The 57,671-nt window shown below is 57.9% G+C and carries 39 protein-coding genes and 2 tRNA genes (2 of these 41 cut by a window edge); 22 read left to right on the top strand and 19 right to left on the bottom strand.

Translation table 11 applies throughout. The features are described 5' to 3' along the window. The 6 genes in view from IEN85_RS23395 to IEN85_RS23370 are tightly spaced (at most 56 nt apart) and all read right to left on the bottom strand, a layout consistent with a single transcriptional unit that may run on beyond the window. Positions 1-1,525: the 5' portion of a glycoside hydrolase family 2 protein gene (locus IEN85_RS23395; RefSeq protein ID WP_191619545.1), read on the bottom strand. The gene continues 485 nt to the left of window position 1, outside the view; 1,525 of the gene's 2,010 nt are visible here — the first part of the coding sequence; it begins with the start codon at positions 1,523-1,525; its stop codon lies off the left edge, out of view. 26 nt (positions 1,526-1,551) lie between these two features. Next, on the bottom strand, positions 1,552-3,036 hold the full coding sequence (locus IEN85_RS23390) for a CoA-acylating methylmalonate-semialdehyde dehydrogenase (protein WP_191619544.1): 1,485 nt from the start codon (positions 3,034-3,036) through the stop codon (positions 1,552-1,554). A 56-nt stretch (positions 3,037-3,092) separates the two neighbouring features. Beyond that, the gene (locus IEN85_RS23385; protein WP_191619543.1) at positions 3,093-4,175 is read right to left on the bottom strand and encodes a transaldolase family protein; all 1,083 of its coding nucleotides are present in this window, start codon (positions 4,173-4,175) and stop codon (positions 3,093-3,095) included. A gap of 21 nt (positions 4,176-4,196) precedes the next feature. Beyond that, positions 4,197-5,117 (bottom strand): myo-inosose-2 dehydratase, encoded by a 921-nt coding sequence (iolE, locus tag IEN85_RS23380; RefSeq protein WP_191619542.1) that lies wholly within the window; start codon positions 5,115-5,117, stop codon positions 4,197-4,199. Beyond that, on the bottom strand, positions 5,117-6,985 hold the full coding sequence (iolD, locus tag IEN85_RS23375; protein WP_191619541.1) for a 3D-(3,5/4)-trihydroxycyclohexane-1,2-dione acylhydrolase (decyclizing): 1,869 nt from the start codon (positions 6,983-6,985) through the stop codon (positions 5,117-5,119). Before iolD ends, iolE begins: the two co-directional genes overlap by 1 nt. After that, complete coding sequence (locus tag IEN85_RS23370) at positions 6,982-7,836, bottom strand: 5-deoxy-glucuronate isomerase (protein ID WP_191619540.1); 855 nt, start codon at positions 7,834-7,836, stop codon at positions 6,982-6,984. Before IEN85_RS23370 ends, iolD begins: the two co-directional genes overlap by 4 nt. Positions 7,837-7,880: 44 nt before the next feature. On the opposite strand from IEN85_RS23370, the gene IEN85_RS23365 reads away from it, so the two are divergent. Continuing rightward, positions 7,881-8,654, top strand: coding sequence for an SDR family oxidoreductase (locus IEN85_RS23365; protein ID WP_191619539.1), 774 nt, complete (start codon positions 7,881-7,883; stop codon positions 8,652-8,654). Positions 8,655-8,659: 5 nt separating this feature from the next. On the opposite strand, the gene IEN85_RS23360 is transcribed toward IEN85_RS23365, so the two are convergent. Both IEN85_RS23360 and IEN85_RS23355 read right to left on the bottom strand, forming a co-directional pair. Next, positions 8,660-9,670: a Gfo/Idh/MocA family oxidoreductase gene (locus IEN85_RS23360; RefSeq protein WP_191619538.1), complete on the bottom strand. Its 1,011-nt coding sequence runs from the start codon at positions 9,668-9,670 to the stop codon at positions 8,660-8,662. A gap of 130 nt (positions 9,671-9,800) precedes the next feature. Then, complete coding sequence (locus tag IEN85_RS23355) at positions 9,801-10,997, bottom strand: Gfo/Idh/MocA family protein (RefSeq protein ID WP_191619537.1); 1,197 nt, start codon at positions 10,995-10,997, stop codon at positions 9,801-9,803. 238 nt (positions 10,998-11,235) lie between these two features. Here IEN85_RS23355 and IEN85_RS23350 point away from each other — a divergent pair, with 238 nt between their 5' ends. Next, on the top strand, positions 11,236-13,281 hold the full coding sequence (locus IEN85_RS23350; protein WP_191619536.1) for a sodium:solute symporter family protein: 2,046 nt from the start codon (positions 11,236-11,238) through the stop codon (positions 13,279-13,281). Positions 13,282-13,579: 298 nt separating this feature from the next. Here IEN85_RS23350 and IEN85_RS23345 read toward each other — a convergent pair whose 3' ends face one another. The 3 genes from IEN85_RS23345 to IEN85_RS23335 are packed head-to-tail and all read right to left on the bottom strand — an operon-like array spanning position 13,580 to position 17,909. After that, positions 13,580-14,704, bottom strand: coding sequence for an acyltransferase family protein (locus IEN85_RS23345; RefSeq protein WP_191619535.1), 1,125 nt, complete (start codon positions 14,702-14,704; stop codon positions 13,580-13,582). Between the two features lie 50 nt (positions 14,705-14,754). Then, complete coding sequence (locus IEN85_RS23340) at positions 14,755-16,419, bottom strand: alkaline phosphatase family protein (RefSeq protein ID WP_191619534.1); 1,665 nt, start codon at positions 16,417-16,419, stop codon at positions 14,755-14,757. Next, complete coding sequence (locus IEN85_RS23335) at positions 16,416-17,909, bottom strand: hypothetical protein (protein WP_191619533.1); 1,494 nt, start codon at positions 17,907-17,909, stop codon at positions 16,416-16,418. The genes IEN85_RS23340 and IEN85_RS23335 overlap by 4 nt, the downstream gene beginning before the upstream one ends. A gap of 62 nt (positions 17,910-17,971) precedes the next feature. Here IEN85_RS23335 and IEN85_RS23330 point away from each other — a divergent pair, with 62 nt between their 5' ends. Next, entirely contained in the window at positions 17,972-19,006 is a 1,035-nt protein-coding gene (locus IEN85_RS23330) for a LacI family DNA-binding transcriptional regulator (RefSeq protein WP_191619532.1), read from the top strand. A gap of 943 nt (positions 19,007-19,949) precedes the next feature. Here IEN85_RS23330 and IEN85_RS23325 read toward each other — a convergent pair. Together IEN85_RS23325 and IEN85_RS23320 are read right to left on the bottom strand one after the other, a co-directional pair. Then, entirely contained in the window at positions 19,950-20,996 is a 1,047-nt protein-coding gene (locus tag IEN85_RS23325) for a LacI family DNA-binding transcriptional regulator (protein ID WP_191619531.1), read from the bottom strand. 81 nt (positions 20,997-21,077) lie between these two features. After that, positions 21,078-22,664 (bottom strand): glycoside hydrolase family 43 protein, encoded by a 1,587-nt coding sequence (locus tag IEN85_RS23320; RefSeq protein ID WP_191619530.1) that lies wholly within the window; start codon positions 22,662-22,664, stop codon positions 21,078-21,080. Between IEN85_RS23320 and IEN85_RS23315 the strand changes: the two genes are divergently transcribed. From IEN85_RS23315 to IEN85_RS23300, 4 genes are all read left to right on the top strand, one after another. Further along, positions 22,663-22,989 carry a hypothetical protein gene (locus IEN85_RS23315; protein ID WP_191619529.1) on the top strand — a complete coding sequence of 109 codons (327 nt, stop codon included), beginning with the start codon at positions 22,663-22,665 and terminating at the stop codon, positions 22,987-22,989. The two genes, IEN85_RS23320 and IEN85_RS23315, sit on opposite strands and share 2 nt — an antisense overlap. Next, a complete protein-coding gene (locus IEN85_RS23310; RefSeq protein ID WP_191619528.1) occupies positions 22,986-25,937 on the top strand; it encodes a TonB-dependent siderophore receptor in 2,952 nt (983 codons plus the stop codon). Before IEN85_RS23315 ends, IEN85_RS23310 begins: the two co-directional genes overlap by 4 nt. Before the next feature lie 388 nt (positions 25,938-26,325). Continuing rightward, positions 26,326-27,393: a glycoside hydrolase 5 family protein gene (locus IEN85_RS23305; RefSeq protein WP_191619527.1), complete on the top strand. Its 1,068-nt coding sequence runs from the start codon at positions 26,326-26,328 to the stop codon at positions 27,391-27,393. 10 nt (positions 27,394-27,403) lie between these two features. After that, complete coding sequence (locus IEN85_RS23300) at positions 27,404-28,402, top strand: glycoside hydrolase family 26 protein (RefSeq protein WP_191619526.1); 999 nt, start codon at positions 27,404-27,406, stop codon at positions 28,400-28,402. An 844-nt stretch (positions 28,403-29,246) separates the two neighbouring features. Here IEN85_RS23300 and IEN85_RS23295 read toward each other — a convergent pair. Then, positions 29,247-29,322 (bottom strand) — tRNA-Phe (locus IEN85_RS23295). Positions 29,323-29,634: 312 nt separating this feature from the next. On the opposite strand from IEN85_RS23295, the gene IEN85_RS23290 reads away from it, so the two are divergent. Continuing rightward, the gene (locus IEN85_RS23290; RefSeq protein ID WP_224772896.1) at positions 29,635-30,351 is read left to right on the top strand and encodes an energy transducer TonB; all 717 of its coding nucleotides are present in this window, start codon (positions 29,635-29,637) and stop codon (positions 30,349-30,351) included. A 126-nt stretch (positions 30,352-30,477) separates the two neighbouring features. Here IEN85_RS23290 and IEN85_RS23285 read toward each other — a convergent pair whose 3' ends face one another. Further along, a complete protein-coding gene (locus tag IEN85_RS23285; RefSeq protein WP_191619524.1) occupies positions 30,478-31,908 on the bottom strand; it encodes a hypothetical protein in 1,431 nt (476 codons plus the stop codon). 130 nt (positions 31,909-32,038) lie between these two features. Between IEN85_RS23285 and IEN85_RS23280 the strand changes: the two genes are divergently transcribed. Beyond that, positions 32,039-32,114, top strand: a tRNA-Thr gene (locus IEN85_RS23280). Between the two features lie 229 nt (positions 32,115-32,343). Here IEN85_RS23280 and IEN85_RS23275 read toward each other — a convergent pair. Then, a complete protein-coding gene (locus IEN85_RS23275) occupies positions 32,344-34,023 on the bottom strand; it encodes a hypothetical protein (protein ID WP_191619523.1) in 1,680 nt (559 codons plus the stop codon). A 142-nt stretch (positions 34,024-34,165) separates the two neighbouring features. On the opposite strand from IEN85_RS23275, the gene IEN85_RS23270 reads away from it, so the two are divergent. From IEN85_RS23270 to IEN85_RS23260, 3 genes are all read left to right on the top strand, one after another. Next, positions 34,166-34,777, top strand: coding sequence for a GyrI-like domain-containing protein (locus IEN85_RS23270; protein WP_191619522.1), 612 nt, complete (start codon positions 34,166-34,168; stop codon positions 34,775-34,777). Between the two features lie 12 nt (positions 34,778-34,789). After that, entirely contained in the window at positions 34,790-35,596 is an 807-nt protein-coding gene (locus IEN85_RS23265) for a MerR family transcriptional regulator (protein ID WP_191619521.1), read from the top strand. 75 nt (positions 35,597-35,671) lie between these two features. Further along, the gene (locus tag IEN85_RS23260) at positions 35,672-37,789 is read left to right on the top strand and encodes an outer membrane protein assembly factor BamB family protein (protein ID WP_191619520.1); all 2,118 of its coding nucleotides are present in this window, start codon (positions 35,672-35,674) and stop codon (positions 37,787-37,789) included. A gap of 123 nt (positions 37,790-37,912) precedes the next feature. Here the strand turns inward: IEN85_RS23260 and IEN85_RS23255 are convergent, their stop codons facing one another. Continuing rightward, on the bottom strand, positions 37,913-38,824 hold the full coding sequence (locus tag IEN85_RS23255; protein WP_191619519.1) for a LysR family transcriptional regulator: 912 nt from the start codon (positions 38,822-38,824) through the stop codon (positions 37,913-37,915). Positions 38,825-38,918: 94 nt separating this feature from the next. On the opposite strand from IEN85_RS23255, the gene IEN85_RS23250 reads away from it, so the two are divergent. From IEN85_RS23250 to IEN85_RS23220, 7 genes are all read left to right on the top strand, one after another. Beyond that, complete coding sequence (locus tag IEN85_RS23250) at positions 38,919-39,995, top strand: ABC transporter substrate-binding protein (protein WP_191619518.1); 1,077 nt, start codon at positions 38,919-38,921, stop codon at positions 39,993-39,995. Positions 39,996-40,472: 477 nt separating this feature from the next. Next, complete coding sequence (locus IEN85_RS23245) at positions 40,473-41,819, top strand: CmpA/NrtA family ABC transporter substrate-binding protein (protein ID WP_191619517.1); 1,347 nt, start codon at positions 40,473-40,475, stop codon at positions 41,817-41,819. 108 nt (positions 41,820-41,927) lie between these two features. Then, a complete protein-coding gene (locus IEN85_RS23240; RefSeq protein WP_191619516.1) occupies positions 41,928-43,556 on the top strand; it encodes an ABC transporter permease in 1,629 nt (542 codons plus the stop codon). A gap of 131 nt (positions 43,557-43,687) precedes the next feature. Beyond that, the gene (locus tag IEN85_RS23235; RefSeq protein WP_191619515.1) at positions 43,688-44,557 is read left to right on the top strand and encodes an ABC transporter ATP-binding protein; all 870 of its coding nucleotides are present in this window, start codon (positions 43,688-43,690) and stop codon (positions 44,555-44,557) included. A 46-nt stretch (positions 44,558-44,603) separates the two neighbouring features. Then, entirely contained in the window at positions 44,604-45,422 is an 819-nt protein-coding gene (locus IEN85_RS23230) for an ABC transporter ATP-binding protein (protein WP_191619514.1), read from the top strand. 249 nt (positions 45,423-45,671) lie between these two features. Next, positions 45,672-47,141 (top strand): MFS transporter, encoded by a 1,470-nt coding sequence (locus tag IEN85_RS23225; protein ID WP_191619513.1) that lies wholly within the window; start codon positions 45,672-45,674, stop codon positions 47,139-47,141. 264 nt (positions 47,142-47,405) lie between these two features. Continuing rightward, a complete protein-coding gene (locus IEN85_RS23220) occupies positions 47,406-49,103 on the top strand; it encodes a bifunctional protein-serine/threonine kinase/phosphatase (protein WP_191619512.1) in 1,698 nt (565 codons plus the stop codon). Positions 49,104-49,179: 76 nt separating this feature from the next. Here the strand turns inward: IEN85_RS23220 and nirD are convergent, their stop codons facing one another. After that, complete coding sequence (gene nirD / locus IEN85_RS23215; protein ID WP_191619511.1) at positions 49,180-49,530, bottom strand: nitrite reductase small subunit NirD; 351 nt, start codon at positions 49,528-49,530, stop codon at positions 49,180-49,182. Positions 49,531-49,572: 42 nt separating this feature from the next. Then, positions 49,573-52,086 (bottom strand): nitrite reductase large subunit NirB, encoded by a 2,514-nt coding sequence (gene nirB, locus IEN85_RS23210; protein WP_191619510.1) that lies wholly within the window; start codon positions 52,084-52,086, stop codon positions 49,573-49,575. Between the two features lie 283 nt (positions 52,087-52,369). Here nirB and IEN85_RS23205 point away from each other — a divergent pair, with 283 nt between their 5' ends. The 3 genes from IEN85_RS23205 to IEN85_RS23195 all read left to right on the top strand — a co-directional run. Next, on the top strand, positions 52,370-53,953 hold the full coding sequence (locus IEN85_RS23205) for a DmsC/YnfH family molybdoenzyme membrane anchor subunit (protein WP_191619509.1): 1,584 nt from the start codon (positions 52,370-52,372) through the stop codon (positions 53,951-53,953). Next, the gene (locus IEN85_RS23200; RefSeq protein WP_191619508.1) at positions 53,950-56,178 is read left to right on the top strand and encodes a molybdopterin oxidoreductase family protein; all 2,229 of its coding nucleotides are present in this window, start codon (positions 53,950-53,952) and stop codon (positions 56,176-56,178) included. Before IEN85_RS23205 ends, IEN85_RS23200 begins: the two co-directional genes overlap by 4 nt. A 545-nt stretch (positions 56,179-56,723) precedes the next feature. Continuing rightward, positions 56,724-57,671, top strand: the 5' portion of a protein-coding gene (locus IEN85_RS23195) for a NirA family protein (protein ID WP_191619507.1). Its footprint extends 807 nt past the window's final position; the window shows 948 of its 1,755 coding nt (coding positions 1-948); it begins with the start codon at positions 56,724-56,726; its stop codon lies off the right edge, out of view.

Raw genomic sequence — 57,671 nt, 5'->3', positions numbered from 1 at the left:
CTGCGATGGTGATCGGCGCTCCGTCGTATTGGTGGTGCAGGCGATCGAGCTCGTCGGAAACGACGTCGAGGCTTTGGTAGAACCAGGTGCTGTAGTATTCGTTGAACATGATCAGATCCATGCTGGCGGATACGTCAGGGATGTAGCCCTCGTCGCTCGGCTTGCTGCGATTGATCTTGTTGGTCACGAAGGTAGCGAGGCGAGAAGGGTCCAGCTCCTTTGCCTGATGGTACAGCTTCATGAGGTAGTCGATATTGGTCGGGTCGTTGCTGACGAGCTCGTTGCCCAATCCCCAGGTGATGACGGAGGGGTGATTGAAGTGGTTATCGGTCATCTCCTGCAGGTGCAGGCGGGCGATTTGGTAGAGGTTTTCGTCCATCATCGTAGCGCCGCCCCAGAGCGGAATTTCCTCTTGCACGAGGATTCCGTTTCGGTCGCACCAGTCGAGGATGTACTCGTCTTGCTGCCAATGAAAGCGAGTGTAGATGCAATTCGCGTTTTTCATCAGCTTGAGGTTCTTCTCGAGATCGGCGTGAGTCTCGGCCATGCCTCGTTCCAGGTTCGAGCCCGGCATCCATTCCACGCCCATGAGGCGGATGGGCTCGCCGTTGAGGACGTAGCGGTTGTTCTCGATCTTGATACTCCGGAAGCCGAAGGTGGTGGTGAGTTCGTCTTTTTGGATACCGTCGACCATGAGCTGCACGGTGATCTCGTACAGGTTGGGCGAGTCGAAGTGCCAAGGATTTATGTCCTCAAAATCCAATGACGCGAGGAAGCGGCCATCTTCGAAGCCTCCCGCGAGCTCCGATTCGAAAATGCGTTCGCTGGTCTGTTGGTTTTCTTCGGTGATGGTGGCGGTCAAGCGTGTCTTGGCGGTATCGATTTTGGCGGTATCGATGAAGCTGACACGGATGTCCGCAGTTCCTCCTTCTCCCTTTGGCGTACCCAATACGTGGATATGCTTGATCGCTTGCGGATCCGTTTTGACCAGAGCGACGCTGCGGTAGATGCCGCCGTCGTTTGCCCAGTCGAAACTTTTCTCGAAGGGGATGTTGTTTTTGGTGAAGGCGTTGCTGATGCGTACGGTGACCGTGTTTTTTCCGGCCACGAGGAAGGGGCTGATATCGATGTGAAAACGATTGTATCCAGAGCCGATGTGTTCGCCCGCTTTCTTGCCGTTAACATAAACGAAGGCGTCGTGGTAGACGGCGTCGAAGCGTATCCGAATTGTCTTACCAAGGTCGCCTTCGGGTAGATCGAAATCCCTTTGGTACCAAGCGGTGCCAGCGTACTTCTCCAAACCCTTCTGAACGTTCCAGGTGTGAGGCACTGTCACCGTGCTGCGGACTGCCTCCGGCAAGCCTGTCGATTCCCACTTTTGCGATTCGCCGACGGAATCTGGATCCGTGGCGAAATGCCATTCGCCGTCGAGGGAGATGATTTCACGGGCAGTCAGCTCACTGCTTGGATACGAGAGAGCGACGGCTGCGAGTAGTAGGGTTTGGAGAACGATCTTTTTCAGCATCAAAATGGGGTGGTTTGGGTTTTCTTCTATTTCTTCCAGATGTCGCCTTCGCCTTCAGCGAACCAGCGTGAGGTGGCGACCTTGGGCTGGGTAAAGAAGTAGATCCCTTGGCGGCCTTGCATGTGCTGGTCGCCGAAGAAGGAGTCGTTCCAGCCGCTGAAGGGGAACATGGCCATGGGGGCGGGGACGCCGACGTTGATGCCGATCATGCCCGATTGAACCTCGTGCTTGAACTTGCGGGCCGCTCCGCCGCTGCGGGTGAAGATGGCCGCACCGTTGCCGAAGCTGGAAGCGTTGGCCTGTTCGATGGCTGTATCCAGATCGTCCATATGCATGACGTTGAGGACCGGGCCGAAAACTTCTTCCTGCACGAGGGCCATTTCTATTTTGACGTTCTCGACGATGGTGGCGCCTAGGTAGAAACCGTTGGGAGCGTCGGCGACTTTCGTGTTGCGGCCGTCGACCAGCAAGCTCGCTCCGTCGCGTTCGCCCGCGTCGACGAGTCCGCGTACGCGGTCGCGGTGGGCGGCGGTAATGACAGCTCCCATGTCAGGTTGCCTATGCGTATCCGTGCGTCCGATACTCATGGAACTTGCGGCTTCCTTGAGCGCGGGCAGGACCTTGGCTCCGCCATCGCCGACGGTGATCATGCCGGATCCAGCCATACAGCGTTCGCCAGCGCAGCCGAAGGCGGCGTTCATGACGGCTTCGACGGTTTTATCTACGTCCGCGTCAGGCATGACGACCACGTAGTTCTTGGCCCCGCCGTTGGCCTGCACGCGCTTGCCGTGTGCGGTGGCGGTGGCGTGAATCTGGCGAGCGACCGGAGTGGAGCCGACGAAGGATACGGCGCGGACGAGAGGGTGCACGAGCAGGGACTCGACGGCGGCGCGGTCACCTTGTACCAGCTGGAAGACGCCCTTGGGCAGACCGGCTTCGAGCAGGAGCTCGGTGAGGCGGTTGGCGGTGAGCGGTACGCGTTCGCTCGGTTTGAATACAAAGGTGTTTCCGGCCATGAGGGCGAGCGGGAACATCCAAAGCGGGATCATGGCGGGGAAGTTGAACGGCGTGATGCCGACGCAGACGCCCAGCGGATGGCGAGTGAGTTCACCGTCGATGCCGCGGGCAATATTGGGCAGAAGTTCGCCCATCAAGAGCGATGGCGCTCCGCAAGCCAGTTCGACGACTTCCAATCCGCGGAAGAGGTCGCCGCGCGATTCGGCGAGGGTCTTGCCGTGCTCGCGAGAGATGAGGGCGGCTATCTCGTCGTAGTGGCGCTCGATCAGGTCGCGGTAGCGAAACATGATGCGAGCCCGCTCGCTGGGCGGCGTGGCAGCCCATGCAGGGAAAGCCTCGTGGGCGGCTTTCACGGCGCGATCGACCTCGTCGGGTCCGGCGAAAGGAACAGTGGCGATGGGCTCGCCAAGTGAAGGATTGAATACCGTTCCGGAAGAAGCGCCTGTAGGGGCGGCCCATTCGCCGGCAATGAATGATCTGCAGATAGGAAGCATTTTATGAAGAGTGAAAAGTGAAGGGTGAAGAAAAGTGAAAATTTGAATACGTCTGGTTAGGCGTGCTTGAGCATGGTGGCGCGGACGAGGTTGAGCAGGTCGCTGTAGCCGCCGAGGAACTGCTGGAGGGTGTGCTGGGTGGCGCCGTATCGGCCGAATTCCGAGGGTTTCATACCGTCGGGCTCGTAAGCGCGGACGAAGTCGGGGAAGGTGGCGGAGAGCTCGGCGATGAAGGCCGGGTCGACGGGGGTGTCGATGGTGAGGGCGGGCTCGCGTTCCGATTTGTCGAACTTCTTCCACCAGGTATAAGGGACGGTCTGCAGGACGTCGGTGCCGATGATTTCGGCCCAGTGGCCCTCGTGGCGGTAGGCGGCGGCGAGGAGGGTGCCGGGCAGGCCTCGCTCTTTCAGTTCCGCTCGGGCCCGCTTGAAAACGGCGATGCCGGACCAGGCGATGGCGGGCATCTTGGGATCGACGCCTTGAGCGATAGCGGCGCGTCCGAGCTGATCGTCGACGCGGCCGACCATGTGAGTGATGTAGGGGGAACCGCGGTCGTCGAGGCAACCGTTCTCCTTGGCGCGCTTTTGGCCGCGGGCGATGGCCTCGCCGGCAGCGATGACTTGGGCGACGGTGAAACTGACTGTAACATTAACGCGGATACCGCGGGCGGTCATCTCTTCGATGGCGATCAAGCCTGCGGCGTTGGCGGGGGCTTTGATAGCTATGTTGGGAGCCAGGGAGGTGAGCTCGACGGCTTGCTCGACCATTTTCTCAGGGCTCGGATAGAACTTCGGGTTGACCTGCATGGAGAGGAATCCCTTGGCACCACCCGTGGTGTCGAAAACGGGGCGTAGCTCGGCGGCAGCATCGGTGCCGAGGCGGTGGATGAGCTTCCAGGCGATCTCGTCTTCGATAGCGGTCGGGTTGTCTTTTATAAGTTGCTCGAGCAGCGGTTGGCAGAGCTCGGGATTGCTCTCGACGGCTTGGGCTACGATGACGGGATTTGAGGTGCCGCCGACCGCTCCCAGGGCAACGGCTTCGCCTACTTCGGCGGGTATGCCGGAGTCGTTCCACCAATCGGCGCCGAGGGCGGTCATGGCACGCATGCGAGAAGGGGTGGTGATGGTTTCGGTGGTCATAGTACTTTTGGGTGGAGTGTTTTAGAGTCCTGTTTGCTCACGCACGTATTCTCGGGCGCGGATGGCTTTGGGAAGGGGCGGAACAAGAGTGGGGTCCTCTTCGGCTTCGACGACCAGCCAGCCTGCATAGTCGAGCGCGGCGAGGCGGGCGAAGATGGCAGGAAAGTCGACCATGCCGTCGCCGGGAATGGTGAAGACGCCGGAGCAGACTGCCCGGTGGAAGGACCAGCTTTCGGCACGCGCCTTTTCCGCGATCTCGGCGCGCACGCTCTTGAGGTGGACGTGGCGAACGCGTTTTGAATGGCGTTCAAGAACCGCGACAGGATCCAAGCCTGCGAAGGCGAGGTGTCCGGGGTCGAGCACGAGGTCGAGCTCAGGCAAACCGGCGAGCAGGCGATCGAGTTCGTCGCCGGTCTGAATGACGGTGCCCATGTGGTGGTGGTAGACGAGGCTAAGGCCGTGGCGGGCGGCGACTCCGATGGCGGCGTTCATGCCGTCGATAAGGTGAGTCCACTCGGCGGCGCTCAGGGTTTTTCGATCGCGGTCACCGTATCCAAGGGCGGCGTTGCGGTCGCCGTGGATACAATGGCTGCACTCCGCCACGATGGCGACGTGGGCTCCGAGCGAGGCAAGCAAGGCGCAGTGTTTTTTGAGGGAGTCGAGTTCCGAGGTTCTGTTTTGGGTCGCGAAAAAAGTGCTGTGCCAGCCGCTGACGAGTCGGAGTTGGTGACTGTCTAAGGCATTGCGGAGCGCGTCAGAAGATCTTGGATACGCGTGGCCGAGCTCGGAGCCTGCGTAGCCCGCCCTATGCATGTCGGCCAGAAGCTCATCGAGTGGCAAGTCTCCGTTGAGCTCGTTGAAGTCGTCGTTGCTCCAGATGATTGGGTTAGCTCCAACAAAGACTTTGTCGGGGTCGAGACGCGGTTTTTGCTCGGCGTTCATTAGTGGTGAAAGCGTTGTGTTTGAGTCTTTTCGTCGTAGTTCTTACGGGCGGTTTGTACGGAAGGGATTTCGGAGACGGCGGCAGGCGGGACCTCCCACCATGCGAAGCCCTCCATGACGGACTCTGGCGTGACAGGCACGTAGATGAGCACGGGGCCGCGCTCGGCGCGGGCGGCGACAAGGGCGTCGCCGAGTTCGCCAGCGTTGGTGGCGGTGAAGGTGGTGGCGCCGAGGGATCGGGCGTTGGCGGCGAAGTCGACGGGAACGGGGGTGCCCGTGAGGCGGGCGTTGTCGGGATCGCGCAAGCGGAATTCGTTGCCGAAACTGCGTCCGCCCTGGGAGCGTTGCAGATTATGGATACAGCCGAAGCCATGGTTGTCGGTGAGGACGATGGTGATTTTAAGTCCTTCTTGGCAGGCGGTGACGAGCTCCTGATTGAGCATGAGGTAGCTGCCGTCGCCGACGAGGGCGTAGACCTCGCGCTCGGGTGCGGCCATTTTTACGCCAAGGGCTCCGGCAATTTCGTAGCCCATGCAGGAGTAGCCGTATTCGGAATGGTAGTCCTTGGGCGACTTGCCGCACCAGAGTTTATGGATGTCGCCCGGGATGCCGCCGGCGGCGTGCACGACGGTAGCGTTCGCGTCCGTATTCTCGTTTACGATACGGATGACTTCGCTCTGGTAGAGGAGGCCGTCCTCGCTGGGAGCCGGGGAGGTCATGGCGTTCCAACGCTTGTCCCAGTCGGAGCGGGCACGGTTGATCTTCTGCACGTAGGCTTTGGGCGCGGAATAGCCTGAAGCGGCCCGGCGGAGTTTGGGCAAGGTGGCCCGTAAGTCTCCGACGAGCGGGATGGCTCCGTGTTTGGCGGCGTCGGCCGCGTGCACGTTGATGGAGATGAAGCGTACCTTAGGGTTTTGGAAAAGGGTCTTCGAGGCGGTGGTGAAATCGGAGAGGCGAGTGCCGAGGGTGAGCACGACGTCCGCCTCCTCGGCGAGGCGATTGGCGGCGAGGGTGCCGGTAACGCCGATGGCCCCGAGGGCGAGTGGGTTGTCCTCGAGGAGGGAGCCTTTGCCCGCTTGGGTGACGGCGACGGGGATGCCGGTGGCTTTGGCGAAGGCGGCTAGGGCTGCCGTCGCATCCGAATAATGAATACCGCCTCCGGCGACGATGAGCGGGCGTTTGGCGCTGCTCAGGACTTCGGCGGCCTGGGCTAGCATCTCGTTGGCAGGCGTTGTGCGAGGGATTTCGATAATGCGCGGCTCGAAGAAATGGGCGGGGAAGTCGTAGGCTTCGGCTTGCACGTCTTCAGGAAGGCAAAGGGTGACGGCTCCGGTTTCGGCCGGGTCGGCTAGCACGCGCATAGCTTCTGGCAAGGCGGTGAGGAGTTGCTCGGGGCGGTTGATGCGATCCCAGAATTTGGAGACGGGGCGGAAGCAGTCGTTGACCGAAACGTCATGGCTGCCTGGATACTCGAGCTGCTGCAGCACGGGCGCAGGGCGGCGGTGGGCAAAGGTGTCGCCTGGAAGCAGGAGGACGGGGAGGCGATTGATAGTGGCGGTAGCGGCGCCGGTGATCATGTTCGTCGCGCCCGGGCCAACGGAGCTGGTGCAAGCGAAGGTAGAGAGGCGCTGGCGCGTCTTGGCGTAGGCGATGGCAGCGTGCACCATGGACTGCTCGTTCTTGGCTTGGTGAAAGGGGAGGGAGTCGCCGTGCTCTTCCAGCGCTTGGCCGAGGCCGGTCACGTTGCCGTGGCCGAAGATGCCCCAGACGCCGGAAACGAGGCGATGGGTGGTGCCGTCGCGGCGAACGAATTGTTGCTGAAGGAAGCGCGTGATGGCGCCGGCCGTCGTTGTGCGGAGGGTTTTCATTGTGCGGGGTTTGAGGGAAGATTGGGGGCCCATCCTTGGTTGTTGGGATCGAGGAGCCAGGTGTGGGCTTTGGTGAAGGTGAAGCCTTTGTAGGGGCGGCGCGGCAGGTGGCGTACGATCCAGAGGTAGTACATGCCGTAGCCAGGAGCGGAAACTTGGGCGTGGTCGAGACCGTCGGGGATGACGACCGTGTCGCCCTCGGTGACTTTCAGAACGTCGTCGCCCAGCTCGGCGTGGCCGTAGCCTTGCGGCTTGGTGAAGCGGTAGTGGTAGATCTCTGGCTGCGGATGGTGGTGCGGCGGGTAGCTCGACCAGCGGCCCGGGTAGTTGACGACTTCGCCGATGACGAGGCCGGACTCCGGGCGTGTCGAATAATCGAATACAGTGCGCACGCAGCGTTGGCAGGTCCCTTGGACCAAGCCCGCGCCGCGGTGTTCGGAAGGGAGGTCGCCGCCGATGGTGAAGCGAGTCGGAAGCTGGCGTTTCAAGGGCGAGCGAACTTCGGCCAGTTCGGCTCCGTTTTCTCCGGCGCTCAGCTTGACTGTGGTCCCAGCTCCCACGTGCAAGGTGGCAGGCTCTTCGTCGAAAAGGGAGGCGCGGGAGGCGGTGAAGGTTTCGTCGTCGACGACAGCGGTGAGTTCGCCATGCAGGAGGACCCAAGCGGTTTCTCCGGTGGTGGTAACGGTCTTCGAGCGCTTGCGTCCGAGACGCAGGATGCCGAAGTCGCTGTCCAGCTTAGCCGGAGTGGCTCCTCTCGGCTTGCCCTCGATGATGGGGGTGTAGCCGTTCGAGAAACGCTTCCGCGCAGGAGCTTTGAGAAGGCAGTTAACGCTTAGATTTTTTAGTGGCATGAAGAGATTGCTTGCTCGTTTTTGAGGTCGGAAAATCGAGCCGTATGGATAAGCACACGGAACGGTTTTCGTTGGCAGGTAAGCGGGCTTTGGTGACAGGCGGCGCTCAGGGATTGGGTTTTGCGATGGCTCGCGGTCTGGCGGAAGCCGGGGCGGAGGTCGTCTTGAATGACGTGGATCCCGCTCGCTTGGCCAAAGCGGTCGCGGCTTTGGAAGCCGATGGCTTGGCTGCTCGCAGTGTGGTTTTCGACGTAACCGACGGAGACGGCGCCCGGCGCGGCGTGGATCGGATCGAGGCAGAAGCTGGACCGATCGATATCTTGCTCAACAACGCGGGCATCCATCGCTACGCCGCTTTGGAAGCGATGTCCTTGGCCGACTGGCAACGAGTGATCGACGTGAATTTGACCGGAGCCTTCATGGTAGCTCAGGCGGTTGCTCGAGGAATGCTGGAGCGCGGAGCGGGTCGCATCGTCAACGTTTGTTCCTTGATGAGCGAGGGTACGCGTCCGAACACTGCGAACTACACGGCCGCCAAGGGGGGCCTGAAATCCTTGACCCAGTCCATGGCGGTGGAGTGGGGCCCGCACGGCGTGCGAGCAAATGGAATTGGCCCCGGCTACATCTTGAGCGACCTGACGCGGCACTTGGCGGAGCAAGCCGAATTCGATGCTTGGGTCAAAAGCCGTACGCCCGTAGGTCGCTGGGGAACTCCCGAGGACCTGGTGGGGGCGGCGGTCTTTTTGGCCTCGCCTGCATCTGAATTCGTGAATGGTCATGTGCTGTATGTCGACGGTGGCTGGCTAGCGGGGCTTTGACGTTCCTAGATCTCGGCGGGGCTTACGTTGCGGCGCTCGTGCAGGGATCGTGTAGCGGCGAGAGCAATACGCTGGGCGGCGATGCCGTCGGCGCAGGTGATGGGGGCCGGACGTCCGTTGGCCAAATTCGCCACGAAGTCCTCGAGCTGGGTCAGGTAGGCCTGTTCGAAACGCTCGAGGAAGCCCGGCACAGTGTCGTGCGAGACGTTGTTTTTGGTAAGCACAAGCAAGTCGGTGTGGCGGTCGCTGCCGATGCGCAGGGTGCCTTCGTCGCCGACGATCTCTGTGTCGATGGCGTATCCATAAATTCCGTTACGAGAGAGGCTGACCAAGCCGAGAGCGCCGGATTGGAAATTGAGCGTGGTAAATGCGTTGTCGACGTCGCCCACTTCCGCTATGCGGGGGTCGCCGATAGCTGCGCCGGCGCTGTGGACTTCAGCCACTTCGCCCATGAACCAGCGGGCGAGATCGAAATCGTGGATACCCATGTCGATGAAGAGGCCGCCGCTGCTCTCCGGACGGAGGTAGTCGAGGGGAGGAGGGAATTGGTCGCGGGAGCTGGACTTGAAGACGAGCGGGCGTCCGATATCACCATTATGGATACGCTTCCATGCGGCTGCGTAGGCATTGTCGAAGCGGCGCATGAAGCCGAGGTGAAAAAATACGTCGTGTTTGGCAACGGCGGCGGCGATGGCCTCGCTCTCGCCTAGGTCGAGGGCGAGCGGCTTTTCGCAGAAGATGGCCTTGCCCGCTTCGGCAGCGGAGATAGCGACCTCGGCGTGAAGCTTGGTCGGAGTCATGATGACGACGGCGTCGAGATCGGGGTCGGCGAGCAAGGACTTATGGTCTTCGAAGGCGCGTGCTCCTGTGGCGGCGCTCACTGCTTCGCAGGCTTCGCGGCGGACATCAGTCACGCTGTGGAGACAAGCGCCCGGAAGGCGGGATGCGAAATGATAGGCGTAAAGAGCGCCGAGACGGCCGAGGCCGACAACTCCGATATTGATGGGCGAATGCATGAGAGGGGTGAACTGTGAGGGGTGAAAGTAAGAGAGGGTTCTTGTGTCTCCTGCCCGACGCTAGGTCGCAAGGTGAGCTCGGGTTGAAGCGTTAGAATTGAGGCCTTGAAAAGGCGGATTCGCTGGTGACTTAAGTCAGATCAGTCGGTGAGAACGTTATGGGAGCGACGGCCCAATCGGCGCCCAGTTCGTGCAAGTGTTTGCTGGAGTTTGAGGCGTTTTCGAGGAGCTCGTCTAGACCCGGTAGGTAGGTAAAAATAGCTCCGTCTTGTTCGCGTTGTCGGGTTCTGTCTTCGGGAACGAGAGTGATGGGGACATGGCGATGCAAGTTTCCAACCAATCCTACGTGGTGGACTGCGATTTCGGGGAGGCAGGCGAATGACGAGGGGTCTTTCAATTTACTTATTACGTCCCTCAGCATACATTCACGCGTGTGGGCTTCGGGGTGGGCCTCTTGGCGCCAGTTGAAGTCCGCCTCCCCCTCGAGGGTTGCGAAGGTATCTTGTATCCATTCTCCTCGTCCTTTCGTACCGATGATCTTGAGGCGAGGCGCAGCGATGCGTTCCGAGCTGTGGGTGCAATAGATTTCGATATCGGGACCGTTGCGTATCTTGGTTTTAACTACGGCCGTATCGAATGAATCGATACGCTGAATGCGATAGAGCTCTGCGGATATGCTGCTTGGCGTGGCAGGCGCTTGCCCGGGCGGGCTGCCAAGGCTCAAGGCAAGCATGACGAAGTGGGACATAGCGTTGTTTATGGGCGAGTCGAGGACAGGCGAGCCGTTCAGCTCAAGTCGACCTGCCCAATTGTTACGGCAATAGTAGCTGTGGCTGCGGGGCCAGGCTCCGTGGATGGAGATCTTTTCGAGTCTTCCAATCGAGCCACTGTAGAGGAGTTGGTGAAGCTCTCGAACTTCAGGCGCGTGGAGGTACTGGAAGCCGACTGATAGTTGGCGGCCGGAGGATTTTATAGCGTGGGATATGCGTTGGGCCTCTTCTCGCGAAGCGGTAAGTGGTTTTTCTACGAGGACATGGACTCCGGCCTGCAGCAGAGCGATCGACATGTCTGCGTGCAGGTGAATGGGAGTGGTCACAATTGCGAGATCGACAGCAAGCTCAGGCAAGGCGTCGATCAGCTCCTCGAGGGAGGCGTGAATGCGGCAGCCGATCGAGTTGAGTTCGTCCGTCAGGGACGCGGTGCGATCCACTGGCAGGGCGACTGCTGCAGTGAGACTCGCCTCGCCACGTTTGTGGAAGTCGAGCAAGTGGCGAAGGTGGACCTTCCCGTACCCACCGACTCCGATGATAGCGATGTTAGGAATCATGTTGGGAGTCAGGGCGATCAATTGCGGGGAAAGAGAGTGAGGAGTTTGACATGCAATTGACCTGAACGATCTCAGAGATTTCTTTCAACTTCGCCAAAAAGTAACGGTTAGATTCTCGCAAGCTTCACCCAAAGAGCCTTCGAGGTGAGAGTGGGCTCGACACATGCGAAATCGCTTTGCGAGCTTGTTGTCGACCTCCCTTCATCTGCCTACCCCAAACATTCGTTTCCCCGATACCATGACTGGAATTCACCCCTTAGATCTAACTGTAATTGCGCTCTATCTAGCCGCCGTGATCTGGCTTGGGCATCGTGCCTCCAAGGGCCAAGAGAACAATCAGGAGGGATACTTTCTAGCAGGGCGCAAGCTCGGTAAGGCGTACCAATTTTTCTTGAATTTCGGAAACGCGACGGATGCCAACGGAGCAGTTAGCGCGGCGAGTCTTGTCTACCAGCAAGGTGTCTCCGGCATTTGGATCGGGTTTCAGCTCATTTTTCTGAATCCATATTACTGGTTTATGAATACATGGTTCCGTCGCGTGCGATTGGTGACCATGGCGGACCTGTTCGAGGACCGTTTGGGCAGCGCCCGTTTGGCGATGTTCTATGCCTTGTTCCAGATTGCGTCTGCAGTTTTTGTCGTCGTTGGCTTTGGTAATTTGGTAACCTATAAGATTTGTGCGGCTTTGGTACTCAAGCCGGAGGTGAGCTGGACGGCGGAAGAGCGCGCCTCGGTCGAAGGATATGCTGAGTGGCGGGCTTTGGAGGAGGCGATGGAGGCGGGTAGCTTGGCTGACCCCGTCGCAATGCAACGCCTGACGGAATTGCGCGAGAGCGATGCGAGAGGCGAATTGAGCAGCTACGTAACGGCGTTGGACCCGATCCAGTTTTACATTGTATACACTTTGGTGGTTGGAATCTACGTCATCCTAGGTGGCTTGGCGGCGACTGCGATAAACGAAGTGCTGCAGAGCGCTATCATCTTAGCGTTTTCGGTTTTGTTGATACCGGCAGGATTTATGGCTATGGGAGGCTCGGGAGAGCTGGCCCAGCGCGTACCGCCTGAGATGTTTCAATTGCTGGGGAGCGCGGGCGGAGCCCAAAAGATAACGGCGCTTTCGTTGTTCGCCCTCTTCTTGGTATCATTGATCCAAATCAACGGAATCATTGGAAACATGGGGGTTGGCGGATCTGCTAAAGACGAGTTTGCTGCTCGCTTTGGGGCGGTGACTGGGACTTACGCCAAGCGATTGATGTTTATCCTCTGGGCATTCGCGGGATTGATCGCGGTTGCTCTTTATCATGGTGAGAACGCCCTGTCCGACCCGGACTTAGCATGGGGAACGCTGTCGCGAACGCTTTTGGGTCCCGGCTTGCTCGGCCTCATGATCACCGGAGTGCTGGCTGCCAACATGTCTACGGTAGCGGCTCAGACCGTTTCTGTATCCGCTCTTTTCGTACGCAACGTTCTGCGTCCCATGCGGCCGGATATGACGGAGTTGCAGGCGGTGCGGGCTGGTCGCTGGGCTATGGTCGGTGCCCTTGGTTCCGGTGTCATTGCAGCGGCTATGTTGAATGATGTCTTTTCTGCCATGCTGCTGGTACAGACCGTTTCGGTGCCAGTGGGAGCGGCGGTTATGCTGATGTTCTTCTGGCGCCGTTTGACGGTGCCCGGTACTTGGTGGGGCTTGCTGGTGGCCATTTCCCTAACGGTTTTGGGGCCCTACCTCGTTCCGCAAGTGCCTGGTGTTCGGGAGAGCGCTGCTTTGACTGCCCAAGTGGAAATTGAGGATGGTCTAACGGAAGCGGTTTTTTTCGAAACTGTGGTACGTAGCGAAGAACCGGATACGAAATATGTATTCATTGGGCAAGGACGATTGCACCTTGAGCTTGTCATGCTCGATGCGGTAGGCTTCGACGTCGCAGGCATGACCCCGGGAGGGCGTTTCGCCTCGCGTTTTTTCGTGGACGCTGCCTTGCCCTTTATCGTGTTGATCTTGGCAAGCCTCTTCACCCGTCCTCCAGAGCAGCGTCGAGTCGACCAGTTCTATGGTCGCATGAAAACACCGGTTTCCCCAACTCCCGCGCTCGAAGCAGCTGCCTTGGCGGAGACTCGGAAGGATCCCAGCCGTTTCGATCACACGAAGTTGTTTCCAAGCTCGTCTTGGGAGTTTACGCGCTGGAATCGAGTGGATACGATCGGCTTCCTCGCTTGTTGCGCGTTCTCCGGGGCGGTTATCCTTTTGTTCTGGAGCCTGCTACGCTGGGCTGCAGGTGGATTTTAGGAAAGCTCATAGGCTTTCGTTCTAGGGGTAAAGCCGGGCGTCCATTAAGTTGGGCGCCCGCGCTGCTTTTGCGTTATCGAGGAAGATAAATGGGGGTGCGTGGCGGTTGTTGTCGCTTGCTTCCATTGCTCGATGCCGGATCGAAACCGGATAGGGACTTGCGGCTCGTCGCAAGCGACGGTCCTACCTGTTGGAGAGATGGGGGCCTCAAGTGTGAGGCGGTGAAACCGTTTCTTATCGGGGAGAGGTTTGAGCTCGAAGGGCAGCGGCTTTGACGGCCACGGAGTGGCTGGCGCTTTTACAGGCGAATGAATACCTTGTGGCGGTAGAGGAAGCGGCAGATCGCAACGCAAAGCGCGATGCCGAGCATGCATTCTGCGAGAGCTCCGAGTCCGGGGAGGATGGCGTTGAGGCCCCCGGAAAGGGGACCGCCTATGAGGCGGGCGGAAAGATCGCCGAAGTCGATGAAGCGGCTGAGGAGGTAGATGGTGAGGGCGTTGGTCCCGATCCAGACGAATGGATGAGCCCATTTTTTCCATCCGCGTACGTCGATGAGGTAGTAGAAGAGTCCCAGCAGGATGGCGCTGCCACCTCCTGCAACGAGGGCGTAGCTTGAAGTCCAAATTCGTTTCACAATTGGAAACTGGAAGGCCCAAAGTCCGCCGATGGCGATAAGAGCTACACCGCCCAAAGCGAGAACGAGGGCGCGGTTTGCTGGAGTGTATTGTGGTGGCGCCTGGCGGAGCCACCGTCCGGCGAAGACGCCGAAGAGGCAGGAGGCGACAGCGGGCAGAGTGCTGAGCAAGCCTTCGGGATCGTAGTCGCCGTACCAGACTTTTCCAGGCAGGTAGTTGGCGTCGATCCAGTTGGCGAGGTTTTGGCCGCGGCTGTAGTCGCCGGGGGCAATATCGGGAACAGGTACGAAAGTCAGCAAGGCCCAGTAGCCGAGCAGCAGGGCCGCGCAGGCGATGACTTGGCCGCGCGGTCGCACGAAGAGGTAGAGCATGCTGGCGGCGAGGTAGCAAATCGCGAGGCGCTGCAGGACGCCGACCCAGCGGACTTCATCCCAGCCGGAAGAGAGCCCGCCGTAGTAGATGACTCCGAGGACATAGAGAAGGAGGCTGCGGCGGAGGATACGTTTAACGGCGTCGGCACGGCCTCCGTTTTGGATGATCTTGTCCAGCGAAAAGGGGATCGCCGTGCCCATCATGAAAAGGAAGAGCGGGAAAATGAGGTCGTAGAAGGTGAAGCCTGCCCACGCCGGATGGTCGAACTGGCGGACGAGGAAGGCTTGTACGGGGCCGGGTTCGAATTGGCGAAAGGCTGCGGCGAAAGCGTCGGCCCCGACGATCCAGAGCATGTCGAAGCCCCGCAGGGCATCGAGCGAGACGAGACGGGAGGAAGGGAGATTGGCAGCGGACATTTTTTCTTCTTGTATCTGTTTGGTGGGTACGAACCTGCCCGCGGCTTTGTTTAGTTGTCTGCTTGGAAGATGTGAGGCAGCAGGGCTTGGTCGGCTTGGGGCGGTCGGGGGACTTGCAGCAAGCGGGACAAGGTGGGGGCGAGTTGCTCGGTATTGACCGGGTCGCTGTAGTGACCGCTGGGAATACCGGGACCGAAGAAGATCAGGGGAACGTGGCAATCGTAGTCGTACGGCGTACCGTGGTTGCTGCCGTAGGGCGAGCGGTCGACGACGTAGGGACGGGGGGTGAAGACAACGTCGGGACTGCGGTCGATGTGGTAGGAGAGGCGCCAAGCCTCGAAATCCCAATGGTTGGACTCCGGGCTATTGCCCAGCAGTTCCTCCCGTGTCCAAGCCGATGCGATTTGGGGATGGGAGAGGAGGGCATCGCGAAGGGTGCGGCGCATTTCGGTGAGAGAGGTTTCCGGCGCGTTGACGATGCGGAAGCCGTAGGCGTCGCGCAGGAGCCATTGCGAGCCGGAGGGCGGCGGCCCGAACGCTGCAGCGAGGGCCTCTTCGGCGGTAGATTGCAGGGAAGTCCAGTCGAGGCGTCCGGCGTAGAGTTGCTTGGCTTTGCCGGTGGCCCGTTCGGGTAGAGGGCAGCCGCCGTGGTCCGCGCTTACGACGACGATCCAGCCCTCTTGTCCGATCGTTTCGTCGAGGAAGGAGAAGAGTTCGGCGAGGACGCGATCGAGACGGATGACTGTATCCATGATCTCGTGACTATCGGAGCCGAAGGAGTGTCCGACGTAATCGGTCTGGGAAAAGCTGATACAAAGCAAGTCGGTCGCGGAGCGTTGGCCGAGTTGTTCGCCCTGGATGGCGGAGGTAGCGAGGTTGCCTAGTAGGGTCGTAGCTTGAGGCGCGATGCGGAAGGCTTTGTAGTATTCTTCGCCCGGGGCGGAGAGTCCGCCGTCGAGGGTGCGAGGGAAGGTGGCTCCGAGCCCGTGGCGGCTTTCCTCGCCTAGGGCTACATCTGGTCCCTGTACCCGGTTATAGACTTCTACGGGCAGTAGGCGGTCCCAGGTCTGGCCGAAGAAGCTGTCGACGGAGTGCTCGCGATTGAAGGTTTCGAGCCAAGCGGGCGCTTGCTCCACGTAAAAGGTGGAGGTGACGAAACGGTCCGTCGGCAGCCAGTAGGCGGCGTCGGCGTGGTGTCCGCCCATGAGGATAGCGGCGCGGTCTTTGTTGGAAAGGGATATCACGCGGGATGCGTCCCCGTGGCGAAGCTTAAGCTGGTCGCCGACGGAGGTGGCGAGGAAATTGCGGGGTGATGTTCCCTCAATAGGGAAGAATTTTGAGATGCTCTTCGCTCCGATTATTTCTTCGTCTGGGTCCGAGACGGCCCCGACGCGTTCGAAGTTTTCGGGATTGAGCCAGCTGTTAGCTACGATGCCGTGAATGCTTGGGGGCGAGCCGCTGAGCAGGGTGGCGTGACCGGGGGCGGTCGCGGTGAGGGCATGCCGGTGTCGGGCTTCCGTGAATACGGAACCTTGGTCGAGCAAACGGCGGAAGCCGCCTTTGCCGAAGTAGGGCTCGAAGCGTTCCAGGTAATCGGCCCGGAACTGGTCGATGCTGATTGCAACTGCGAGTTTCGGTGCTGGCTGAGGGGCGGCCAAGGCGGCGCTGGTGGATGCGATAAGGGAAAGGATGCAGAGCGGGCGCAGGCGTATCATGGCTGGGCAGCGGTGATGACGATATGGGTGGCGTCGAAGAAGGTGACGCTGGTCTTGCCGTCTTCGCTTTGGCTCGTCTCCCACTCAAGGGCGTCGTGCTCGACTTCGAGCTGCAGGCCAGGGAGCTGCCAAGCGTTTTCTTCGAAGCTTGCTCCGTCGGAGCTGTGGATGGTGAAGGTGAGGTCGCCGATGGCTTTGATCTCGAGGCGCCGTTTCGAGGCGCGGGCGTCGAGGCGCGGGGCGGAGGTGAGCAGTATCCAGCCAATGGATCCGTCGGACTGTATCCAATGAATGGTGGCGGGATGGAGCTGGTTGTGTTTGCCGCCCGCTCCGCGGCCGAAGCCGGTCTCGGTGCCGCCGAGCATGACGTCGTGGTCTAGCCAAGCGGTAGCGGTGCGGCCGCGTGGCAGCTCGCGCTCGACGAAGCGCGGACCGGAGAAGGAGCTGAGAGCGTCGACCACGTCTTCAGGGATTTCGGTGCCGATGATGGCGAAGAGCGGGGCGTAGTTGAAATCGTGAGCGTGGCCCATGTTTGGGTCGTCGACGGGAGGGAAGGGAGCGATCTCGGCCGGGAGGTCGAGGCGAAGCCAGAGGCCGAGCAGGGAGGCGTAGTGGGTCATGTCCATCCCGTAGGAGCGGTCGTAGGGGCCGCAGAGGTTGCGCATGCCGGCGTGATAGAATTCGGCGGTATCGCGCCAGAGTTCAGCCTCGAGGCGAGCTCCGATTTCGCGGATCTGGGAGTCGCGGGCGTATTTTCTCCAGAGGGTGAGGCCCATGAAGTCGACGCCGTAGTAGGTCGGGCTATTGAACTCCTCGAAGGCGCTGTGTTCGTCGTAGGCCTCGGCGACCGCGACGGCCCACTCCGTAGCTTTCTCCCGCCAATCGGGGCGGTCGAGGCGGTGTCCGACGAAGTCGAGGAGGAAGGCCTGCATGAGGGCGATGTTGGTATAGTCTGGGCGGAGGCGGCCGGATGCGATTTCGCCTTCGAGAGCCAGCTCGATGGAGGCCAGCAACTTGGGGGTGAGGTCGGCGGGGAGCTTGTCTTCGAATTCTATAATACAGAGGGCGAAGGCTACGCCGACGAACTGGCGCCAGTTAATATCGTAGTCGCGCCAGAGTTCGGGAAAGAGGGGTATGTGCGGCTCCTCCGGGGAGCGGTAGAAGGTGGCGTGCCAGGGCTCGCCGGGTGCGTCGATTTGCTGGGTGAGAATGGACCGGAGGGCTTGGGCGGCGCGTTCGCGATCGCCCGGGCCATCGCGCTCGAGCAAGGCGACGGCGTACCAGCCGGTGCTGCGAACGTTGTGGTGGGTATGGGCGTCGACTGGGCTGGAGGGGCTCCAGAGGAATCCGGCGCGGGCGTCCCAGTAGGCGTCGAGGCGTTTGAGCACGGCGCCGGTGGTCTCTTTCATCTCGGTCGAAGCGGAGACGAGCGTGGAGGTCGCGGCCAACAGGCTGAAAAGGGCGATGTTTAGGGCAAGGGGTGTTCGCATTTTTGAAAGTTTTCAAGGAGGGCTTGCCTTGGCAAATGCTATCAATTCTAACGGTTAAAACGATGCCCCCAAAACCCACTATTCGTAGTCTAGCCGAGAGTCTTGGCGTTTCTGTAGCAACCGTTTCCGAAGCATTGCGCTTCAGCCCCAAGGTGAAGCCGGAGACGGCGGAGCGGATTCGCGCGGCGGCTGAGGAAGCTGGATACAAGCGCAATCCTTTGCTCGGCGAGGCCTTTTCTTCTTTGCGTCGCGGGAGGTATCGGGATTTCAGCGGGACTTTAGCCCTGGTGGACTTGGCTGACGACCATGGAAATTGCGAGTTGATGCTGTTCCACAAGGAGGTCATGAAAGGAGCCGAGGCCCGCGCGGCGGAGCTCGGATTTCGTTTGGAGCTATTTTGGGTGGGAAAGAAGGAGCCGGCTTTGTCGGTGTCGCGCTTGTGCTCGGTGCTTTATGCCCGCGGAATTCTAGGGGTCGTTTTCCTGCCCTTCGATCGCTTGCAGGACTTTTCGAAATTCGAGTTCAACAAGTTTGCGGCGGTGGCGATGGACCGGCGTTTGGTGAGGCCCAGCCTTCATGCGGTGCAGCCCGAGCACTATCTTTCGATGCGTCGCGCGGTTCAGATTCTCTTTGATCGCGGTTACAAACGTGTTGGCTTGTGTCTGGAGACGCGCAAGGACGAGCGAGTCGACTACAAGTGGAGTTCCGGTTACGCGTCGGCTTATCGATTGAATGGCAAGAAGTCGAACGTGCCTCCCTTGATCCAAAAGGAGTCAGATCGTTCGGAGTTCATCGCGTGGGTTAAGAAGTACAAGCCTGACGTGGTGATCGGGCATGCGCAGGCGATGATGGACTGGCTTGACCAGGCAGGCCTTCCTGTGCCGGAGAAAGTTGGTTTTTTCAGGATAAACGTGACGGAAAGCTCGCGACCGTGCGCTGGGCTGGACTTGTTGCCGCAGCCTCTTGGAGCGGCCGCTGTGGAAGCCGTGGTCGGCATGCTGCATCGACGTGAGTTTGGCATCCCCGAGACGCCGCAAGCTATCCAAATCGACTTGGCCGTGGTGGAGGGGCCCACGATCCGCCTCCCGAAAGACTGAGGTGTGGTTCCTCGTTAATTGAGAACTTATTCGGGAGGCGTCGACTGGAGCGTGCAGGACCTTTGGAATCCCAATGCGCCAACCGAATTGGACTCGCTCATTTTGCGCAAAAAAGCCGCTGGCGCATCGGGATACCAGCGGCAGTGATTCGAAAGGGCTGCTCTTGAATGGAGGGATGTTCCCTGTTGGGTTCGCTAGAAGGTGAAGCTAGAGGTCTAAGCCGATTCCTTGGAGACGCGCACGTAGGAGTACGCGCAGTTGGATTGGAGGATCCTGTTTGGTGCTTTGATGGCCTCCACTTTTCGTTTGAAACCCTGGTTTAGCGGACTCTGGTCGAGTCGGTGGCATTTTCCGAGGAGTTGAACTGGGCAAGAATGCATCGCTAGAATCCAGTAGATCGCTTTTCGGGTGATGTTGCGTGGATCGGTTTGTAACCGATCGGGATGTAACCATTTGGGAAGTAGCCGAAAGGTATGGAGGAAGCTGTGTCCATAATTGGGAACGGTACAATCGAGACGGCGACCCGTCGTGGGCCGTTTGGGTGTTCAAGCCGGCTACTGGTCGCGTATTGGAAATCTGAACACCGGATCCCGCCCTGAAGTTCTACGGTGGGAACTTCCTCGGCGCCAGTAACGTTAGTCAGAATGGCCGCCACTCCGTATTCCGCACCGGCTTCTGCTTGGTGCCGTATAACGAACCCGACACTCCGAACTAGAAGAACTTTCCCTCGGTCATTTTCCAAAGCTTCCGATTCAACGCTGGCGGCGATTCTTAAGAGACTCTCTGTGGGTTGTTTTTCGTTTGGATGATCAGCGATAAGATTGTCTCGTATCGAACGGCGATGTAGTTGCGAAGCCGTGACCCTCTCGCATTGCAAGCTTTCGAAGGTGACTGGCGCTTGTGAATACCAAAGCCTTGCTCCCCTCGCTCCATTGCGATTTCGCTATGCCGGCACGGTGGTTTGGCCGATGACGACGCGGCCCTCCACTAGGTTGTGGCGGCGGTGTCCGGCAGGATTCTTCATGCGTTCGAGCAGTCTTATGACGCTGGATACGCCCATTTCTTCGAAGGGGACCTTGATGGACGTGAGGCGGGGGAGTCCGGGCGGGGGCTCGATGCCGTCGAATCCGGTGATGGAGCAATCTTCCGGTACGCGTATGGCCTGCTTCTTCAGGTCGGCGATGAGTTGGTAGGCTTGGTGGTCGGCGGCGCAGACCCAGGCGGTGACCCCCTCTCGGACTTTCTTGCCGACGCTCTTGGCGAGGTGGTCGGGATCGAAGTTTTCGCCTTTGCGGACGTTGAGGCAGAGGTCGGGGTCGAACTCGAGGCCGTGGCGGAAGAGGCTTTCGACGTAGGCGCCGAAGCGTCGGAACATCCAGGGGGATTCGACGGAGTAGCGCCAGGAGAGGAAGCCGATGCGCTGGTGGCCGAGGGCGGCGAGGTGGGAGACCATTTCGTAGATCCCGGCGTGATGGTCGACGTCGATGCAGTCGATGCCACCTTGGCTGTAGTCTTCCGCGATGGATACGGCGGAGATGCGACGGGAGAGGTTGACGATGGTGTCGGTGGTGAAGGGGAAGATGGTGATGGCGCCTTTCCAGTTGCCGTTGCCGGCGCGCAGGCCTTTTGGGGTGCGGCTGGTTTGCAGCATTTCGTCGAGCTCGGCGGGATCGATGTATCGGACGTCGAGGGAGAGGTCTTGGGCGGCGGCGCGTTCGCTGATGCCTTTGAGCATGTATTGGGAAGTGACGGGGAGCTCCGCCATGTCGGGGCGCACGCCGATGAGTACGCCGATTTCCTTGGTCTGGTTTTTGGCGGCGTCGCGCGGGGCGCGTTGCGCGGTGTAGCGGTAGCCCATCTGGGCGGCCAGCTCCAGGACCTTGGCCCGAGTCTCGGGGTTGATCTTCGGGTGGTTGGAGAAGCAGCGCGATACGGTGGTGCGGCAGATGTTGAGTTTGTCCGCAATGAGCTGCTGGTTGACCTTAGGCATGGGGGGAAGCGTGAAAAGGGTGCGGCTAAAAGTGAAGGGCGATTTTCTGCGAGGGTGGCTGGCGGGTTTCCTGCCGACGCGTTAAGCGTGGTGTTCTTGGTAGTCGAGGAAGGGGAAGTCGGCCGCCGCGAAGTTGCCGGTGAGGTCTTGGCAGCAGAGTCCGACGAAGGATCCGGTGAAGTTTTCGTGGGCCCCGGCGCTTTCGTCGGACAGGATCGAGTAGTCGAGGGTGGGGCCGAAGGCGGTCCAGTTTTCTCCGTCTAGCGAGTAGCTGAAGTCGAGGTGCTCGTAGTCGACCTCGGCTCGCAGGTAGACGGAGCCTGCGGTGGGGATGGGGACGGGGTCGCAGGCGAATTGGTAGGTGAGGCTTTTATGGGCGAAGAGGATGAGGAGGACGCGGCCGAGCGCTTCGTCCTGCGAGATGGCGGCGTAGTAGTAGTTTTCGCTGCTGTAGTAGCAAACGAGCCCCGCGCGCTCTTGGAAGCTGGAGGGGGAAAAGTCGACGCAGGTGGTGGCGGTGTAGCGAGCTGCCTGCTGGCGGCGGGCCACGAGGGATTGCGGGCCTCGGGTGCAGAAGGGGAGCTCGCCGCGGAGGCGGAGGAAGCCAGGTCGCTCCGTGAGGGAGAGGCGCTTTTCGTCGAGCGGGAGGCGGAGGGTTTGGAAGTCGCTGGGCAGGGCGAGGGTATCGAAGGAGTAGTGCTGCGAGCGGTCGCGGGTCTGCGTCGCGGGCTGGGGCAGGGTTACGATGGATGCGGGGGCGTTGTTCCCCGAAGTGAGCTGGAGCCAGCCGTCCGCGGTCCACTCGACTTCTTGGAGAGCGGTTTCCCGGCCCATGGTGCTGCAGCCGCGGTGGGGAATGGGGCGGCTGCATAGGTGGGCGAGGTACCAGCGTCCGTTCGGGGCTTGGGCGATGGAGCCGTGTCCAGCGCGTTTGAGTGTGGCCTCGTGTTTGCGGTGGGAGGTGACGATCGGGTTGTGGGGGCAGGTTTCGTAGGGGCCATAGAGGTCGTGGGAGCGGGCGAGCGATACGGCGTGTTCCCAGCCGGTTCCTCCTTCGGCGGTCATGAGGTAGAAGTATCCGTCTTTCCAGTACAAGTGGGGTCCCTCCGTGCGGCCGATTTCGGTGCCGGAGAATATTTTGCGGGGTGTGCCGAGCAGGCGCTTGTTGGGGTGGTCGTACTCTTGGAGCATGATGCCGCCGAAAGGGTCGGCCCCGGGCCGGTCGTCCCAGACTAGCCAGGTGAGGAATTTGCGGCCGTCCGGAGCGTGGAAAAGGGATTGGTCGAATCCGCTTACGGGAAGGTGGACGGGGTCGGACCAGTCGTCGTCGATTCGTTTGCTGGTGACGAGGTAGCTGCGGCTGGCCTTGTAGCTCGATCGCATCTCCTTCACGTCGGTATAGACGAGGAAGAAGGTGTCGTCGCAGTGGCTGAGGCAGGGTGCCCAGACGCCGCCCGAGTCCGGGTTTCCGGTCATGTCCAGCTGGGAGGTCCGCTCGAGGGGGCGGCTTACGAGCTGCCAGTTGGCTAGGTCGGTGGAGTGGTGGATCTGGACGCCGGGGAACCACTCGAAGGTGGATGTCGCGATGTAGAAGTCGTTCCCGACCGCGATCAGGGAGGGATCGGGGTTGAAGCCGGGGAGGATTGGGTTTTGGAGGGTAGGGTTCATGAACGATGACGTTGGGGGCTCGAACCTTTTAATGCACAGAGTTGCACTAGAAGATGACTCGCTGAATGCCGTCGAGCCGATTGCAATGTATAGAGGTGGTATTGGAGTGTGCACAAATATGTGCAACAATAATGCACAAAAGTGCACAAAAAAGCTTGTTAAAGCGTTTTGTCTTCCTGAGGTTTGCTTCAACTTCGCAGCGCTGGGCTACCTGCTATCGCTGTTCACCCCAGAAAAACTGATTGGCTATGTTAGCGGATCGATGTCCCCGAATTTCCTCGCCGAGAGGGTTTGGCGGTTCCGCGACGGCTTGAACAACCCATGAAAAATCGAACGAACAAACCCTTGCGAGCGCTCTCCTTTGCGGCGCTTTTTTCCAGTTCCTTTGTTGTAGGGCAGCTTCCTGCCCAGGATGACGAGGAGGAAATTTTTGAGCTTTCACCGTTTCAGGTGGATGCGGACAACGATAGCGGCTACCGCGCTACGAACTCCATTTCCGGCACGCGCATCAACATGGCGATCAAGGACACGCCGATGCCTTTGGAAGTGGTGACGCGGCAATTCATCGAAGATACGGGCGCGACCGATTTGCGCGAAGCTCTCAAGTATAGCTCCGGTGTTATTCTCCAGTCGCAAAACGACTTGGCGAGCCGGGGAGCTAGCGCGTACCAGGGACCAGGCGGAGTGAACAATGCGGAGGGCGCGACCGCGAATCCGAATGGCGTTCAGTTGAAGCTTCGTGGTTTTGTAACCAACAATTCGCTACGCGACGGCTTTCTTCGCCAGAACGCGACCGACTCTGTAAACATCGAACGTGTGGAGGTGGTGCGCGGCCCGGCAGCGCTTTTGTATGGAACGGGCAACTTCGGCGGCGTAGTTAATTATATGGTACGCCGTCCGTCTACGGTGGCTTCGAGCTCTTTCGATGTTACCTACGGTACGAACGATTTGATGCGGGGGACCTTCGACACGACTGGGGCTCTTTCCGACGATGGGAAGGTGGCCTTCCGCTTATCTGGAGCTTTGCAGTCTTCGGGAGACCATACTCAGTATTTCGAGGAAGACCATTATTTCATAGCGCCTTCTTTTGTTTGGAATCCGAGCGACAAGACTGAAGTGTATGTAGATCTAGAATACGGTGAGCAGAATCTCGGCGGCCTAGGGGCGCGTCGCTTGCGTTCCGTAGCGAATGTAGGGATCAATAACGACCAGAACGAGCACAGCGGATTTTACACGCCTATTGGCGCTGACCCTCGGGAAGTGCGTATTACAGGTCCGGATACGTATTTCGATAGTCAGTCGAGCAACGTTATGGCAAAGGTAACCCACGAGCTTTTCGATGGAGTTAACTTCCTCGCTGGATACAACTACTCGACCCACGATACGCAGCAGCGCGATATCGCGGCTCAGCTGTTCACGAATCTAGGGCCGGTGGCCTTGCAAGAGACGATTAACCTCTCTCCGATCGAACCCGGCCGCGCGAGCGGGAGCAGCAATGTGCAAACCGGCGAGGTGCCGAACTCGATCGCTCAATACTTGTGGAACCGTAGCGAAACGGATAACACGCGAAACCAGTACCGTGTCGAGCTCGCGATCCAGAAGCCGCTCTTCGACGACCGCTCCGAGTGGTTGCGCATCGACAACCAGATTTTGATGGGGTTCTCCTATTTGAAGCATGACAAGTCTACTTCGACCTGGGCGACGAATCCGAACGAATTCAACTACCGCGCTCCTAACGACCTGAGTCCGTTGCTTTTTTCGGAGCAGGGCGATGGATCGCCGACCGCTGGCATGTTTCACAACGATATGAGCGAGTCTGAGGCGATCAACGAGGGACAGTATATTAGCTATCTCGGCAGCTTCCTGAACGATCGCTTGAAGGTCATGGCAGGGGCTCGTAAGGACAAGAATGATACGTCCAATTCGAACAGGGGCCGTAACGCTCCGAGCGAAGACTATTCCAGCAGTTCGACGGTAGGCGAAACGCAAAACGACAATACGAACCAGTATGGAGTTAGCTTCAAGTTGACCGAGAATATCTCTCTTTTCGCGTTGGAGTCCGAGGGCTTGCAGCCGAACTTTTCTGGGCAATTGCTTCCGGACACCGGAAAGCCTGCGGGCGCGAGTTTCGCGAAGAGCGAGGAGATCGGTATCAAGTTCGACCTGCTGGACGGGAAGCTTTCCGGTACGATCAGCAAGTACAAGATCGAGAAGACCGGTTTCGTGGGGGCTCCTTGGTTCTCGCCGGTGACGCTCGGCAACCCGCGTTTCGATCCGACGAAGGACATCGTCTACAATGTATCCAACTGGACGCCGTCGCAGGCGCCTGGCGGATCGAATGGCGGATCGGGCAAGCTCGATTCGGGGGCGCCTTATGAGGCTTGGCTCGCGGGCGTCGAGTCCGGGGCTATCTTCCAATCGAGCGAGGGCAACGGCTCCGAAACGTGGTACGTTAATGCCAGCAAGCCGGAGGGGGCTGCCTACCTCGACGCCGGATTTGCGGCGAACGCGGCGGACCCCGGCAATTGGGCGGGATTCCTCTACCAAGGCGAAACGGGGGATTCGTTGGTGAACAATGCGACCATGGATACGATGGCCTTCCATGGCAACGGCTCTGGCAACGCCACGATCCTGCAGACGGACGAGTCGAAGGGCTACGACGCTCAGGTGCTGTTCAGCTTGACCGAAAATTTCCAGCTCCTCGCCAATGCGGCGATAACGGAAGTCGAGCGCAAGAACTTCGGCCAATGGATGGCGTATCCCTATCGTGAAGACCGTTGGGCAGTTTGGAACTATGACAACGCTTCATGGGGGACCTTCAATTACGATCGGGAAGATATCTATGGCGATCCCGGTGAGTTGGGAGTCATCGGTCCTGCCACGGAGACGCGCACGGGCGCGGGCCAGTTGGCGGGGGACGACACTCCCAAGTATCGCTTCGATTTCTGGGGCAGCTACAAGTTCAGCGACGGCAAGTTCAAGGGAACGACGGTTGGCCTTGGCGGCTACTACGAGTCGAAGCGCGAGTACATCTCTGGCGTGACGCGTGGATCCGGGCAGAACATTTTCGACACGGACGGTCGTCCGTTGGTGCTCTACACGAGTCCCCGCCATAATGTGGACGCGATGATCCGCTACGACTGGCGTACCGGCGACGACAAGCCGCAGCACGTCCAGCTCAACGTCAGCAACCTTCTCAATGACCGTGACCTCTACGGACTGATCTATTCGAGCCCCTTGAGCGCGAAGATCTCCTACGGTCGACAATTCTAGTCAGGTGTAGAAACCTCTGGGGCTCGGCGCTGGGGTAGCGCCGGGCCCATTTTCTCGAAGGCAAGTGTGGTTAAGGTATCGTAGCATTCGTTCCCTGCGAGGGCGCTCTTTGGCAAGGTTGCGCCTTGTGGCATGCATGGTTGGTGCTGCTAGTAGCTCTATGCGATCCTCCTTTTGCTTTTTGGCTATAGTCATAGTGTATCCAATATATGGAGGCTTAGATGTTAGAGGTCGTGAGTTGTATGTGGATGGAGCTCGATTTTTGGCCCGAGGCGTTTGCTACAATCCAACCCCTATAGGAGACGATGTTAATGACGATCCTCCTCACGGAGACTATTTCTCCAGTGGCTATGCTGCCCTGCATGCGAGGGACTTACCTTACCTGAGAATGATGGGGATAAACGTGCTTCGGGTCTACAACTGGGAACCGGGCGTGGATCACAGCGGGTTTTTGGATACCTGTTACAACAACGGCCAGCAGCCCTTGCTCGTTTTGGTAAACCGTTGGATAGATCCTGGCAGCGATTGGTCAAACGCTGCAGTCGTGGCGAACGTCGAGAGCCAGTTTGTCGGGATGGCGAGGGAGATTAAGGATCATCCGGCGGGCCTGGGAGTGATCATCGGAAACGAGGTCAACGAGTACAATGGCAATGGCCTTAAACCAAGTTTCTGGCGAGCGATGAATGGTATCGCCGAGGCGGTCAAGGCTGAGGCTCCCGATTTATTGGTGACGATGGCGATTACCGATCGACTGCAGCAGGTTGCAGCGTTTGACGCGGAATTGACAGCCCTAGATGCATGGAGCGTCCAGGTTTATCGCGGCTCGGGCTTTGGCAGCTTTTTCAGTGAATATGCATCGGCTAGCTCCAAACCACTTTTGATCACGGAATTTGGCTACGATACCTACGACAATCGGGCCGGGAATCCGTATCCGGATAATGGATCGTATCCGGCTGACATTGTAGTGGGATTGATCGAGGAAAGCTGGGAGAATCGGGACATTTGTTCAGGTGTATTCGTGTTTTCCTATCTCGATGGTTTATGGAAGGCGAATGGAAGCGATGCTGAATACGATCCTGGTGGAAACGTTAACCCAGGTTTTGAAGATGGATTTGCGAACGAAGAGTGGTGGGGGATTTTTCGCCCGATAGCGACTCCAGGGCAGGTTGATGCAGTTGAGCCGAAGGCGCTTTTCGAGGGGTTGAAAGAGCTTTGGGGGCAGCCGCAGGTCTTGTCGCTGAAATTGTCCGAGAGCGAGTCACAATGGCATTTAGACATGGAGCGGCTGCCGTTGCGGCAGGACGAGGTTGCTCGCATCGAAAAATGGGACGAGCTGTCTCGTAGCTGGGTGCATTTCAACCGGCTTGAAGGGAGCGAGTTATCTCCTGGAAAAAGAAGTTTACGCTTTAGTATAGAGAAAGAAGCGGGGCTATTTCGAGCGGTGGCATTACCTTGAATTTTATATTATGAAAAAACGAACAATTGGAATTCTTGCGAGTATTCTTTGCATCGGCCTAGTGGCTTGCGCGAACGATGGCTATGTCGAGAGGAAGAATTTTGGAGCTCTCTACGAGCCACTTGATCGCGTGCTGCATGGAGGAGGCCAGGACCCGGCCGGCTTTCTGGAGTATGCGGATGCTCTTGGGGAGGATCGCTACCCAGTGTTGTGGATGACTTATATCGGGCTGGAGCATCCACCGGAGCACATTCTCGATTGGGGAAAGGGCGTGAAACGGGATCTGGATGCGATTGGCAGGGACGACCTGATGCCGCAAATCGGTCTCAGCATGACCGGTGGAAATGACGATGGGTCGGGACTGGACGCTTTGGTCGCTCGCGGCGACTACGACGCTCAGATCGAGGCGTTTTGCGAGGCGCTGGCCTTTATTGGCCGGGACAGTTTCGTGCGTATCGGCTACGAATTCGAAGGCAGTTGGAACAACTATTCCGAAGCTGGATTTGTTGGTAGTTGGAAACGTATTACAACCGCCATGCGGGAGCGGGACCTCCCCGTGGCGACGGTTTGGTGTTCCGGCGGAGGATCTGCAGGCCCGCGGCCGATCGAGGAGTTGATGGCCTTCTATCCGGGCGACGAGTGGGTTGACTGGTGGGGTGTGGACGTGTTTTCGCCCGGAGAGATCGGTATGGATTGGATAACGGACTTTTGCGAGCTGTCGGGGGAGCATGGGAAGCCGGTGATGTTGGGCGAGGTGACACCGCGCCATGTAGGAGTGCTCGATGGGCAGAAGGATTGGGACGAATGGTTTGGGCCGTTTTTTGAGCGGATCCGTAGCCAGCCGGAGATCAAGGCCTTTTGCTATATCAATTGGGAGTGGGATTATTGGTCGAGGAAGCTCGGGTTCCAGTGGCATGACTGGGGCGATGCTCGCCTGCAGATGAACGAAACTGTATTGGAAGCTTATCGGATGGAGTTGGACCGTTCCCTCTACGAGCACTCTGAATGACAGGGACTTTTCATTGTTTTGGCTTTTGGGAATGTCGGCACCTTGACCTTTGGTGATGGCGAGTTTCACTAGGCGGCCAATCTTATCCGTTTCCATCGGCTGAAACGCTGCCGTAGATTTTAAGGTCGTCCAAATGAACCCGGAGGGCGGCGCTAAGGCTGTTGAAGCGAAAGTTGAGAAGCTGCGTGTGAGTAGCTACAAGCGGTATCGAAAGTAACCTGAGCTGGGACGCATATAGCGATTTCAGGTCAAAAGGGGAGAGGGCTTTGCGGAGTCGTTTCCGGATACGGTCCTCTGGGATCTGATCGCTGACGATATGGAGGCTTGGTTGCTGAAAATGGAGGTTCAGCCAAGGACGATATAGAACCATTTCGCTACCAACACCAGTACTGAAATATGCGTTCGAACGAAAGTATTTGGTGAAGTCTCCCGTCGAGAGTTTGACAAGTGAAGAGCGAAAAGCGCCCTATGCGGGTATTGTGCGTCGTTCTGGTTCGCCTTGGTCACTGGACTGAGCGGGCAGGGCAAGCTTGTGGAAGCCTACAAGGTCGTGAGGCAGACGCTTTCGCATTGGCCGAGCAATTCGCTGCTGCGCGCGAGGGAGGAGTCGCTGGATAAGGGAACAGGGGAGGAAGAACGATGAAATGTGGAGCGTTTATAATGACTTAAGGCGCGCGAGCGTCTCATGGCGCTGGTCGACAATGCGCGGAGGGTTTCCGTGCCGAGGAGCGAATGCGACGACACTTGACGAGCTCAGTGAGGAAACATCGAAGATGACGGGACCTGAACACAAAAAAACGCCCCATTTTTGGAGGCGTTTATTCGGCTTTCGCCGTTCCGACAGTGGTGGCGGGTCCCGGAATCGAACCGGGGACACAAGGATTTTCAGTCCTCTGCTCTACCAACTGAGCTAACCCGCCGCTGTCAGAAAGATTTCGGACAATAGAAGCGGGGGATGGCCCGTCAATGGGAAACTTCAAGAAAAGTCGTTTTTGTGCTTAAATATCTTTCAAAGAGCAGCTTATGAAAAAAAGAGAGCCCCTTGAGGCGGGGAGATACTGCTTCCCGATGAAGTTCAGGCCTGGGTCCCTCTAGGCCCTTATAAGATGCTCGTTTTGGTTGATAAGGTGCACATTAATGCATTTATTGCTTGAGGTGATCTTTCTCGGGTAGTCTACTCACGGCTTATGTTACCCCTACGCTTTCCCTTGTGCCTCTTAGCCGTTTTGGCGATGAGCGGCTTTTCGGTTTCGATCGCCAAGCCGAAGGATTCGAATACCAGCGTTTCGATCAAGCGCCAGATCGAGCCGAGGTATCCGGGGTGGGCCTACACGCATGGAATCAGCAGCGGGTACGCGAAGATCGCATTTTACGTGGACGAGTACGGTCAGGCCTCGGAGTTCTTTCCGATCGAGTACAGCTATCCGGCTTTTGCCGATGAGTTGATGGTGACCATAAAGAAGTGGGATTTCTTGCCGGCGAAGCAAAATGGGGTGCCGGTCAAAAGCGTCTGCCATGCCTATTGGGAATTCTTGCCTGACCGGGCGATCGAAACGAACGCTCTTTTCGACACGAGCAAACGCGTCGACGGAAACGCGGGCGAAGGGTATCGTACCTTAAAGTATCGGGAAGACGAAGAGCTGGATTCTCGGATCGGCATGACTTCGTTTCCGGGTGTCACGATCGTACGTGGTTCGGGACTTCTACAGGAGGGGAGAAAGTCGATACGAGCTCGAGTGAATTTCTTTGTCGACCAGCGTGGTGGCGTGGTGTTGCCGCATGTGGTGGACTCCAGCGATCCGCAGACGAACGCTCGACTGGAGGCTGCGCTCAGGAAAGCCTCCTTTGCCCTGCCGACTTACCAAGGAGAGCCGACGATTGCTTTGCTTGAGAGAACCTACGACTTCCCGATCTTGTGGCTGCAGGAAGAGCCGGCGCAAGAATTGTAGGTCACTCCGGACGCCGCGTCTAGAACGTGGCCCTCCGTTCAGGAAGGGCTGCATCGGCTCCCAGGTAGAGATCTTTGCGTGGAGGTGCTATCCGCAAAGAATGTGCTAAATCGCCATTGCAAGGCGCTAGTTTAGCGGAGTCGGTGTGCCGCTTACATCCCAGACCCGACCGTTTGCTACGGTGAAGAGGCTCTTTCCGCGAAGTCCTTTTTCGCCTTTCATGGCGCTGTGGTAGTGGGGGTCCTCCAATTGGGCGGCGAGGGTTTGTTCGTCCACTTCGTAGGGCGTTTCAGGGTCGAAGATCGCGAGGTTTGCCATGGCTCCGTCCGCGAGGGTACCGACTTCGTAGGGGAACTCGAAGAACTGGGCCATGTGTTTGGCAGGGTTGATGGCGGCGAGTCGGTCGATGTCGTGTTGCGTGTATCCGTAGCGGTAGACGAGTTCGCCGTAGAACTGCAGGCTGTGCTCGATGTTGCGGGTGCCGGGGGCTCCCGGGAGGCCGTCCTTGAACTTCTTGGCGGCGGGAGCGTGAGGGGCGTGGTCTGTACCGAAGAAAATCGTGGTATCGCCCGAGCGAATCGCGTCGCGGGTGATCTCGATCAAGCTGAGTTGGTCTTCGCGGCTGGGGTGCGCTGGCCGGCGGTAGTTGATGAGGGCGGTTTCGCGCTTTTGGGTAAGCAAGCGTTCGCGGCACCAGTAAACGTAGTCTAGGCCGATCTCGGCGGGTAGGGCGTAGGGCATCTCCTTGCGGGCGTCCAATATCTGCTGGAGGGCCGGGCCGGTGGGGATGTGACGGGCGAGCAGGCTGCTTAGTCCAGCCTCCTTCGCGAGGGCCATGGTTTCCGATTGGCAGGCGAGAACCGTGTCGCCGTTGAAGTACTCGTGGTGTAGAAGCACCTCGTCGGGCTGTATCCGCTTTTTGAATTCAGGGAGGGATTCGTTGGGGCGAGCCTGGTCGTTGTGGTAGGAGACGGCCTGCCCGCGCCACAGCTCGAACATGTCCCGTCGAACTTGTCCTGTGAGTCCGGAGCCACCAAAGGTCGAGCCGAAGTCTTTGCCCTCGTGTCCAGGGATGGCGGCTGCCCCCGGTTCCATGCGCGGCCACAGGACGATGGGGAAGAGCGCTTGTTCCGTATAGTGCTTCTGGATACGCGAGTGCCGGTAGGGGCCGACGGGTCCCCATGGGGTGTTGCCCATGGCGCCCACTGCGCAAACGCCGCCCTTAAGGGCCGAAAGGCAGCCGGAGCGGATGGAATAGAGCGCGTTGGCGGATTTGATATTAGCGACCAAGTTGTCGTAATCCGCTCCCTCTGGACCGTGCTCCTCGACCTCCTCTGGCGTGGGGATGGCGGTCTCGCGAAAGTGTACGTGTGGATCGAACCTTCCGAGGGCGATGTGGGCGGAGTCGGGCAGGGCGATGTCCGCCGCTGCGGAAGATCCCAGTTCCAGCTTCAGGGGTTCGCCCGGGGCGCAGGTAACCACGCCCGCTGCAAGGGTCCCATCGTCGAGATGGATGTTTCGGGAAGAGATTCGGAGGCTTGTTTTCGAAACTGACACGCGAAATAGGGAAGCTGAAGATGGCGAGGGAGCAAGCGTGGATTGCTAGAGGACGCTGGCAGGTTGTCTGAAATCTGAGAATTCCGACTTGCCAAGAAGCCAAGCTCGGGCAGAGATTATTGGCTTGGACGCCGCTCTAGCTCAGTTGGTAGAGCAACTCATTCGTAATGAGTAGGTCGTCGGTTCGACTCCGATGAGCGGCTCCACTTTCGTTTCGCCACTCACCTCCGTCGAACCCGCGGTTCGATGTTTCGTCACGTTGTTCCTCAAGTGTCGTCGCCTTGCTCCTCGGTAACCGATGAGCGGCTCCACTTTCGTTCCGCGGCCCATCTCCGTCGAACTGGGGTTCGATGTCTCCTCGCGTTGCTCCTCGAGTGTCGTCACTGCGTTCCTCGGTACCGATGAGCGGCTCCACTTTCGTTCCGCGGCCCATCTTCATCGAACCGGAGGTTCGATCTCGACTCGCTCGTTAAGGACAAGGTTGTGAGGAACGCTCACCCCCATGTTCCTCAGTATGCGGCTGGCTTCTTCCCGGACGCGGTAGCGTCGTTGCTCGAAGCGGGGCGTTTCCGAATCGGGGTAGTAGATCAGCTGTTTCTGGGCGGCGGGATGATCCAGCAGGCTTTGGAAAAGCGGAACATCCTCTCGACGTTTCCAAGCTCCCACGAAACTGACGACTCTTCCTATCTCCCAACCGTCGACTTCTGCGCTCGGATTTAGAGTTTCCTGCTGGAGGTACTCTCGGAGTTCGTCGTGTATCGCGAGATTGAAGAGGTTTCTGTCGCCGTACATTCCGAGATTGTAGAGGGTCGCAACCGTTTGGGTGGGTTGTTCGGTCGCGCACTTTTGCCAAAAGCGTCGCTCTTCGCGGGAGCCTGGGTTGCGGCGATTCTTAGTATCAGGGTCCCCTTGTGAAGCGAGGGCGCATAGTACGAGTAGTTGTTGGCTGGGGGAGAGTTCGAAGCCGATTGCGGCTAGGCCTTGATGCTTGTTGCGGTGGCTCAGGGCGTTTGCGCAGGCTTGAGTTAGGGAGTCGTTTTCGGAGCGAATCCACTTTTGGAAAAAGGAGTCCTCGAAATTTTCGTTAGCGAATCGGTGGTTGAGGAGCAACTTGGAGGCTTGTTCGGTTTGGATCGGGGCAGCGGCGATGAGAGCGCTCTCAAGCTTTTGGGCGATGGCTTGTTCGAACTTTTGGATACGTGAGATGCTGGGGTCAATTTTTCCGCTTAGGAGATCGTTCAAGACGGGCCAAGCAGTCGTTGGGCTTCGATCCGTTTCTTCAATCGCTGCGGAGACGAGGGCGTCCAACTTCGGTTTTTCCGGCCACTTTGCTTTGAGAATTCTCTCGAAGGCAGCAATTTGTTTCCGCACTGCTTTCTCGTGCTTCTTTACGGTGTTGAGGTACTCGCGAACGTTGGCCCGAACGTATTCACTTTCTTGATAAGAGCTCACGAGTCGAAGGGCGCTTAGTATCTCATCGGGACCGGGGTTGTAGAAGCTTTGTTCGCGATCTGGGTCATAGTGTTCCTTGTCGAAGTCGAAGCAACGTACGAGAGAGGGGGGAAGTTTTCTCCTGGCGAGTTTGTCGAGAGCGGCCGCCTTACGGTCTTCTTCTCGGTAGTGGGCGATACCTATGTTTGAGGCGAATGGCGAATCGCTGTAGGCCTTGTAACGGACGTTTGCCTTTACTCCTTGGCTGGGAAGGTAGCCGTGAAAAGCAAAGTGGCTGCCGGGAGGCAGCTCTACTGCCAGGTAGCTGTTTCCACAAAAGCTGAAGCGATGGGTTTGGGCGCGGACCCACTCTCCGGAATCGTCTTGAAATTCTAGTTTCAAGTAGATGTCTCCATCCTGGCTTTCGAAGCGTTGCCTCTCTGAGGTGCGATTGACTAGATAGAGTGGGACTGTGCCTGAGTTCGCGGCTGGAAAGTCAGCGTAAAGTGTGAGACGGCCATGGGGAGCTGGAACGCTCGCGGGCAAGTTCGCGTTTGGCTGGGGGCTGCCGACTGAGAAGTGTATGTCCTGACCGTTGTCCTGTCCCACGGCGATGGGAACGAGCGTATGGGAAATGGCTAACGCGAAGATGAATAGTGTGGTTATGGGGCAGCGGAGAAACATGGGGACGGATGGGGAGCAGGGGCGTTTTTTATGGTTACGGGCACTTTAACGTTTTGGAGCCTCTTCTACAGTACTTTTCTATGCCGATTTGTTCACTTCTGTGCTGACTCTGCCCTTGGGGGAGGGATGATGCTGGGACCCCATGAGCAAGATCGATTTTAAGAAGGAGTATAAGGATCTTTACCGTCCCTCAGCCAGGGAGGTATCGGTGGTCGTGGTGCCAGCCATGAACTTTCTGATGATTGACGGAATGGGGGATCCTGGCAGCTCGAAGGAGTTTGAGGCGGCGATGGAAGCGCTGTATCCAATGGCCTATAGCTTGAAGTTTATGTCGAAGCTAGGGCCGACTGCTCAGGATTACGTTGTGCCGCCTTTGGAGGGGCTGTGGTGGGCAGACGATATGAACGCTTTCGCGGAGGGACGTCGCGACGAGTGGAAATGGACGCTTATGATCATGCAGCCGGGATTCGTCTCGAAAGCGATGTACGAGGAGGCTCTCGTCTCGGTCCGCAAAAAGAAAGATCCAGCTCTGTTGGATCGGGTGCGTTTCGAGCCGTACGAGGAAGGCGAATCCGTGCAGCTACTCCACATCGGTCCGTTCGAGGAGGAAGGTCCGAGTGTAGCGCGTTTGCACGACAAGATCGACGAGCTGGGAAAAAAGCGATTCCACAAGCATCACGAGATTTACTTGAGCGACCCGCGTCGCGCTGCGCCTGAAAAGCTCAAGACAGTGCTGCGCCAAGCGATGCGTTGAGGAGGTGACTCGATGAAGTATTCGATCGGCGAGTTTTCCCAGATTACGCGGGCTTCGGTCAAGGCCTTGCGGCTCTATCACGAGAAAGGTTTGTTGCGGCCCGACTTCGTTGATCCTGAATCTGGATACAGGTACTACTCCCGGGACCAGGTGGGGGAGGCTCGGGTGATAGCGAACCTGAAGGACCTCGGGTTCTCCTTGTCGGAAATTAAAGAGGTGCTGGAGAGTTGCGAGGAGGACGGGGATTTGCTGGATCGTTTGCGGGCGAAGCGTCGCGATCTGGAGAAACGGGTGAAGCGATTCCAGGACTCGATTGCCGATATCGAGCTCGTGGTGAGCGGCAAATTTGCTCAATCCGCTCATGGAGCGTCAGGTGAGGAGGTCATCGAAAAGGAGATTCCGGACCTGTTGGTGGCAGGGTATCGGCTTTGCGGACGCTACTCGGACGCTGGGCAAGGCTTTCGCGTTTTGGGACGTCGGGCGGGGAGGCAGATGGTGGGAAAGCCTATGTGCCTGTATTTCGATGGCGAATACAGGGAGGAAGACGCCAATTTCGAACCCTGCTTCGAGGTGAAGAAGCAGGTGGAGCATGAGCGGTTGCATTGTCGCAACTTGACGGGGGGACGGGCCTTGACCGTAATGCATCGCGGTCCCTACGAGCGTTTGTACGAGAGCTACGCTAGGCTTTTCGAAGAAGTTAAGAAGCGAGACTTGAAGGTCCTGTGTCCCTCGCGAGAAGTGTACCACAAGGGGCCAGGGATGATCTTGCGCGGAAATCCTCAAAAATACCTGACGGAGATTCAGTTTCTCGTGGGCTAGGGGCGTTAATTTGATAGCGCTAGGCAACTGAGCTAGAGGATTGATCAGGAGGCTTTTTTGTTGGAGGCTTCCTCTATGCCCCGTTTTATCCCCCTTTCCTTGCTGGCCTGCTTGGGGCCAGCTCTTTGCTTGGCGACGAGCTCTCGAGATTGGAGCGCCTACCTAGGAGATCGGTCTTCCAGCCAGTTCTCCGAGTTGTCCGAGATCACGACGGATAACGTGACGCGGCTCGAGCCCGCTTGGATATGGGATGGGGACCAGGGGGCGAAGGGGGACAGGGGGTATTCCGAGATCCAGTGCAATCCTTTGGTGGTTGATGGGGTGCTGTACGGTACGGATGCGAACATCGACTTGATCGCGCTGGACGCGGGCACGGGAGACTTGCTTTGGAAGCTCGATCCCTACGACGGGTTGAGCGTTAGCGAGGGGCGCGGGGTTAATCGAGGCCTAGTGTATTGGGAAAGTGGGGACGAGTCGCGGATTCTGTTTGGCGTAAGCCGGTTCCTGATTGCGGTAGACCCGAAGACGGGTAAACGGATCGAGTCGTTCGGCGAGGCGGGTCGAGTTGACCTGAAGGCCGATCTCGGGCGGGATGCGGAGGGCTTGCAGGTGATGGCGAATACGCCGGGAGTCGTCTACGGGGATTTGATTGTGATGCCGATGCGTTTGGGGGAGGGGCCGGCTCCAGCGGCGCCCGGCCCGATCCGCGCTTACAACGTCCGTACGGGCGAGCTGGTTTGGCGTTTCAACACGATCCCGCAGCCTGGCGAGTTCGGTTTCGAAACGTGGCCACCGGAGGCTTACGAGAGCGTGGGCGGAGCGAATGTTTGGGCTGGCATGAGCGTGGATGTGGAGCGAGGGATTCTCTATTGTCCGACGGGCTCGGCGGCTTTTGACTTCTGGGGAGGGGACCGCTTGGGGCAAAACCTGTTTGCCAATTGCTTGATCGCTCTGGATGCGGCGACGGGAAAGCGGATCTGGCATTACCAATTCGTGCGACACGACATCTGGGACCGGGATCTGCCGGCTCCGCCCAATTTGCTGACGGTTCATCGGGATGGGGAGGCGATTCCGGCAGTGGCTCAAATTACGAAGTCGGGCCACGTCTTTCTCTTCAACAGGGTGACAGGCGAGCCGCTGTTTCCGATTGAGGAAGTTCCGGTGCCTTGGTCCGATTTGCGTGGCGAGCAGGCTTGGCCTACTCAGCCTCTTCCTTTGAAGCCCGCGCCCTTTGCCCGGCAGCAGTTTTCGGCGGACCAGATTACGGACATCTCGCCGGAGTCGCAGCGGGAGGTGATGGACCGATTCGTGACCTTGCGTCCGCATATGCCCTTTATGCCACCCAGCAAGGAAGGCACGATCATCTTTCCCGGCTTCGACGGAGGCGGGGAGTGGGGCGGCGCTGCGGTAGACCCCAATGGCGTTCTCTATGTCAACAGCAACGAGATGCCCTGGGTTTTGACCATGGTCGATGCCACGGCGGCGGAGAGCGAGGGGCAGCGCATCTTCATGCAGAATTGCGCCGGTTGCCATGGAGCGGAACGTGAGGGAAGCTTGGCTCAGAATGTGCCGGCCCTAACGGGTATCCAGGATCGCATGACGCGAGAGGGAATTCTGGAACTCATCACTCAAGGGAAGGGAGTGATGCCTCCCTTTGGCTTTTTCGAGAAGAGGGACCTGAATGCATTGGTCGACTTTCTCGTGAGTCGAGACGGTGGGGATCGCCATGCGGACAAGCAAGCGAAGTCGGAGGGGATCGTTTCGCGACCTTGGACGCACACTGGATACCGACGTTGGCTGGACTCCAAGGGATATCCTGCGGTAAAGCCGCCTTGGGGCACGCTCAACGCCATCGATATGAACACGGGGGAATTCGTCTGGAAAACGACATTGGGCGAGTTCGAGGAACTCATGTCGCAGGGTATCCAGCCGACGGGTACGGAAAACTATGGAGGGCCAGTTGTGACGGCGGGCGGCTTGTTGTTCATCGGTGCCAGCAAGGACGGGTTCTTCCGGGCTTTCGATGCGGCGACGGGAGAGGAGCTTTGGAAATACAAGCTGCCAGCAGGAGCCTACGCGACGCCGGCAGTTTATGAGGTCGACGGACGCCAGTACGTGGCAGTGGCCTGCGGCGGCGGTAAGATGGGAACGCCCCGAGGGAATTATTACGTGGCCTTCGCCTTGGGGGACTAGGGAGGGGGAATCGCGGCGCACGTTCAGCTGGCTCAGTGTCTTCGACAAGGCCGCTTCCTGCCTGCCGCCCGCGGAGCGGCCGGCCCACCTTACGCGGAGCGGCCGGCCCACCCGTTTCACCTTCTACTGCTCGAGGCAGTCGCAGACGCTTTCGCAGAGGCCGATGAAGGTTTCCTCCATCAAGGAGAGGCGGCGGCCTTTCAGGTAACAAACGCCCCAGGTGCGCTTCAGCTGCTTGCGGCTGGGAGATAGGAGGTGGATGCTGCCTTCGGCGATTTCCTTCTGGGCGACCCAGGGAGCGATGATTCCGACGCCGATGCCGATTTTGACCAACTCCTTGATCGCCTCCATGGAGCCGAGTTCGATCACTTTACTAAAGGAGTGTCCCTCGGTGCGGAAGTGGCGGCGGATGGATTCGAAGGTCATGCTTCCCTTGCTGTAGGTGACGAAGGTCTGCTCGTCGATCTCAGCTCCGGGCGCGACCTTTCGGCTGGCCCATGGATGGGAGGGGGCCACGGCGAACTGCAGGTTGTCTTCGAAGACGGATTGGCTGTCGATATCGTCGCTCGACTGAGGAGAAAGGGTGAGGGCGAGGTCGATCTCGTTTCCCCGCAGCTCGTCCATGAGCTCCTTGGCGTTGTTCGGCGAGATCGAGAGCTGGCAATCGGGGAAGGTCTGGCGGAACTCGCGGATGACGGTGGGTAGGATGTATTGGCAAGCGGTCGTGCCGGCTCCGATGCGCAGGCGCCCGGCTCCCCAGCGACTGAGGGCTTCGAGCTCGCCCCGCACGCTTTGCATGCGCTGGTGGATCCGGTCCGCGGCGGCGAGAAAGATGTCGCCCGCCTCCGTGAGGTGAATCTTGCGCCCCAACCGATTGATAAGTGGACAGCCGAGATCATCTTCGAGCGCCTTGATGGAATGGCTCACCGCGGATTGCGTAAGATTGAGCTGTTTTGCAGCTAAAGTGAAGCTACCCGTCTCGGCGAGTGTCTTGAAAGCAAGGAGTTGGCGGCTGTCTATTATGTCTTCTCGCATGAAAAATTTTAAAGTTAAGTGGGGCTATATAAAAATAATTTGGATTTCAAGCGATAAGACCACTTTGGCGCGAAGGTGGCTGTCCCCTTTTCCAATGGACGAATTTGAGAAAAAGGGTTCTGAAGCAGTTGTTGCGCCCAGATTGGTAGGTAAGCGTAGAACGGCGATCCGCCTTGGATATATCGGTTTGGTGGACGCTGCTCCGCTGTTGGTTGCCTCTCACTACGGCCTCTTCGAGAGCAAGGGCTTGGACGTGGTTTTGAGCCGGGAAGTCGGTTGGGCGACCATTCGCGAGAAGGTGCTTTTTGGCGAGTTGGAGGCGGCGCACGCCCTTTCTACCTTACCCTTTGTCTCGACCTTGGGCTTGGGCTCTGCTCCGATTCCGTGCGTCGCCGGCATGGTGATTAGCCGTGGAGGAAACGCGGTGGTCCTCTCCGAGGAGCTGCGGCACCGCGGCGTCAAGAACAAGGAAACGCTCAAGCTCGACGTGGAGAACCGGAAGGCCTTTCGCAAATACAAGTTTGCCACGGTCTACGCGTGCTCGCCCCACAACTTCCACTTGAGGGAATGGCTTGCGGCCGCGAACATCAATCCTGACTCCGATGTGGAGTTGGTCACTTTGCCGCCAGCTCAGATGTGCCGCAACCTTGCGGCAGGGACGATTGACGGCTTTTGCGTAGGCGAGCCTTGGGCGAGCCGGGCCATCAAGGACAAGATTGGTTGGTCGCCAGTTAATTCCGAAGATCTGAGTCCAGGGCATCCCGAAAAGGTTTTGATGGTGCGAGAAGACTACGCCCAGGAGCATCGCGAAGAGAATGCGGCATTGATAGCGGCGATCGTAGAAGCGTGCTCTATTTGTGAAGATCCGACGGAGCGCAGCCGTATCGCTGAGCTTCTGAGCGACAAGAAGCGGGTGAACTGCCCTCCTGAGATATTGGACCTATGCTTGTCGCCATCTTTCAACTACGGACTCGGCAGGGTCGAGCATCGTCCGGGCTTTCTGCGCTTCCACTACGGGGATTCAGCTCGGCCAACGGATGCGGATACGGAGTGGGTGCTGGAGCGTCTCGGCCGTTCCTGCGCGGATGCTGCAGCAGCGGTGCAGCTGGAAAAGGCGAAAACGGTGTTGCGACCCGACTTGTACGAGGCAGCCATGGCTCTGCCTTGCTAGCCGCACGTTCCATTTTTGCGTGATCAATCCAGGCCCGCCTCCAAGGCGGGCCTATTTGTTTCCGGGGATGGTTCGCGCCTCTATAGCTATTTTAGACAGGCGCTCAAATTGGTTCAGGGCCAAAAACGGCAGTCGCTCAAACTTGCTTCGTCTTTATTGAATCAAATAATTCCTAAGATGAATGAAATTCATTGAAATGAGTTGGGATAAAAAATCTTAATAATTTATTATCTTCGCGTCGTGTGTTGTAAGTTGTTGTAGTTGAATGTTTAGTGAGGATTCTTTTCTGGTTCTTGAGGAACATGTGAGTCGTTCGTTTAGAGCGGATGGCGTGCTTTGGCACGCACAAGGCTTAAAGGGGGATTAGGTTTCTGAGTGATTTTGCGCACGCTGCGTTCGTGAAGGTGTATTGGAATCATAACTACGGGAACCGCTCTTTATTAGCCTAAATCACATAATTACCGGGATAAAACCAGAATGACTGATCTAAAGAAATGGATAACCACCGCAAGTGCCGCCCTGGCGCTTTCCTCGCTCAATGGCGAGATGCTCGATTTGGAAAAAGATGAACTCAAGTTCGGTTTCATCAAGCTGACGGACTGTGCCCCAATCGTTATCGCCAAGGAAAAGGGGTTTTTCGAGGACGAAGGCTTGCAGGTCGAGGTGATTGCTCAGCCGAACTGGAAGCAGCTGCTCGATAACGTTATCAACGGCGAGTTGGACGGAGCTCATATGCTGTCGGGCCAGCCGATCGCGGCCACCATAGGTTTCGGTACTGAGGCTCACATCGTCACGGCTTATACCTTGGATTTGAACGGAAACGGGATCACTGTTTCCAACGCCATTTGGGAAGGCATGCAGGAAAACGATCCTGCTCTCGACACGGATACGCCAGCGCATCCGATCACTGCTGACTCGCTGAAGCCAATTGTGGAAGAGAAGTTGGAGGAAGGCGAGAAGCTGCAGATGGGAATGGTTTTTCCTGTATCCACTCACAACTACGAGATTCGCTACTGGCTCGCAGCTGCTGGTATCCATCCCGGCTTCTACACTTCCGAGGACAAGAAAGGCTTCACCAATGCTCAAGTAGAGCTCTCCGTTACGCCTCCGCCGCAAATGCCGGCAACCCTCGAGAGCGGCAATATCAGCGGCTACTGCGTGGGTGAGCCGTGGAACCAGCAGGCTGTAGCGAAGGGGATCGGTGTACCGGTCACCACCAACTACGACATCTGGAAGAACAATCCGGAGAAGGTCTTCGGGGTGAACGCTAAGTGGGCAAAGGAAAATCCGAACACTCATATCGCCGTAGTTAAAGCTTTGATACGTGCAGGAAAATGGCTCGACGAAACCGATAGCGACGGCGTGCTCATCAATCGTGAGGAAGCGGTTCGCATCCTTTCCCAGCCGAACTACGTGGGAGCGGACTTCGACGTGATCAAAAACTCCATGACCGGCTACTTCTACTTCCAGAAGACCGACAAGCGCGAAATGCCTGACTTCAACGTCTTCTTCAAGTACCACAGCACCTACCCATGGTACAGCGACGGGGTTTGGTTCCTCACTCAAATGCGCCGTTGGGGCCAAATCACTGAGCCGAAGCCTGCTGAGTGGTACGATAAGGTCGCCAAGGAAGTTTACCTTCCTGAGGTTTACCTTGAAGCGGCCAAGCACCTGCTCGAGGAAGGCCATATCTCCGAGGAGGACATTCCGTGGGATACTGACGGCTACAAGCCAGCCACCGACGAATTCATCGACGGCATCCTTTTCGATCCTAAGGATCCAATCGGCTACCTCAACTCCCACACCATCGGAAACAAGGACTAGCTTTTGTTTTAGGTAGACAAATTAGTTTAGGAGGCGATCGAGCAATTACCTGTAGCGAGATCGCCTCCTTTTAGAACCAGCAAGTCGCACTCTCAAACTCTCTCTAAGATGGCTGAATCTACAAAGGATAAAATCAAGTATCGCATTCTCAAGGCGCTCGACGTGAGCGGCTTTACCGCGTTCGACCCGGTCATACGTTTGTTCTTCGGCGAGGAACCGCAAAAGCAGTTCGCGGCCATCGTCAAGTATCTCGTCATTCCTGCAATCTTTGTGCTCAGCTGCGTCTGGTTTTGGTCGTGGATTGGTCCGCGGCACAAGACGAAGTCGGGCGAGGTGCCGACGCCGGACGTCGTTTGGGAATCTGTACAGATCAATGATACCATCGCGGATCGCGAGAAGGTGAAGCAGAGCGATTTTCAGCTCAAGGGAGCGGAGCGCGAGGCGGCTCTGGAGGCAGTTGCGAAGGAGTATGCAGTCCTGACGGAGGAGGTTGAGGCTGCCAAGGCTCTTGTCGCCGAACGGGAAGCTGAGAAGAAGGCTCGCGAAGAGAAGCTGATCGCGCCGCTTGAAGAGAAGTATGATGCATTAAAATCTGAATACAGGGATGCGGCGAAGGCTCGCGATGCGGAGATCGCGCGCATTTCGGAAGCGGTTTCGAGTGGCGATGAGCCAGCGTCCGCCCTGATCGCGGCCATTCGCGAAGACGGCATCGCGTCCGACAAGGAGCGCGATGTCCTTAATGGATACAAGGCCCAGATCGACGAGATACGCTCGCAGAAGTACAAGCCTCTTGACCTTGCTCGCAAGCGGTACGACAGCGTGGCGGACAAGCAGTTCTTTATGAAGACGCGCCTCGAGTTCCTGGACGACCGCAACCTGTACGTGAAACTCGACGAGGCCCAGGCTGAGCTCAACGAATACATGGCTGAGCTCTCCAGCGCCGGTTCGGCTAAGGACGCTCTCAAGATCGCCAAGCGGGCTGTGAGAGCAGAGGAAAGCGTCGCTCGTCTGGAAGGTCAGGAGTACGCATCGGCTGTTACGATCTACCACCAGACCAAACGCTCGATTTTCACGGTTTTCGTCGGCTTCTTCATGGCAGCCTTCGTGGCGATCCCGGTAGGAATCATGTGCGGTCTCAACAAGATCTTCATGGCTTGCATGACTCCGATCATTTCAGTTTTTAAGCCGGTGTCGCCGGTGGTCTGGCTGCTGATTTTCCAAATTGTGGTCGGAGCGTTTTTTCCGGATCCGGAAAACCATGTCTTGCTCAACTTCCTCAACAATCTGCCGCTCATCTCCTCTCTCGAGATTAATCCTGCGCTCATCTTCTCGGCCTGTACCGTCGCGATGTGCGCGGTTTGGCCCGCTCTCGTGAACACGGCCCTCGGCGTGGCGTCCATAGACCAGGACCACGTAAATGTTGCCCGCGTGTTGCGCCTCGGCTTCTGGAGCCGCCTCTTCAAGATCGTTATCCCTTCCGCCTTGCCGCTGGTCTTCGCAGGCCTGCGCATCTCGCTCGGTGTCGGATGGATGGTTTTGATCGCAGCGGAAGCGCTCTCCTCTTCGGACGGTTTGGGCAAGTTCGTTTGGGACGAGTACCAGAACGGATCTTCCCTCACTTTCGCCAACATCATCATGGTCTGCTTCGTGGTCGGGATCATCGGATTCTTCCTCGATCGCATGATGATCATCCTGCAGCGCTTCGTGTCCTTCGATGGACGTGGAACTTCTGTATAACGAAAAAGGATACAAGAAGGTATGGACTTCTTAAGTAAGGAAACTGAATGCGGGAAGCGGCCTCGGGTCGCGATCCTGCTGTTCGAAATCGCGGCGCAAGGCCGCTTCCCACGAGGAGGAGATCTCTAGGTATGGCATATTTGGAATTGGACAATGTTTCGATCGGCTTCGGCCCGCCGTCCAACCGCACGGAGGTGCTGAAGGACATCAATCTTTCGGTCGAGGAAAACGAGTTTGTGGCGATCATCGGATTTTCGGGAAGCGGCAAGAGCACGCTCATGTCCTTGCTCGCTGGCTTGCAGAAGCCAGACAAGGGGCAGGTTCGCTTGCACGGATCGGTAGTGGAAAATCCAGGACCGCGGCTGGGGATCATGTTTCAGAACTACTCGCTGTTGCCATGGCTTACGGTGTTCGGGAACATCGAGCTCGCGGTGCGCCAGGTGTTTCCGAAGTTCACGAAGGCCCAAGTGAAGGAGCACGTAGAGCGCTACGTGGAGATGGTGAGCCTGACGCCAGCCTTGGAAAAGAACCCGCATGAGCTTTCGGGCGGCATGCGGCAGCGCGTTTCTTTGGCCCGTACTCTAGCCATGCAGCCGGAAGTCCTGCTGCTGGACGAGCCGCTTAGCGCCTTGGACGCCTTGACGCGGGCTGTGCTGCAGGATGAGATCATCCGCATTTGGGAGGAGGATAAGCGTACGGTGGTCATGATCACTAACGACGTTGACGAGGCGACGCTAATGGCGGACCGCATCGTTCCTCTAACCATCGGTCCCGCTGCGACTTTGGCTGATCCGTTTCCGGTGACTATGGAGCGTCCGCGCGATCGGGCCAACTTGAACAAGAATCCCGAGTTCATGAAGCTGAAGAATTCAGTGACTCGTTTCATGGTCGGCATGAACAAGGAGTCGAAGGATCTGAAGGTGGATACCTCGGTCAAGATGCCGAATATCATTCCGCACGATTTTACGCCGCCTACGCGTCGCTCCGTGAAGGTGAGGTAGCTCACATTGCTTCAGGAAGCTGTAATTAAAGCGAGGATACAGAAAGATGATTGAAGATAGATACGTAGAACTCTTTGAGGTCGTGAAGGCCTATCCGAATCCCTTTGGCGAAGCGATCAAGGTGGTGGACGGATTCAACTTGATGGTGAAGCAAGGGGAGCTCGTCAGCGTGATCGGCCACTCCGGTTGCGGGAAGTCCACCGTGCTCAACATGGTCGCAGGGCTTATCCCGATCACTTCCGGCGGCGTGATCGTAGCTGGTCGCGAGGTGACGGGGCCCGGGCCGGACCGAGCGGTGGTTTTCCAAGCTCCGTGCTTGCTGCCCTGGCTCAGCTGTTTCGGCAACGTGATGCTGGGAGTGAAACAAGTTTTCCCCGATGCCTCCAAGGCGGAACGCCAGCAAATGGTAGAGTACTCCCTGTGCGCGGTGGGCTTGAAGGACTCCATGCACAAGTACCCGAAGGAAATGTCGGGCGGCATGCAGCAGCGGGTAGGCATTGCGCGGGCCATTGCTTTGCGGCCGAAGATGCTCTTGCTGGACGAACCGTTTGGTCGCCTCGATTCGCTCACCCGCATGGAGCTGCAGGAGGTTATCCTAAACATTCTCAATTTCGAGAAGATCACGACCATGATGATCACCCACGACCCGGACGAAGCCGTCTACATGTCGGACCGGATTTGCATGATGACCAACGGACCTGGCGCCAAGGTAGGCGAGGTCATGGAAATCGATTTCGAACGCCCGCGCGACCGCGAGGAGATTATGGAAACGGCAGACTTCTACGAGTACCGTCGCCGCCTCCTGCAATTCCTCGACGACTGCGAGAAGGAAAAGATCGCCCGCAAGAAAGCGAAAGTTGGTTAAAAAAGAATCTCGGAAGGCAATGCTCAGTCATTGCCTTCTTTGTTGTTGGCAACGGCAGGCCTTCTTCTCTGAGGCTGCCTGGCCGGGCATTTGCGAGGAGGCGGATTTTAATATGAACGAAACTATGGTTTTGTTTTAAAAAATCGAAACGGATTAATTTAAGCGCTAGGGTGCTTTGGCATGGGCGTAGCTGATTGATCGAATTGACGCAGGCCGCTTTGGCGAATTGCGGCATCACTCTCTCAAGCTATGTCTCAAAGCAAAATTAACCTCTTCAAGATTTCCGACCCTCGGATCTTCACGCTGCACATCACTTGGTTCGCGTTCTTCCTGACTTTTGTGATGTGGTTCAGTCACGCGCCGATGCGCGATGCCATCATGTCGTCCTTCGACTTGACGACTGCCCAGTGGAAGGCGCTGTTGATCCTAAACGTGGCCCTGACCATTCCTTCCCGCATCGTGATCGGGATGTTGGTGGACAAGTTTGGCCCTCGCCATGTCTTTAGCGGACTGCTTATCATGGCTGGCGTTTTGTGCCTGTTTTTCTCGATGGCGAGCAGCTATGAGATGCTGGCTTTCGCCCGTCTTTTGATGGGCTTCATTGGGGCGGGCTTCGTGATCGGTATTCGCATGATCGGGGAGTGGTTTCCTGCCAAGACAGTGGGCCTGGCGGAAGGCATTTACGGAGGCTGGGGCAACTTTGGTTCGGCGGCTGCGGCTTGGACCTTGCCGACGCTCATGCTCTTCTACGGAGGTCCTGACGGCTGGCGTTACGCGGTCTTGACCACCGGGGCGATCGCGGCCTGCTATGGAGTGTTCTTTTTCTGGAAGGCCCGCAACACGCCTAAAGGTTCGACCTACTTCAAGCCGAAGAAGTCGGGCGGTCTGGAGGTCACTTCCAAGCGTGACTTTTATTTCCTCATCGGCATGACGATCCCGATGTACGCTTGTTTGGCGGTGCTTGCTTGGAAGCTCTCTCCGACAGGAGTGGCGCTGCTTAGCCAAGGCGCGACGTACGGGATCTATGCAGCCTTGGCGGCCTTGTTCGTCGTGCAGGTCACCTCGATCTACAACGTGAACAAGGAGATGTTGCAGCACGGAGTCGACGAGCAGCAGCACTACAAGTTCAAGCAGGTCGCCATCTTGGACATCAATTATTTCGTCACTTTCGGTTCGGAGCTGGCGGTCGTTTCCATGTTGCCTGGATTCTTCATGGATACCTTCGGGCTGAGCCCGCAAATGGCGGGGCTGTTCGGCGGAGGTTTCGCCTTGATGAATCTTTTGGCGCGGCCGTTTGGCGGTCTTGTATCCGATAAGTTTGGACGCCGCGCCACGATGCTCATCTTTATCTGCGGTCTTGCGGTCGGCTACTTCATCATGGGCAACGTTACGAGTAGCTGGCCTCTGTTGCTGGCGGTGGGCGCCACCATGCTTTGCTCCTTCTTCGTGCAGTCGGGAGAGGGGGCGGTCTTCGCGATCGTTCCATTGGTCAAGCGTCGTCTTTCCGGTCAGATCGCTGGCATGGTGGGGGCCTATGGGAACGTGGGCGCGGTTACCTTTCTGACGATTTACAGCTTCGTAGACGCCTCGACCTTCTTCATCGTAATCGGCTGCTCGTCGGTGATCGCCTTTGCCGCTTCCTTCTTCTTGGAGGAGCCGAAAGGGCACACGGTGGAAGTCCTGGAGGACGGAACGGTGCAGAAGATCGAAGTCGCCTAGGCGGCGTCAAAAATTTAGGTATGTAGTTTAGTTTATTGACTTAGCGACGGGCGCTTCTGAGAGGGGCGTCCGTCGCCTTTTCTAACTTCATTGCTTGAAGTGGGAGCGTGCTTGTCACGCGAAAGCATTGCCCCAATCCTGCAGCTTATCGCGTGACAAGCGCTCTCGCACATTTTCGAGGCCTTCATTGGCCCTAAGGTACCCTTCCGCCCGATGCCTCATTCCTCTATTCAAATTCAATCAGCTCTGAAAATCGAAGCCGGTATGCATAGCGATCCTGGGCCGAACGAGCAAAATGACGATTGCCTCGGGGTGCGCGTGCCAGAAGGGGTGGAGCTTGGAACCAAGGGAGTGGCGGCCGTCATTGCGGATGGGGTGAGCGCCGCGGAGTACGGTAAGCAGGCGGCGGAGATTTGCGTGCAAGGCTTTCTCAGCGACTACTACGACGCTCCGGAGGCGTGGACCGTGGCGACTTGCGGCAGCAAGGTGCTGCAGTCGCTGAACCGCTGGCTCTACGGGTTGGGCCAGAGTAACTCGCTCGATGGACGCGGTTATGTGACGACCATGACCTCGCTGGTATTCAAGGGGCAGAGCGCTCATCTTTTTCATGTCGGGGACACGCGAATTTATCGAATTCGTGGGACGGACTTCGAGCAGTTGACGCGTGACCATTCATTTAGTTTCGGAAAAGGCGGGTCGGGGCTGGCCCGTGCCATGGGAATGGATACGGGGCTAGATATTGAGACCGCAAGTTTTCCGCTGGAATTAGGCGACCGTTACCTACTGACAACGGACGGTATCCATGGATTTATTACGGACTCCGTGCTCAAGGAGGTCGTATTGGCGGCTAGGGAGGGGGATTTTGACCAAGCCTGCCGATTGCTTTGCCAAAAGGCGATTGAGGCGGGGGGGAACGACAACTGCTCGGCAATACTCATCGAAGTGCAGGGAGTTGGAACGGCCAGCAAGCGGGAGCACCAGAGGAACTTCCAGCGTTTGCCGTTTCCTCCTGACTTGGCTCCGGGCATGAAGATCGACGGTTACGAGATCGAAAAGGAGCTGCAAGCTACGAGCCGAAGCCAGACCTATCTTGCTCGAGAGATCGAGACCGGACAGTTGGTGGTGCTCAAGACGCCCTCGGTAAACTTCGAGGACGATGCTGGCTACATCGAGCGTTTCGTGATGGAAGGCTGGATCGGGAAGAAGCTAAAAAATGAGCATCTAGCGGGGGCTTATGTTCCGCCCCGCGGCCAGTATTTTCTGTACACAGTGCTCGAATACATCGAGGGGCCATCCTTGGAGGAGTGGATGAAGGCGAATCCGAAGCCTGATGTACGCCAAGTGACTTCTATCGCCCGCCAGATCCTGCACGGATTGCGGGCCATGCATCGGCTGGAAATGCTGCATCAGGACCTCAAGCCGAGTAACGTTATCATCCACCCAACGCGGGGAGCTGTCATTATCGACTATGGTTCTACCCGTGTGGCTGGACTGCAGGAAATCGATGCGCCCTTCGCAGGGCAGCATCATGCTTTGGGGACGCTTGGCTACAGCGCTCCTGAGTACTTCCTGGAGAAGCTGCCGAACCGTAAGTCGGACCTCTTTTCGTTGGGCGTGATCATCTACGAGATGTTGACGGGCAAGCTTCCCTATGGGGAAAAGTACGAGCGGTGTCACTCGGTGCGCGACTTCTCGGTGCTGGAGTATCATCCCGCCACCAAATTTAATTCGCATGTCCCGGTGTGGCTGGACGGAGCGCTTCGCAAGGCGGTGGCGATAAGTCCTCAGCGTCGTTATGAGTCGTACTCAGAGTTCGAATACGATTTGGAGCATCCTAACCCCAAGTTTTTGCCCGAAAACGCTGGACCGTTTATCGAGCGCAACCCGGTGCTGTTCTGGAAGTTGGTCGCAGGCGCGTTGCTGTTGGCGGAAGCGGCAACGCTGGTTTGGTTTTTGTGGTGAGGGCTTCTTGTGGGAAGCAGCTCTGTGCCGCGATTGAAATCGATTGATCGCGACACAAGGTCGCTTCCCGCGACGATTACGAAAACTGGATTAGCAGCTTACCGTCTTCCTCTTTGACTGGATAAGTTTTGAGGCAGCTGGTCTCGCTGTCGGTCAAGCACTTGCCAGTGTTCAGGGAGAAGGATCGCTTGTGCAGCGGGCAGGTGATCTTGGGTTCGCCTTTCAGGTCGCCGGTTAGGCCGCGGCTGAGCACCATGCGTTTGTCGTGCGGGCAAAGGTTTTGGGTGGCGTACCATTCCTTGTCGCCGGAGAGTTTGAATACGGCGATTTGTTCTTCTTCGATCTTGATGCAAACTCCGAGGTCGGAGGTGAACTCTTCGGGTTCGCCGATTACGGTCCAAAGGTTTGAGGAGGTAGGGTCGGGCATTTTTGAGAAGTGTTTTTGGTTTAGATTGTAAGGAACTTTTGGTTACGCCTTGGCTAGTTCTTCTTCGTTGGCGGGGCGAATTTGCTCGCGTTCGAGGATGTGCTTGATGGTGGGGTCGCTCTCGTCGGTGTTGCCGAAGTGGCGGAAACGCTTGAGCTTTTCTGGGTCTTCGATGGCGTCCTTCCACTCGCAGTGGTAGGTGTCGACGAGGTGCTGCATCTGCTGGTCGAGCTCGGCGCAGATGCCGAGCGAGTCCTCGATGATGACTTCGCGCAGGTGTTCGATGCCGCCTTCGAGCGAGTCGAGCCAGACGCTGGTGCGGGTGAGCTTGTCGGCGGTCTTGATGTAGAACATCAGGTAGCGGTCGATGTATTTGATGAGGGTTTCCTTGTCGAGGTCGGCCGCGAAGAGGTCGGCGTGGCGCGGCTTCATGCCGCCGTTTCCGCCGAGGTAGAGGTTCCAGCCTTTTTCGGTGGCGATGATGCCGAAGTCCTTGCTTTGCGCTTCGGCGCACTCGCGGGTACAGCCGGAGACGGCGGACTTGATCTTGTGGGGGGCGCGGATGCCTTTGTAGCGGTTCTCGACTTCGATGGCGAGGCTGGTGGAGTCTTGCACTCCGAAGCGGCACCAGGTGGAGCCGACGCAGGACTTGACGGTGCGGAGGGCTTTTCCGTAGGCGTGCCCGCTTTCGAAGCCGGCGTCGATGAGCTTCTTCCAGATGGCGGGCAGGTCGTTGACCTTGGCTCCGAAGAGGTCGATGCGTTGGCCGCCGGTGATCTTGGTGTAGAGTCCGTACTCATTGGCGACTTCGCCGATGACGATGAGCTTTTCGGGTGTGATCTCGCCGCCCGGGACGCGTGGAACGACGGAGTAGGTGCCGTCCTTCTGGATGTTGGCTAAGTAGCGGTCGTTGCTGTCCTGCAGCTTGCGGTTGCGGGGGGCGATGACCTTGTCGTTGTGCACGCTAGCGAGGATGGAACCGACTGCGGGCTTGCAGATTTCGCAGCCGCGCCCGCCGTTGCCGTGCGTGGCGAGCAGGGTATCGAAATTGTCGATACCGGTGGCGCGTACGATTTCGTAGAGGCCTTGGCGGGTGTGGCTGAAGTGTTCGCAGAGGTCGGTGTTCACCTCTTGTCCAAGTTCCTTGAGGGTGTGGTTGAGGAGGTTGGTGACGAGCGGAACGCAACCGCCGCAGCCGGTGCCGGCCTTGGTGCAGCTCTTGAGGGCGGGCAGGGTGGTGGCTCCGTTTTCGATGGCGGAGCAGATGTCGCCCTTGCTCACGTTTTCGCAGGAGCAGATTTGGGCGCTGTCGGGAAGGGCGGCGGGGCCGAAGGCGGGAGCGGTTCCGGAGCCAGCGGGCAGGATGAGCTGGATCGGATCTTCCGGGAGCTCGATCTGGTTGAGCGTCATCTGCAGCAGGTTGCCGTAGGCGTCGGCGTCGCCGATGAGGATACCGCCGATGAGCTGCTTGCCGTCCTGGCTGGTGAGCAGACGCTTGTAGGTGCCCTTGACGGGGTCGGTGAGAACGATGTTGCGGTGTGGCTCTTGGGGCTCGATGTTGCCGAAGCTGGCGACGTCGGTGCCGATGAGCTTGAGCTTGGTGGACATGTCCGCCCCGTGGAATTCCGCTTGGCCGCCGGTGATTTGGGTGGCGACGATGTCGGCCATGTTGTAGCCGGGGGCGACGAGGCCGTAGATGAAGTTGTTGTAGAGGGCGACTTCTCCGATAGCGAAGATGCTGGGGTCGTTGGTCTGTAGTTTGTCGTCAACTACGACGCCGCCACGGGGGCCCACTTCCAGACCGCAGTCGCGGGCGAGCTCGTCGCGGGGACGGATGCCGGCTGAGACGACGATCATGTCGACCTCGAGGGAGGATCCGTCCTTGAAGCTCATGCCGAATACCTTCCCGTCGCCGAGGATTTCCGTGGTCGCCTTGTTGAGGTGGACGGAGAGTCCGCGGGACTCGATGATGTCCTTGAGGATTTCGCCGCCGGCTTCGTCGATTTGGCGCGGCATGAGGCGGGGGGCGAATTCTACGACATGGGATTCGAGGCCGAGGTCCTGGGTGGCTTTGGCGGCTTCGAGGCCGAGCAGTCCGCCGCCAATGACGGCCGCCTTGCTGGCGCTCTTCGCGTGCTCCATCATGCCTTCGAGGTCTTCGATGGTGCGGTAGACGAAGACGCCTTCCTTTTCGATGCCCGGAACGGGCGGCACGAAGGGGCTGGAGCCGGTGGCGAGCACGAGTACGTCGTAGGAAACCTCCACGCCTTTGGCGGAGCGGACGAGCTTGGCTTCGCGGTCGATGGAGACGGCTTTGTCCTCGAGGTGGATAGTGATGCCGTTGTCGGTGTACCAGTCGATGGGCTGGAGCGTGAGGTCCTCGGCCGTTTTGCCGGAGAAGTACTCGGAAAGGTGAACGCGGTCGTAGGCGGGGCGAGGTTCCTCGCAGAAGGTGATCAAATTGAATCGCTGCTCACTGTCCTTTTGCAGCATGGCGGCGAGGAATTTGCAGCCCACCATGCCATTTCCGATGACGACGACGTTTTCTTTGCTCATATTATGAAAGTGGCTCGAGTTAAGAATGAATAAAAATACAGACGCGCGGTAGTAAGCGTAATAAATTTAATGAGCCTATTCCGCGCCGGATCGTTGCGGCGCGGAGAATTGAGCGCTGAAATTCCTTCCGGATTTGGCGTCGAAAGCCGAAATCCGAGGGGAATTCTTAAGAATGAAAACAATTCATATTAAGTGTTAAAAATAAGAAATGCACTAATTGGAGCATTGTTCCTGTTTGGCGCGTGGGCAGCTCGATAGGGGGTCGAATCGGAACATTTGTTTGATGAGCGAACTGATAGAGCTGAAAGATAAGACCCTCATAGACATGTTGCTGGAGGAACAGCGGCAGGTGCAGACGCCTATGGGGCGCTTCGCGGAGGCTGCCGAGGAGGCGGCTGCAGAGCAGGCGAGCAGATTCGGAGACCTCATTCCCTTGTCGGCTCCTCGAGCGGGCGAGCAGTACGCCTTTCAGGTCGATCTCGATCGTTGTTCCGGTTGCAAGGGCTGCGTGACGGCTTGCCACAGCTTGAACGGCCTCGACGAGAACGAGACTTGGCGGGACATCGGAATGCTCGTGGGCGAAGGGGAGCGAGGGCCAGCGTTGCAGACGGTGACGACCGCTTGCCACCACTGTGTAGAGCCCGCTTGCATGATTGGTTGCCCGGTCGACGCTTACGAAAAGGACGAGGTAAGTGGAATCGTGCTGCACTTGGATGACCAGTGCATTGGTTGCCAGTACTGCGTGCTGAAATGTCCGTATGACGTGCCGAAGTTCAGTCCGAAACGCGGGATCGTGCGCAAGTGCGACATGTGCCACTCCCGCCTATCTTCGGGCGAGGCCCCCGCTTGCGTGCAGGCCTGCCCGCACGAGGCGATAAAGATCGTAACGGTGGAGAAGGAGGAGGCAGTCGCTCGCTCTCAAGATCCGGACAGCTTTTTGCCGGACAGTCCAGAACCTGGATACACGAAACCGACCACGCGTTATGTATCCAAGAAGGGGTTGCCGAAAAATATGGTCGCGGGCGACTCCCATGTCTTGCGGGTGCAGCATACGCATTGGCCTTTGGTCGGGCTCTTGGCTCTGAGTCAGCTCGGGGTCGGAGGCTTCGTCTCTGCGGCGCTCGATCTTGGGAGTTTGCAGGGCAATTTGGGTTTCGCTTCCTTTTTGGGAGCGTGGTTGGTGTTTCACTTGGGGCTGGTTTGCAGCGCGCTGCACTTGGGACAACCGCTGAAGGCATGGCGTGTGTTTCTGGGATTTCGTCGCTCTTGGCTCAGTCGGGAAGCCGTTATCTTGGGCGCCTGCTCGGGAGTTTCCTGTGTGGCGATCGGAGCGGTTGCGGCTGGCTGGTTTGGTTACCTGGATGAGTTTCCGTGGCTGGAGAGCCTGCAGATAGGCGCCGTGTTTGCGACTGCCCTTTTGGGGCTCGTGGGCGTATTCACTTCTGTGTACATTTATGTGGATACGAGGCGCAGCTTTTGGAAGTTGCCTTATTCGTTATCGAAATTCTACGGCTCGGTCGCTTTGGGGGCGTGCGCTTTTTACATGCTTGCTGCTGGAGGGGCTTCGCTGGCGATGGCGTCGGCTTTTGTGGGGCTGGTCGTCTTGAAGCTGGTGGTGGAGGCAAAATCCTTTGGCGACAATCGGTCGAGCCAGGGCTTGATGGAGTCGGTCTTGAATCCCTTGTGGAAAGCGAGGCTTTCGATAGCGGCCTTGTCCTGCGTTGCGGCGATGGCGGCTACGAGGTACGAGGGCGTGGTCCTTGGCTCGATTGTTCTCTTGCTCGTCTGCTTAGGCGAGCTTGCGGAGAGAGCGCTCTACTTCAAGGCGGTGAATGCTCCCAAGATGCCAGGAGGTCTAAACGGATGAATGCTCTGATTCCAGAACGTACGAAGAAGAACAGTTTGTTGAGGGAATGGAACGGTCCCCTCACGCAGGATTTAGTCTTGAATCCGGGTGGTTTCGGTCTCGGGAAAGTGCCGGGGCGTCTCCAGCCGACGAATACGGTTGATAGCGTATGTGGATTTTGCGCGACAGGGTGTTCTCTCAGGGTTCACTTGAAGGATGGCGAGGGCGTCAATCTGAGCGCCAATCCCTCGTATCCGGTAAATATTGGTATGGCTTGCCCAAAGGGGTGGGAAGCTTTGCGGGTACTGGACGCTCCTGACCGAGCGACTACGCCCTTGCTGAAGGACGCGAGCGGGAAGCTGCAAGCTGTCAGCTGGGAAACGGCGGCTTCAACCTTTGCCGCGAAGTTCAAGGAGATCCAGCAAAAGCATGGTCCGGACAGCCTCGCTTGGCTTGGGACGGGGCAAATTACGAACGAGGAATTCGCCTTCTTGGGCGCCCTTGGAAAATTCGGCATGGGGATTCGTCATGGCGATGGGAATACGCGCCAGTGCATGGCAACTGCAGTGGCTGCCTACAAGCAGTCTTTCGGTTTTGACGCCCCTCCTTATTCGTATCAGGATTTCGAGGACTCGGACGTGCTCGTTTTCGTGGGAGCGAATCCCTGTATCGCCCATCCGATCATGTGGCAGCGAGTTATGCGAAACCCCCATAATCCGGAGATCATCGTGGTCGATCCGCGTCGTACGGAGACAGCCAATTCGGCCACCCAGCACTACGCCATCGCGCCTAAGTCGGACCTTTCCCTGTTCTACGGCATCGCTCGCGAGTTGATCGAGCGGGGGCAGGTGAAGCGCGACTTTGTCGAGCAGCACACGGAAGGCTTCGAGGAGTTCGAGACGTTCGTTCAAGACTACACTTTAGAGAAGGTATCCGAGGAAAGCGGGCTTTCGATAGCGGAGATCGAGCGTTTCGTGGAAAGTATCGCTGCGGGAAAGCGTGTTTCGATCTGGTGGACAATGGGGGTGAACCAGAGTTACGAAGGGGTTCGGCTTGCTCAGTCGCTCATCAACATTTGCTTGATGACCGGGAATATTGGTCGCCCCGGCACCGGAGCGAACTCGATTACGGGGCAATGCAACGCCATGGGATCTCGCCTTTTCTCCAATACGAGCAGTCTGCTTGGGGGGCATGATTTCTTGCAGGACGAGCATCGAGAGAAGGTTGCTGGCATCCTGAAAATAGATGTATCCAAAATTCCGAACGAAAATTGCTGGGCCTACGACCAGATCGTGCAGGGCGTAGAAGATGGGAGGATCAAGGGCCTTTGGATCATCGCTACGAATTCGGCGCACTCATGGATCGGGCAAGGCCGCTTCCGCGAAGCGGTCGAGAAGCTTGAGTTCTTGGTGGTGCAAGACATGTACCACAGCACGGAGACCGCTCAGCTAGCCGACTTGGTTTTGCCGGCGGCTGGCTGGGGCGAAAAGGAGGGGACCTTCATCAATTCGGAGCGTCGCATCGGTCGAACCCGCAAGGTTCACAAGGCGCCGGGGCAGGCCTTGTCCGACTTCAATATTTTCCGCATCCTCGCCAACTATTGGGGATGCAGCGACCTGTTTAAGGATTGGAGGTCGCCCGAGTCGGTTTTCAAGATTCTGACTCGAATCACGGAAGGCCGCCCCTGCGATATTTCGGGGATCGATGGGTATGATCTCCTTGTCGAGAAGCGAGGAATCCAATGGCCCTACCGGTCTGAGAAGATGGACGGGGAAACGCATCGTTCGCTGTTCTCCGATGGAGTCTTCTATCGGAAAAACGGACGTGCGAAGTTCGTGTTCGACCATCCGAAGCCTCTGCCGGAACCCGTTTGTTCTGACTATCCGTACGTTTTGCTGACGGGACGAGGAACCTCTGCCCAGTGGCACACTCAGACGCGTACTTCGAAGTCCGATGTCTTGAGAAAACTGTATCCGAAAGACGCTTACGTGGAGGTCAATGTTGATGACGCCAAAGCGCTGGGAGTGAGCAGCGGAGATTGCGTCGTGGTTAGCTCTCGCCGAGGCACAGTGAAGGCGAAGGCATTTGTCACGCCGACCGTGCAGGCGGGGCAGCTGTTCATGTCGATGCACTACGCTGAGACCAATTACCTGACCAAACCGGACTTCGATCCGTACTCGCGACAACCTTCTTACAAGCATTGCGCGGTAAGGCTGAGCTTGCCGGATTCAGCGGCTGTTCAGTAAGGCCCGGCTAAGGCTTCGCTTGGCTCTCTCTATTCGCTCTCTTGCTGCTGGCAGGGTAGCCGGAAGGAGTTGGTGTGTTAAGGCTTTCGTCGCAGATTGAAAGATGGCGCCGGAGGTTCTTTGCCCCTCGCGAAGAGGTGGCTCTGCGGATTGAGCTTTAGGCCTGCCGCTTTTGCTTCTTGGGGAAGGCTGCTTGTTTTTGAAAACATGAAAAGAATTCATGAATATGGGTATTGAAATCAAAAACGACTATTCAAAAACAAGCAGGCAGATTTCGTCTGCTTCGGGGGGCCGCGATCAATATAGACCAAAATTTGTTTAATGGTTTCGAGGATTACGATTACGGGAACTTGTAAGTATCTTGATGATAGCGGCTTGCGGTGGGTTCTTCCCGTTTTTTGGTTAGGCTGAGCGGGGATGGAAGCCGGGGGCTCCACGAGGGAAAATGAAGTTGGCATCGCCGCTGCTATTGAGGGGGAAACTCAATTAACGGATCCCGAAAGTCCCGAAAACCCTCTTGCGGACAAGGGATCCGCCAACGGACGATGAACAACAATCAAACCTTTAGTTTGGAGCAAAAGGAGTACCTCGCGGGATTTTTCGCGGGTGCGGGCCAACGCGGATTCACTCCCTTTCTTGGCAAGCTCTCTGATGGCAGTTACACGGGAGACGCAAGCTCGGGAGGAGCTGCGGTCGAAACGGTCTACGGCACGCCCGTTGAGGACCTTTGCAAGGAGGAGCGTTTCAAGTTTGAAAAGGACGGTCTCGACTCTTACGAGGACCTTTGCCGCTACGCTGCGGAAGACAAATTGCCGGAAGGCGCGGATATGTTCCGCATCAAGTACTACGGACTTTTCAACGTGTCTCCCGCCCAGGAAGCCTTCATGCTGCGCTGCCGCATCGCGGGTGGAATCATGCAGGCCCACCAGATGGATGGCATGGCCGAGATGGCTGAAGATTGGGCGGGCGGTTACGCTCACGTGACGACGCGGGCGAATTTCCAGCTGCGCGAGATCCAACCCCGCAATGCGGTCAAGGTACTCGACAAGCTAGTCGACATCGGCCTGACCTCGCGCGGCGCCGGGGCGGACAACCTGCGCAACATCACGGCATCCGCCACCGCCGGGATCGACCCGGACGAAATTTTTAACGTGCAGCCGCTCGCCAAGGCGATGCATCACCTGATTTTGAATACGCGAGAGTTCTACGGTCTTCCGCGCAAGTTCAACATTTCCTTCGACGGCGGCGGACGCATGAGCGCCTGCGCCGATACCAACGACATCGCTTTCTACGCGGTGCGAGTAGGCGAGGGGCAAGCGGTGGATCCAGGCGTCTACTTCCGCGTGCAGTTAGCGGGCATCACCGGGCACAAGCAGTTCGCCAAGGACTGCGGCATTCTCATCAAGGCGGAGCAGTGCCTCGCGGTAGCGGCTGCCATGATTCGCGTGTTCATCGAGAACGGCGACCGCACCAACCGCAAGAAGGCCCGTCTC

The organism is Pelagicoccus enzymogenes (assembly GCF_014803405.1).
In the GTDB taxonomy this organism is placed as follows: domain Bacteria; phylum Verrucomicrobiota; class Verrucomicrobiia; order Opitutales; family Opitutaceae; genus Pelagicoccus; species Pelagicoccus enzymogenes.
The sequence above is the reverse complement of the archived record's forward strand: the minus strand, read 5'-3'. Positions and strand labels throughout refer to the sequence as shown.

Bases quoted from the DNA above. Each gene is read 5' to 3' on its own strand.
- IEN85_RS23390 (WP_191619544.1), bottom strand. From the start codon at position 3,036: ATGCTTCCTATCTGCAGATCATTCATTGCCGGCGAATGGGCCGCCCCT.
- IEN85_RS23385 (WP_191619543.1), bottom strand. From the start codon at position 4,175: ATGACCACCGAAACCATCACCACCCCTTCTCGCATGCGTGCCATGACC.
- iolE (WP_191619542.1), bottom strand. From the start codon at position 5,117: ATGAACGCCGAGCAAAAACCGCGTCTCGACCCCGACAAAGTCTTTGTT.
- iolD (WP_191619541.1), bottom strand. From the start codon at position 6,985: ATGAAAACCCTCCGCACAACGACGGCCGGCGCCATCACGCGCTTCCTT.
- IEN85_RS23370 (WP_191619540.1), bottom strand. From the start codon at position 7,836: ATGCCACTAAAAAATCTAAGCGTTAACTGCCTTCTCAAAGCTCCTGCG.
- IEN85_RS23365 (WP_191619539.1), top strand. From the start codon at position 7,881: ATGGATAAGCACACGGAACGGTTTTCGTTGGCAGGTAAGCGGGCTTTG.
- IEN85_RS23360 (WP_191619538.1), bottom strand. From the start codon at position 9,670: ATGCATTCGCCCATCAATATCGGAGTTGTCGGCCTCGGCCGTCTCGGC.
- IEN85_RS23355 (WP_191619537.1), bottom strand. From the start codon at position 10,997: ATGATTCCTAACATCGCTATCATCGGAGTCGGTGGGTACGGGAAGGTC.
- IEN85_RS23350 (WP_191619536.1), top strand. From the start codon at position 11,236: ATGACTGGAATTCACCCCTTAGATCTAACTGTAATTGCGCTCTATCTA.
- IEN85_RS23345 (WP_191619535.1), bottom strand. From the start codon at position 14,704: ATGTCCGCTGCCAATCTCCCTTCCTCCCGTCTCGTCTCGCTCGATGCC.
- IEN85_RS23340 (WP_191619534.1), bottom strand. From the start codon at position 16,419: ATGATACGCCTGCGCCCGCTCTGCATCCTTTCCCTTATCGCATCCACC.
- IEN85_RS23335 (WP_191619533.1), bottom strand. From the start codon at position 17,909: ATGCGAACACCCCTTGCCCTAAACATCGCCCTTTTCAGCCTGTTGGCC.
- IEN85_RS23330 (WP_191619532.1), top strand. From the start codon at position 17,972: ATGCCCCCAAAACCCACTATTCGTAGTCTAGCCGAGAGTCTTGGCGTT.
- IEN85_RS23325 (WP_191619531.1), bottom strand. From the start codon at position 20,996: ATGCCTAAGGTCAACCAGCAGCTCATTGCGGACAAACTCAACATCTGC.
- IEN85_RS23315 (WP_191619529.1), top strand. From the start codon at position 22,663: ATGAACGATGACGTTGGGGGCTCGAACCTTTTAATGCACAGAGTTGCA.
- IEN85_RS23320 (WP_191619530.1), bottom strand. From the start codon at position 22,664: ATGAACCCTACCCTCCAAAACCCAATCCTCCCCGGCTTCAACCCCGAT.
- IEN85_RS23310 (WP_191619528.1), top strand. From the start codon at position 22,986: ATGAAAAATCGAACGAACAAACCCTTGCGAGCGCTCTCCTTTGCGGCG.
- IEN85_RS23305 (WP_191619527.1), top strand. From the start codon at position 26,326: ATGATGGGGATAAACGTGCTTCGGGTCTACAACTGGGAACCGGGCGTG.
- IEN85_RS23300 (WP_191619526.1), top strand. From the start codon at position 27,404: ATGAAAAAACGAACAATTGGAATTCTTGCGAGTATTCTTTGCATCGGC.
- IEN85_RS23290 (WP_224772896.1), top strand. From the start codon at position 29,635: ATGAGCGGCTTTTCGGTTTCGATCGCCAAGCCGAAGGATTCGAATACC.
- IEN85_RS23275 (WP_191619523.1), bottom strand. From the start codon at position 34,023: ATGTTTCTCCGCTGCCCCATAACCACACTATTCATCTTCGCGTTAGCC.
- IEN85_RS23270 (WP_191619522.1), top strand. From the start codon at position 34,166: ATGAGCAAGATCGATTTTAAGAAGGAGTATAAGGATCTTTACCGTCCC.
- IEN85_RS23265 (WP_191619521.1), top strand. From the start codon at position 34,790: ATGAAGTATTCGATCGGCGAGTTTTCCCAGATTACGCGGGCTTCGGTC.
- IEN85_RS23260 (WP_191619520.1), top strand. From the start codon at position 35,672: ATGCCCCGTTTTATCCCCCTTTCCTTGCTGGCCTGCTTGGGGCCAGCT.
- IEN85_RS23255 (WP_191619519.1), bottom strand. From the start codon at position 38,824: ATGCGAGAAGACATAATAGACAGCCGCCAACTCCTTGCTTTCAAGACA.
- IEN85_RS23250 (WP_191619518.1), top strand. From the start codon at position 38,919: ATGGACGAATTTGAGAAAAAGGGTTCTGAAGCAGTTGTTGCGCCCAGA.
- IEN85_RS23245 (WP_191619517.1), top strand. From the start codon at position 40,473: ATGACTGATCTAAAGAAATGGATAACCACCGCAAGTGCCGCCCTGGCG.
- IEN85_RS23240 (WP_191619516.1), top strand. From the start codon at position 41,928: ATGGCTGAATCTACAAAGGATAAAATCAAGTATCGCATTCTCAAGGCG.
- IEN85_RS23235 (WP_191619515.1), top strand. From the start codon at position 43,688: ATGGCATATTTGGAATTGGACAATGTTTCGATCGGCTTCGGCCCGCCG.
- IEN85_RS23230 (WP_191619514.1), top strand. From the start codon at position 44,604: ATGATTGAAGATAGATACGTAGAACTCTTTGAGGTCGTGAAGGCCTAT.
- IEN85_RS23225 (WP_191619513.1), top strand. From the start codon at position 45,672: ATGTCTCAAAGCAAAATTAACCTCTTCAAGATTTCCGACCCTCGGATC.
- IEN85_RS23220 (WP_191619512.1), top strand. From the start codon at position 47,406: ATGCATAGCGATCCTGGGCCGAACGAGCAAAATGACGATTGCCTCGGG.
- nirD (WP_191619511.1), bottom strand. From the start codon at position 49,530: ATGCCCGACCCTACCTCCTCAAACCTTTGGACCGTAATCGGCGAACCC.
- nirB (WP_191619510.1), bottom strand. From the start codon at position 52,086: ATGAGCAAAGAAAACGTCGTCGTCATCGGAAATGGCATGGTGGGCTGC.
- IEN85_RS23205 (WP_191619509.1), top strand. From the start codon at position 52,370: ATGAGCGAACTGATAGAGCTGAAAGATAAGACCCTCATAGACATGTTG.
- IEN85_RS23200 (WP_191619508.1), top strand. From the start codon at position 53,950: ATGAATGCTCTGATTCCAGAACGTACGAAGAAGAACAGTTTGTTGAGG.